Origin of the sequence: Wolbachia endosymbiont of Kerria lacca (genome assembly GCF_051602725.1) — a bacterium.
In the GTDB taxonomy this organism is placed as follows: domain Bacteria; phylum Pseudomonadota; class Alphaproteobacteria; order Rickettsiales; family Anaplasmataceae; genus Wolbachia.
Map to the genome: position 1 here is coordinate 288,358 of NZ_CP192272.1, position 57,671 is coordinate 346,028.

The 57,671-nt window shown below is 33.9% G+C and carries 39 protein-coding genes and 5 pseudogenes (2 of these 44 only partly in view); 26 read left to right on the plus strand and 18 right to left on the minus strand.

Annotation, left to right across the window (positions count from 1 at the left end; genetic code table 11):
* The 11 genes from ACQ4M0_RS01370 to ACQ4M0_RS01420 all read left to right on the plus strand — a co-directional run.
* Positions 1 to 1,984 carry the 3' portion of a valine--tRNA ligase gene (locus tag ACQ4M0_RS01370; RefSeq protein WP_438456499.1) on the plus strand. Its footprint begins 590 nt before the window's first position, so the window shows 1,984 of its 2,574 coding nt (coding positions 591-2,574); its start codon lies off the left edge, out of view; it ends in the stop codon at positions 1,982 to 1,984.
* 41 nt (positions 1,985 to 2,025) lie between these two features.
* Positions 2,026 to 4,122, plus strand: coding sequence for a hypothetical protein (locus ACQ4M0_RS01375; RefSeq protein WP_438456500.1), 2,097 nt, complete (start codon positions 2,026 to 2,028; stop codon positions 4,120 to 4,122).
* A gap of 137 nt (positions 4,123 to 4,259) precedes the next feature.
* On the plus strand, positions 4,260 to 5,426 hold the full coding sequence (locus ACQ4M0_RS01380; protein ID WP_438456501.1) for a hypothetical protein: 1,167 nt from the start codon (positions 4,260 to 4,262) through the stop codon (positions 5,424 to 5,426).
* A gap of 43 nt (positions 5,427 to 5,469) precedes the next feature.
* Entirely contained in the window at positions 5,470 to 6,150 is a 681-nt protein-coding gene (pyrF, locus tag ACQ4M0_RS01385) for an orotidine-5'-phosphate decarboxylase (protein ID WP_108784631.1), read from the plus strand.
* 96 nt (positions 6,151 to 6,246) lie between these two features.
* Entirely contained in the window at positions 6,247 to 6,369 is a 123-nt protein-coding gene (locus ACQ4M0_RS01390; RefSeq protein ID WP_438456502.1) for a hypothetical protein, read from the plus strand.
* A 629-nt stretch (positions 6,370 to 6,998) separates the two neighbouring features.
* Positions 6,999 to 8,162 carry a phage major capsid protein gene (locus tag ACQ4M0_RS01395; protein ID WP_438456503.1) on the plus strand — a complete coding sequence of 388 codons (1,164 nt, stop codon included), beginning with the start codon at positions 6,999 to 7,001 and terminating at the stop codon, positions 8,160 to 8,162.
* A gap of 74 nt (positions 8,163 to 8,236) precedes the next feature.
* Positions 8,237 to 8,794: a hypothetical protein gene (locus ACQ4M0_RS01400; protein ID WP_438456504.1), complete on the plus strand. Its 558-nt coding sequence runs from the start codon at positions 8,237 to 8,239 to the stop codon at positions 8,792 to 8,794.
* A gap of 121 nt (positions 8,795 to 8,915) precedes the next feature.
* Positions 8,916 to 10,568, plus strand: coding sequence for a hypothetical protein (locus tag ACQ4M0_RS01405; protein ID WP_438456505.1), 1,653 nt, complete (start codon positions 8,916 to 8,918; stop codon positions 10,566 to 10,568).
* A gap of 215 nt (positions 10,569 to 10,783) precedes the next feature.
* On the plus strand, positions 10,784 to 11,572 hold the full coding sequence (gene dapB, locus ACQ4M0_RS01410) for a 4-hydroxy-tetrahydrodipicolinate reductase (RefSeq protein ID WP_213863710.1): 789 nt from the start codon (positions 10,784 to 10,786) through the stop codon (positions 11,570 to 11,572).
* Positions 11,569 to 12,327 carry a phosphate ABC transporter ATP-binding protein PstB gene (gene pstB, locus ACQ4M0_RS01415; RefSeq protein ID WP_012481738.1) on the plus strand — a complete coding sequence of 253 codons (759 nt, stop codon included), beginning with the start codon at positions 11,569 to 11,571 and terminating at the stop codon, positions 12,325 to 12,327. Before dapB ends, pstB begins: the two co-directional genes overlap by 4 nt.
* 68 nt (positions 12,328 to 12,395) lie before the next feature.
* Positions 12,396 to 12,890: a hypothetical protein gene (locus tag ACQ4M0_RS01420; protein WP_250147165.1), complete on the plus strand. Its 495-nt coding sequence runs from the start codon at positions 12,396 to 12,398 to the stop codon at positions 12,888 to 12,890.
* Between the two features lie 135 nt (positions 12,891 to 13,025).
* On the opposite strand, the gene ACQ4M0_RS01425 is transcribed toward ACQ4M0_RS01420, so the two are convergent.
* The 7 genes from ACQ4M0_RS01425 to mgtE all read right to left on the minus strand — a co-directional run bounded on the left by ACQ4M0_RS01425 (position 13,026) and on the right by mgtE (position 22,800).
* The gene (locus ACQ4M0_RS01425; RefSeq protein ID WP_438456506.1) at positions 13,026 to 14,186 is read right to left on the minus strand and encodes an IS481 family transposase; all 1,161 of its coding nucleotides are present in this window, start codon (positions 14,184 to 14,186) and stop codon (positions 13,026 to 13,028) included.
* A 75-nt stretch (positions 14,187 to 14,261) separates the two neighbouring features.
* Entirely contained in the window at positions 14,262 to 15,956 is a 1,695-nt protein-coding gene (locus tag ACQ4M0_RS01430; protein WP_438456507.1) for an ankyrin repeat domain-containing protein, read from the minus strand.
* A gap of 476 nt (positions 15,957 to 16,432) precedes the next feature.
* Positions 16,433 to 17,449: an ankyrin repeat domain-containing protein gene (locus ACQ4M0_RS01435; RefSeq protein WP_230609100.1), complete on the minus strand. Its 1,017-nt coding sequence runs from the start codon at positions 17,447 to 17,449 to the stop codon at positions 16,433 to 16,435.
* Positions 17,450 to 17,702: 253 nt separating this feature from the next.
* Positions 17,703 to 19,340 (minus strand): ankyrin repeat domain-containing protein, encoded by a 1,638-nt coding sequence (locus ACQ4M0_RS01440; RefSeq protein WP_438456508.1) that lies wholly within the window; start codon positions 19,338 to 19,340, stop codon positions 17,703 to 17,705.
* Positions 19,341 to 19,463: 123 nt separating this feature from the next.
* Positions 19,464 to 19,736 (minus strand): hypothetical protein, encoded by a 273-nt coding sequence (locus ACQ4M0_RS01445; RefSeq protein WP_438456509.1) that lies wholly within the window; start codon positions 19,734 to 19,736, stop codon positions 19,464 to 19,466.
* 11 nt (positions 19,737 to 19,747) lie between these two features.
* Positions 19,748 to 20,926: a hypothetical protein gene (locus tag ACQ4M0_RS01450; protein ID WP_438456510.1), complete on the minus strand. Its 1,179-nt coding sequence runs from the start codon at positions 20,924 to 20,926 to the stop codon at positions 19,748 to 19,750.
* A gap of 503 nt (positions 20,927 to 21,429) precedes the next feature.
* Entirely contained in the window at positions 21,430 to 22,800 is a 1,371-nt protein-coding gene (gene mgtE, locus ACQ4M0_RS01455) for a magnesium transporter (RefSeq protein ID WP_007302783.1), read from the minus strand.
* Positions 22,801 to 22,955: 155 nt separating this feature from the next.
* On the opposite strand from mgtE, the gene prfB reads away from it, so the two are divergent.
* Positions 22,956 to 24,057 (plus strand): peptide chain release factor 2 gene (prfB, locus tag ACQ4M0_RS01460; RefSeq protein ID WP_438456511.1). Its coding sequence is split into 2 segments (ribosomal slippage): positions 22,956 to 23,018 and positions 23,020 to 24,057, totalling 1,101 coding nucleotides; the frame shifts between segments, so codons are not numbered across the junction.
* A gap of 245 nt (positions 24,058 to 24,302) precedes the next feature.
* Here prfB and ACQ4M0_RS01465 read toward each other — a convergent pair.
* Together ACQ4M0_RS01465 and ACQ4M0_RS01470 are read right to left on the minus strand one after the other, a co-directional pair.
* Positions 24,303 to 25,003: pseudogene (locus ACQ4M0_RS01465) on the minus strand (IS6 family transposase).
* Between the two features lie 68 nt (positions 25,004 to 25,071).
* Positions 25,072 to 26,373 carry a Na+/H+ antiporter NhaC family protein gene (locus ACQ4M0_RS01470; RefSeq protein ID WP_007302903.1) on the minus strand — a complete coding sequence of 434 codons (1,302 nt, stop codon included), beginning with the start codon at positions 26,371 to 26,373 and terminating at the stop codon, positions 25,072 to 25,074.
* Between the two features lie 173 nt (positions 26,374 to 26,546).
* On the opposite strand from ACQ4M0_RS01470, the gene ACQ4M0_RS01475 reads away from it, so the two are divergent.
* Together ACQ4M0_RS01475 and ACQ4M0_RS01480 are read left to right on the plus strand one after the other, a co-directional pair.
* Positions 26,547 to 28,904 (plus strand): ankyrin repeat domain-containing protein, encoded by a 2,358-nt coding sequence (locus ACQ4M0_RS01475; RefSeq protein ID WP_438456512.1) that lies wholly within the window; start codon positions 26,547 to 26,549, stop codon positions 28,902 to 28,904.
* A 108-nt stretch (positions 28,905 to 29,012) separates the two neighbouring features.
* Entirely contained in the window at positions 29,013 to 29,936 is a 924-nt protein-coding gene (locus ACQ4M0_RS01480) for an RluA family pseudouridine synthase (protein WP_007302901.1), read from the plus strand.
* A gap of 7 nt (positions 29,937 to 29,943) precedes the next feature.
* Here the strand turns inward: ACQ4M0_RS01480 and ACQ4M0_RS01485 are convergent, their stop codons facing one another.
* On the minus strand, positions 29,944 to 31,206 hold the full coding sequence (locus ACQ4M0_RS01485; RefSeq protein WP_007302900.1) for an MFS transporter: 1,263 nt from the start codon (positions 31,204 to 31,206) through the stop codon (positions 29,944 to 29,946).
* A 177-nt stretch (positions 31,207 to 31,383) separates the two neighbouring features.
* On the opposite strand from ACQ4M0_RS01485, the gene ACQ4M0_RS01490 reads away from it, so the two are divergent.
* The gene (locus tag ACQ4M0_RS01490) at positions 31,384 to 32,016 is read left to right on the plus strand and encodes a glycoside hydrolase family 25 protein (protein WP_007302899.1); all 633 of its coding nucleotides are present in this window, start codon (positions 31,384 to 31,386) and stop codon (positions 32,014 to 32,016) included.
* Between the two features lie 98 nt (positions 32,017 to 32,114).
* Here ACQ4M0_RS01490 and aspS read toward each other — a convergent pair whose 3' ends face one another.
* On the minus strand, positions 32,115 to 33,917 hold the full coding sequence (gene aspS, locus ACQ4M0_RS01495; protein WP_438456513.1) for an aspartate--tRNA ligase: 1,803 nt from the start codon (positions 33,915 to 33,917) through the stop codon (positions 32,115 to 32,117).
* 176 nt (positions 33,918 to 34,093) lie between these two features.
* Here aspS and ACQ4M0_RS01500 point away from each other — a divergent pair, with 176 nt between their 5' ends.
* Positions 34,094 to 35,425 carry an ankyrin repeat domain-containing protein gene (locus tag ACQ4M0_RS01500; RefSeq protein ID WP_438456514.1) on the plus strand — a complete coding sequence of 444 codons (1,332 nt, stop codon included), beginning with the start codon at positions 34,094 to 34,096 and terminating at the stop codon, positions 35,423 to 35,425.
* Between the two features lie 60 nt (positions 35,426 to 35,485).
* On the opposite strand, the gene mutS is transcribed toward ACQ4M0_RS01500, so the two are convergent.
* On the minus strand, positions 35,486 to 37,987 hold the full coding sequence (gene mutS, locus ACQ4M0_RS01505) for a DNA mismatch repair protein MutS (protein WP_017531728.1): 2,502 nt from the start codon (positions 37,985 to 37,987) through the stop codon (positions 35,486 to 35,488).
* A gap of 113 nt (positions 37,988 to 38,100) precedes the next feature.
* Between mutS and ACQ4M0_RS01510 the strand changes: the two genes are divergently transcribed.
* Complete coding sequence (locus ACQ4M0_RS01510; RefSeq protein ID WP_438456515.1) at positions 38,101 to 40,428, plus strand: ankyrin repeat domain-containing protein; 2,328 nt, start codon at positions 38,101 to 38,103, stop codon at positions 40,426 to 40,428.
* Between the two features lie 50 nt (positions 40,429 to 40,478).
* Here the strand turns inward: ACQ4M0_RS01510 and ACQ4M0_RS01515 are convergent, their stop codons facing one another.
* A complete protein-coding gene (locus ACQ4M0_RS01515; RefSeq protein WP_418089961.1) occupies positions 40,479 to 42,560 on the minus strand; it encodes a heme lyase CcmF/NrfE family subunit in 2,082 nt (693 codons plus the stop codon).
* 155 nt (positions 42,561 to 42,715) lie between these two features.
* Between ACQ4M0_RS01515 and ACQ4M0_RS01520 the strand changes: the two genes are divergently transcribed.
* Together ACQ4M0_RS01520 and ACQ4M0_RS01525 are read left to right on the plus strand one after the other, a co-directional pair.
* Positions 42,716 to 43,957, plus strand: a complete 1,242-nt coding sequence (locus tag ACQ4M0_RS01520; protein WP_007302893.1) for a hypothetical protein — start codon at positions 42,716 to 42,718, stop codon at positions 43,955 to 43,957.
* 242 nt (positions 43,958 to 44,199) lie between these two features.
* Positions 44,200 to 45,156: an IS5 family transposase gene (locus tag ACQ4M0_RS01525; protein WP_213863789.1), complete on the plus strand. Its 957-nt coding sequence runs from the start codon at positions 44,200 to 44,202 to the stop codon at positions 45,154 to 45,156.
* A gap of 113 nt (positions 45,157 to 45,269) precedes the next feature.
* Here ACQ4M0_RS01525 and radC read toward each other — a convergent pair whose 3' ends face one another.
* The gene (gene radC / locus ACQ4M0_RS01530) at positions 45,270 to 45,950 is read right to left on the minus strand and encodes a RadC family protein (RefSeq protein ID WP_019078756.1); all 681 of its coding nucleotides are present in this window, start codon (positions 45,948 to 45,950) and stop codon (positions 45,270 to 45,272) included.
* A gap of 686 nt (positions 45,951 to 46,636) precedes the next feature.
* Between radC and ACQ4M0_RS01535 the strand changes: the two genes are divergently transcribed.
* Positions 46,637 to 47,743, plus strand: a complete 1,107-nt coding sequence (locus tag ACQ4M0_RS01535) for a D-alanyl-D-alanine carboxypeptidase family protein (RefSeq protein ID WP_012482049.1) — start codon at positions 46,637 to 46,639, stop codon at positions 47,741 to 47,743.
* Between the two features lie 32 nt (positions 47,744 to 47,775).
* On the opposite strand, the gene ACQ4M0_RS01540 is transcribed toward ACQ4M0_RS01535, so the two are convergent.
* The 3 genes from ACQ4M0_RS01540 to ACQ4M0_RS01550 all read right to left on the minus strand — a co-directional run bounded on the left by ACQ4M0_RS01540 (position 47,776) and on the right by ACQ4M0_RS01550 (position 51,454).
* A complete protein-coding gene (locus ACQ4M0_RS01540) occupies positions 47,776 to 49,116 on the minus strand; it encodes a DNA recombination protein RmuC (protein ID WP_438456516.1) in 1,341 nt (446 codons plus the stop codon).
* 273 nt (positions 49,117 to 49,389) lie between these two features.
* Positions 49,390 to 50,550, minus strand: coding sequence for a porin (locus tag ACQ4M0_RS01545; RefSeq protein ID WP_265025370.1), 1,161 nt, complete (start codon positions 50,548 to 50,550; stop codon positions 49,390 to 49,392).
* A 364-nt stretch (positions 50,551 to 50,914) separates the two neighbouring features.
* Positions 50,915 to 51,454 (minus strand): hypothetical protein, encoded by a 540-nt coding sequence (locus ACQ4M0_RS01550; RefSeq protein ID WP_438456517.1) that lies wholly within the window; start codon positions 51,452 to 51,454, stop codon positions 50,915 to 50,917.
* 372 nt (positions 51,455 to 51,826) lie between these two features.
* Here ACQ4M0_RS01550 and ACQ4M0_RS01555 point away from each other — a divergent pair.
* Positions 51,827 to 52,527, plus strand: a pseudogene (locus tag ACQ4M0_RS01555) (IS6 family transposase).
* 391 nt (positions 52,528 to 52,918) lie between these two features.
* A pseudogene (tnpA, locus tag ACQ4M0_RS01560) lies at positions 52,919 to 53,337 on the plus strand (IS200/IS605 family transposase).
* Between the two features lie 16 nt (positions 53,338 to 53,353).
* Here the strand turns inward: tnpA (ACQ4M0_RS01560) and ACQ4M0_RS01565 are convergent.
* Positions 53,354 to 53,500, minus strand: a complete 147-nt coding sequence (locus ACQ4M0_RS01565; RefSeq protein ID WP_007302910.1) for a hypothetical protein — start codon at positions 53,498 to 53,500, stop codon at positions 53,354 to 53,356.
* A gap of 225 nt (positions 53,501 to 53,725) precedes the next feature.
* On the opposite strand from ACQ4M0_RS01565, the gene secA reads away from it, so the two are divergent.
* The 4 genes and pseudogenes from secA to ACQ4M0_RS01585 form a co-directional block, all read left to right on the plus strand.
* Entirely contained in the window at positions 53,726 to 56,377 is a 2,652-nt protein-coding gene (secA, locus tag ACQ4M0_RS01570; protein ID WP_012481813.1) for a preprotein translocase subunit SecA, read from the plus strand.
* A gap of 220 nt (positions 56,378 to 56,597) precedes the next feature.
* Positions 56,598 to 56,906: an IS4/Tn5 family transposase DNA-binding protein gene (locus ACQ4M0_RS01575; RefSeq protein WP_213863742.1), complete on the plus strand. Its 309-nt coding sequence runs from the start codon at positions 56,598 to 56,600 to the stop codon at positions 56,904 to 56,906.
* A gap of 15 nt (positions 56,907 to 56,921) precedes the next feature.
* A pseudogene (tnpA, locus tag ACQ4M0_RS01580) lies at positions 56,922 to 57,340 on the plus strand (IS200/IS605 family transposase).
* A gap of 130 nt (positions 57,341 to 57,470) precedes the next feature.
* Positions 57,471 to 57,671 (plus strand): annotated as a pseudogene (locus ACQ4M0_RS01585) (phage terminase large subunit family protein); its annotated part runs 339 nt beyond the window's last position; the annotation flags it as partial.

The following is a 57,671-nucleotide window of genomic DNA, read 5'->3' on the forward strand; positions in this document are numbered from 1 at the left end:
TTTTTCCACTGAAGAAAATGAGCAGATTAAGATTGCAACTACACGGCCTGAGTTGCTTCCAGCATGTGTTGCAGTTTTTTGCCATCCAGAAGATGCACGCTACACTCAGCTGATTGGAAAAATAGCCGTAGTGCCAATAACAGGAGCAAAAGTTCCAATAATAGCTGATGATAAAGTTAAAATAGATAAAGGTACTGGGCTTGTTATGTGCTGTACGTTTGGTGATGAGCTCGACATATATTGGCAGCAAAAGCATGGTCTGCCGATGAAAATTATTATCGATCAGGATGGTAGGATAAGTCTAGATTCAGTGTATGGTAATAATAGATCCCAGTGTCAAGGCACTGGGATGACAAAGGGGAGTGACATTCCAGTGCTTGACACTGGAATCCAGACATTAGAGGAGACACACGCTCCAGCGCGTGACGCTGGAATCTACGATGAAGTAAATGGCCTAAGAGTTAAAGAAGCAAGAAAGAGAATTATTGAAATCCTAACTGAAAAGGGCCTTTTAATAGAAAGCACTAGCATTTCTCATTCTGTTAAATGTGCTGAAAGATCTGGTGCGCCGCTTGAAATATTACCTACTTATCAATGGTTTGTCAAGACTTTAGAACAAAAAGCTCAACTGTTAGATAAAGTGAGTAAATGTAATTGGCATCCAGAATCTATGCGTAAACGTATGGAGGTGTGGATAGAAGGGCTAAGTTGGGATTGGTGCATCTCAAGACAGCGTTATTTTGGTGTACCATTTCCAGTTTGGTATTCAAAACGTAAGGGAGAAGAAGGCAAAATCATTCTAGCTGAAGTAAAGGATTTACCTGTAGATCCACTCAAAGATTTGCCGAAAGGGTATATTAAAGAAGAAGTTACTCCAGATCAAGATGTGATGGATACTTGGGCAACAAGTGCGATCACTCCTCAATTAAGTGCACTGGCAGTAAACAGTGAGCTCGGTTTACCAAGCCATCGGTATGATAAGATATTTCCTGCAGATCTGCGCAGCCAAAGCCATGAGATAATAAGAACTTGGGCTTTTTATACGATTTTGAAGGCACATTATCATGCAGATTCACTGCCGTGGAAAAATATCATGATTAGTGGTTGGTGTTTGGCTGATGATAAAAAAAAGATGAGTAAATCAAAAGGTAATATCATCACTCCTCATGTAATGCTTGAAACCTATGGAGCTGACGTAGTACGCTATTGGGCAGCAAACTCAAGACTTGGAGTTGACACAGTCTACTCTGAAAATATCTTCAAAATTGGCAAACGACTTGTTACGAAACTTTGGAATGCTAGCAAATTTGTTTCCATGTTTATGGAAAGATATCAAGGATTGAGCATAAATTCCATCAGTGAGACGATGGATAAGTGGATATTGTCCAAATTATATAAAGTGATAGAAAAAACGACGAACAACCTATTACAGTTTGAATACTGCGAAGCTTTGAGCGCAATAGAAGAATTTTTTTGGAAAGATTTTTGTGATAATTACTTAGAGTTAGTTAAAAAACGTGCATATGGAGATGCATTGGACAGCGAGGCAAACATGAGTGCGAAACAGAGTTTGGCATATGTACTCAATATTATTTTGCGGTTATTTGCACCATTTTTGCCATACATTACAGAGGAAATATATCATCAGTTGTATAGTTATAACTCCGTTCACAATAAAAGTAATTGGCCTAACAAGGAAGAACTGACCTATGATAAGTATTCTGAGGAAATGGGAGATAATTTCGTGCAGATATTAAACCTTGTGAGAAAAATAAAAGCAGATAATAACGTATCAGTTAAGCATCTTATACAAAAGTTGATGATAAAAGCGAGTGTAAAAGAGGATGAGTTAAATTATTCTGCTCAGCATGATTTGCAGTCAGTTTGCAATGCTGAAGTGATAGAATGGGTTGAGAGTACAAAAGCAGAGCTTATAACTGAGGATGGAAAATTTACTGTAAGTTTATTGATTGATGTAACTTAGCATTCGTATTACTATACTAATTATTTAGTTGTGAGGTAATAATGTTTGGTAATTCATATGATAATAAAATTGAAGAACAAAAAGATGATTATCATGACTTCATTCAAGGGTTTTTGTTTTTGCTCGGTAAGATAAAAGAAAAGAATAAATCAATTCACACTGCTGTAGCTAGTTTTCACATACTATCTTTTTTAATAAAATACAATGCCAATTTTAATGAAGATGAAGTGTATAAAGCCGTTATCCAAGATTTCAATAATGTAAAGGAGGCGAGACTAGAGCTTCAAGATAAGGCTAAAAAAGTATTGAATGGGTATATTGAAAGTGGTGTTGAAACAGTGTCAATATATGGTAGTTGTGCAGAAGTTAAATTGGGAGCTAATAAAAACAAATTCAAAGTCAGTGAGTTTTTGAATAGTAATTTCTGTCAAGATAATGGAATTTCAGGGTTTTCAACTCTGCATAGCAATGGAAAAAATGGAATGCACGGTTTTGTTTCTGAAGAAGGAATAAGGCACTATGTTGTAACTGATGGTGCATACGAAATGACTCTGAATTGGTGTGATGAGGACGGAAAAAAGTGCACTATTATAATTAATATTGATGCTAATGGTATAGAACTTATCGAGCATAATCGTGTTACTGATGATCAATTGAAAGCAAATAAAGATGTAAAAATAGGTAACTTATTCTTGTATCAAATAAAATTTAGAAATAAGGAGAAAGGCAATCATAAATCATCTGAGATTCTGATAGAAAATAGTAATAGAAATATTAACATTAAAACAACTCAAGGAATTGAGTGTGACAGCAAAGAAGCTCAAATAGGCAGTACTAAAATGCAAGACAAAAGTGCACAAGTTGTAGATGAAAGCTTAAACGAAAGAATTAATAAATTGGAAAAAGAAAATACAAGATTGACTGAAGATAAAGAAACTATGTCAGAACAATTGCAGCAGAAAGTGAGAGAGATAGAGGAATTAAATGGAAAGGTAAGGGAAAAAGATGAAGTTTTGGCTGAAGTAACACAAAAATTCGGGCAGCTAAGTGATTCGGTAGAGAGTGAATTTAAAAGGAGAAAAGTAGAGAAGGAAAAGTTAGAGGAGAAGTTAAGGAAAGCGCAAAAAGAGATACAAAAGTTAAGTAAAGAAAAAGCTGAATTAGTGCAAGAAAAGCAAGATTTAGAAGAATTTGCTGAAGGTCTAGATGTTAAAGTACAAAGACTAAAGGATCAAATAAGGCAATTAGAGTACAGTGTGGCTGTAGCAGTGAATGAAAATAAAAGATTAAAACAAGAACTGAATGATGCTCAAAAAAAGTTAAGTAATAAGGACAATGAAATCCAGAGATTAAAAAATCAATCACATGAATTAGAATCTAAAAAAGTAACAGAATTGATGACATGTTTAGCAGCGAAAGAGAAAAAAATAGCAGAGTTAGAAGCGCAGTTGCAAAAAGAAAGGTCTAAAGCTTCTGATCTAGGACTTAAATCATGGGATTTAGAAGAAGAAAAAAGACGATTAGAAGAAAAGTTAAATGAAAAAACTCAAGAAGCGATTGAACTAACTGTAGATTTAGAAGAACTAAGTACGCAATCGGAAGAGAAAGAAACTAAATATTTCAGTAGGATTAAAGAGTTAGAAAAAATTCTTAATAAAGAAAGAAAAAACAGTGAAGAGTTAGAAAATTATAGCATCAATCTGGAGGAAGAAAGTCAAATTCAACATGAAAAGTACAAAGAGTTACTATTTGAGAAGCATTCTATAAAAGAAGAAATTTCAGATTTGAATGATCAATCTTCATTAGTTCATCAGAATCGTGTGAGCTTAGCACAAGATTTGGCAAAAAACATGATATATTTGTTCAAAGAGAATGTAAGAGAAGGAGATAAAGTGATTATATCGCAGGAAACTGTATTAGAGATTTTGAATAGATTGGAGGAATTAATCAAGAATGTTGGAGTCAGTGATCAAGAAATAAAAGGAGTAATTGAAGAAATATCTGTACAAACTAATGATAGCCTTGCTCCTTCAGATATAAGTAATGGAGATTTATCAGCACTACCAAATAAAGAGCTAGATGAAGCTTCATATTCAGAAGATTTTGGATATTCTAGTAGATGTTCTACTCCCGTCTGATGCCACCTTGCATTTTGAGTTTAGTTAGCATATCAACTAAAGTTTATCACTGATACAATTGTGATAAGTGTTCTCCTCTACAGGTAAGATAATTTTAATCAATATATACAAGACTGCTGAAGTTTTGTATATGGGTGATGAGCAATTTACTTAATAAATATAATATATTTTATTTTATAGCTAGTTCTCTGGCTACTCTTACATTACTTACATCTTTAGCGCTTATTAATGTACCTAGTTCTTTAATTCTCGCTTTAGCTGTATTATCTGCTTTGGCTCTTATGATTTTGTATAAAATAATTATTGACACTAGTAAAGTGGGAAAGAAATTTGCTCACAAAGAGCTTGAGTTGACTCAAGAAAAGCACAATTTATACGAGGAAGGAAGAAAATTTGGTCAAAAAATAGAAGCTGAGAGGAAATCTTTTCTTAAAGAAAAAAAATCTTTGGAGGAGAAATTAGAAGCAAAAATGATCCATATAATTGGAATAACAGACGAATTAGAAAAAGTAACGAAGGAGAAAGATGAGCTTGCTGCACAAGAAAAAGAACTACTCCATAAAATCTCATATTTGTGTAAACAGTTACAGGAAAAAGAAGCTACTCTAACTGAGAGGGAAAAACACATAATGGAATTGAAAAGAAAAATAGACAATAATAAACATGAAGAATTGAATAAGGAAATAGAAAAATTATTCAAAGAAAACGAGGAGTTATCTAAGGAAATAGATAAATTACGTAAAGAGAAACATATGCTATATACACAAAAAGAAGAATTATATAAAAGGCAAGAAGAACTTTGTGTGGCATTAGATGAATTACATTGTAAATTTAAAGAAATTGATCAGAAAAATAAAAACTTATCTCAAGAGTTAAAAAGGAAATTTGAAGAGCTAGATAAAGCAGATGGTTTAATTAAAAATCAATCTTTTGAGTTAGACAAAATAAGACAAGATTGTAATAACGAAGTGAAAAATTTAAGAAATTCACTTTTAGAGCGAGACAGTCAAATAAAACAACTTCAATATGTGATAGAAAAGGTAGAAGAATCAATAAGAGAAAATAGAGCAATTAAAGATTATAGCACAAAAATAATATTAGGGGAGACTCAGAAAATAAAATTTATATTAGGGGAACTTGCACAATTCACTCCAGTTAACGGTTCCAAAACATCGGAGGAAACGTCTGATTCTTTACAGGAAGATCTTGGATATGCCAGTCGTTCACCCACTCCGACCAGATTATCGGGTTCAGTGTCTGTACAAAGCATTGCAAGTGGACCAATCCCTGAATATGGATTGTAAAATGCAACAATTACTCTTATTATAAAAAAAATTATACAAGATAATGAACCCAATAATATGCGCACTGGATACACAAGATTTGAATAAAGCTATATCTTTAGCTAATGCTCTGCGTGATAAGGTTGGCATGGTAAAGCTTGGGTTAGAATTTTTTGCTGCACATGGCCCTTCTGGAGTGAGAGAAGTTGCAAAATGCAATATACCAATTTTTTTAGATCTGAAATTGCATGATATTCCAAACACTGTCGCTAGAACGATTGAAGCAATCAAGATTCTAGATGTTGAAATGCTAACATTGCATATCAGTGGTGGAACAAAAATGCTTCAAGAAGCGCTAAGTATAGTGCAAGGCACTAAAATAAAGCTAATTGGAGTAACAGTATTAACTAGCATGAGTAATAAAGATCTAAGTGAGCTTGGAGTGGCAAGAGAAACAAAATCACAGGTAATTTTGCTGGCAAAGCTTGCAAAAAAGATTGGTCTACATGGAATAGTTTGCTCTGCACTAGAGGCTCAAGAAGTGCGTCAAGAATGTGGTAAAGACTTTAAAATTATTACTCCAGGAATCCGTATGAATCGAGGTCATGATGATCAAAAAAGGACAGCAACACCAAAAGAAGCAATAAATTCAGGAGCTGATTATATCGTAATTGGCAGACCCATTACAGAGAGTAGCAATCCCGCAAGTAGTGCAGAATTAATATTGAAATCTTTTATTGATTGAAGCAGGGCAGATAAGGTAGCATAGGGTAAAAGCAACAAACGGTATGTATCCGTTCAGCAGGGTGGCAAAACAAGGTAGACGAGAAAAGATAACTAAATGGGTGTCATCCCAGTGCTTGACCATTTTTCTTTTTTTTCTGGATTCCAGCTGGCTTTGTTGCACCACTCAAGGAAAGAACAGGCAGTTACTGATGGAATTTGTTATAAAATAGATATTTAGCCGACAAAGGAAAAATATGCCAATAAGAATGAAAGTCAGTAACTGCCTGTTCTTTCCTTGAGTGGTGCAACAAAGCCAACTGGGATCCAGTTAAATTTACAGGTATAAAAGTAATCAACGTTTCTGGTGATGATAGAAAAATGGATCCCAGCTTTATACGGCTACGTACTTTATTTGCACATTCTCCTGAATAGATACTCAGTGAAAAAAAGTGCTTGACACAAAAAAATGGATGCTGTATAGTACTGACAATTAAGTATAATACTTAGCGTGGTGTAATACTACACTGCTTTTTTTACTTCAACAAGTAATCATTATCATTTTTCTCTCGTTACCAAGCAGCTTACGTTCATTTGTATCTACCATGAAGCCAATGCTAGAATCCAGAAAAAAGACCGGTGAATGGCAGGCACGAGCATTATACGTATACAGTTGTATGAACGTTGTTTACCATGAGGGCGCCTCCCAGCACTGGGATCCATATTGTAAACAAGCGTTTGAGTTATACTAAGCTGCCATTCACCGGTCTTTTTTCTGAATGCAGGTTGCATGACAACGCTGAGATTACTGATAAAGATTACCTTCAAATTACAATAACTATTCTAATTTTATTTTTAAAGGAGGCTATTATGTCACTTACTGATATCGCTCACCGTGTTAATGAACTCGCTTCATCATGGGAGCAATTTAAATTAATAAATGATCGCAAACTAAAAGAAATCGAAAGCAAAGGTCCTGAGCAGCTATGCAAGATAAATAGTAATATTGATAATTGTAAAGAGCGCTTAGATTTTATTGAAACTTCAGCTCAACGCCCAGAGATTAGCACAGATTTTAATACAGGTGATAAATATTTTTCTGATTATATTCGCAAAGGAATGGAAAACAGGTTATCACACAAAACCCTAAGTGGAGATGACAATGATATTGGAGGGTATTTAGTTACTCCTCATATTGTAAAACGCATAAACAAGCGTATAGCTGATTCATCTCCAATGCGGCAGATATGTTCTAGTCAAAGAATCTCTACTGAAACATTGGATTATATTATAGAGGATTGTGACCGTGCTGGTGCAGGTTGGAGTGGTGAAGTAGTAGACGACGAAGATGGTGGCTATAAATCTAAGTATGATTTTACACAAGACACAAGTACACCTAAAATTCAAAAGATTTCCATCACAACTTATGAGCTCTATGCTCAGCCGCAAATATCACAAAAATTGCTCGATGATGCATTTGTCAATGTTGAAAATTGGCTTGTAGAAAAGGTTACCGAAACTTTCAGTAAGAAGGAGAATGAAGCCTTCATTAAAGGTGATGGCACTTTTCAACCTAAAGGAATTTTAGCTTACGAAAATGGAAATGGTCATAATAAGATAGAGCAAATTAAAGCTGATAAGCTAGACAGCGATGCCATAATGATATTGTACTACTCTCTAAATGAACATTACTCTAAAAATGCATCATTTTTGATGAACAGAAGTACGTTAAAGGACGTGAGGCTACTAAAATCTGAAACAGGTCAGTATCTTTGGCAGCCGAGTTTATCGCTTGAAACTCCAGATACTTTGATGGGAATACCGGTATATCAATCTGCTGATATGCCACCTACAATGATTGCAGTAGCAGATTTCAAACAAGCTTATAAGATCGTGGATAACAGAGGAATGAGAATATTGAGAGACCCTTATACAAACAAACCTTATGTTAGATTTTTTGTCACTAAGCGTGTTGGCGGGGAAGTTGTCAACACCAGTGCTATTAAATTATTGAAAATTGCAAGCAAGTACTAAAATTTTTATGAAATAGTTGATATATTATACTTTTTATGTAATAATTAAATTATTGTTAATTTAAGGAGTAAAATATGTTAGAAAAAATAAAAAACTTTTTTCAGTCGATTGCAGGAAGAATTGCATCAGTCTGGAACAGCATTAAAAACTTGTGGTCTAGTAATAAGGCAAACCTAGTAAGTGACCCTAAGGAAAGGATAGTGGCGTTATCTTTTGTAGAATTGAGCGACGGTAAAATAAGGTTGGTTATACCGCAAGGTGTAACACTTCCAACCAATAAAGATAAACATGGTAATGTAATTAATGATGAGTTTCGTTTAGATTCACATTATAATAGAAAAGTATATATCACAGGTCGTTACGACTCGAAAATGGTGATAGAAAATGGCAAGATATGTCTATCTATAAATTCAGTTGGGACTCTAGATGGCAAAGAAGTTTATGGTGATAATAAACCAGAAGAAATGAAAAGGCTGCTAGATGTGAGCAATAAAAGTTGTATAGAAATACAATTGAATTCACCTAAAGTTATTGCAAATAATAGTAACACACCAAATTCAGAAACTACTAATGTAGAAGTAGAGCAACACGCTGCTGATACTAGTCAATCTCTTAATGCACAGTCACTATAGCAAACTGTTAAAAAGAGCACCTCCTTTGGTGCTCTTTTTCTTTATAAGTTTTCTCCATAGGGAAAATTGACAAATTAAATTTTATATATAATAATTAAATTATTAATTTAAGTAGTAAAGTATGTGGGAAAGTATAAAAAAATTTTTTAAGTGGATTGCTGATCGTACAGGAATTTCATCGATTGCAAGAAAAATTTCATCAGGTTGGAATTGGTTATTTAGCAGTAAAGCAAATGCTGCTCAAAAAAATATATCACCAAAGAGACCTTTAGATGAGAATGTAAATAAAAATAATACGTTGCCAAAAACTCTAGATGGTAATCAACTAATACTGCCAAAGCAGATAGATAGACCCAAAGTTTGTCTTGAAGTTATCGATGGTGAACTACTATTAACTATGATAAATAAAAATTATACAATCCTTGAAGAGAAATATAAAAATCCATATCAATATGATGAATTTCATGCATTTGTAAGATGTGACAGTGGAGATTTTCATATTACTGGTCCTTATCGCTCACAGAAAAATATAGGTGGTGAGAGGAAGTCTGTGTCAATAACTTCAGTAAAGAAACAAATTGATGAAGGTTCTGTATTAAGTAATCCATTAGAAATGATACGTGTATTAGGCTTAGGTAAAAACAAAGAGTTCGTTAAAGTGAATAAGATAAATTACAAGCCATTAAAAACAAAAAAAACATCAGTAGTAGGTGGGCTTGAATTTGAAGGGAATAACTTTTGGTTAAATTTGGAAGAGTGTATAAACATTAAGGATTATAAAAGTAGTTTAACCAAGAACGCATATCATCCTAAGTTTCTTGTATATCTAAAGTGTAATAAAGGAGAATATTGCATTACTGGTAGGAGTATTAATTCTCCTGAGTTTGCTAAACATTTAATTGTAGAATCGATAATAGAGAAGAACAAAGATGGGAAGTATATCGATAGCGATAAAATATTAGTTCAAGACAGTATTGAGAATGTGAAAAAAATGTTAGGATTGGAGAATGATGTAACAGAGATTAAAGTGGGTAGTATATCTAATCAGCCATTTGAATCTATAACACCTACTATTACGGCACAACAAGCGGGTGACAATACAACTATTGATCCATTGGCAGTAACAAGAGAATCTTCTACTATCAACATTTTTAACGGAAACTTAGAACTACGTCTTGCAGATGATATTCAACAAAATCTAGAGGATTATAAGCATCCAAGAAACAAAGGTAAATATCGTATGAAAATACACTGCAATAAAAATGATTTTAATATTAATTTTAGTAAAAGAGATAACGATGATGGTTCCGTATCTCTAATTATTAATATACTACAAAAAGATAAACTCCAACTTTTTCATGTATGGCAAATGAAAAAGTCCTTAGGCTTCAAGAAAGGTTCAACATTTGTTGTAATAGATTCTATTGAAAGTTTTAAAGCGCCAACAAATAATGGCGTGCCAAGTTCAGAAACTACTAGTCTGGAAGCAAAGAACGCTAACTGTAATAAATCTCTATTAGTTAATGCACATAAAGAAAAAGATGAGCATAATACTGATGCTAGTCACAAGATAATACAACAAGAGGTTAATAATGAGGATAATGAACAAGAGAAGTTTTATGATGCAGAAGAGGAATTAGATGATGATTTTCATGATGCACGAGAGGAGGACTCTTGTAATGTGTTAAAGGCACAACCTCGCTCAATAACTGGAGAACCAGAAGCACAAATACATTATATCTCTAATCCGAGCAAAGTAGGAAACGGTTATTAAAACAAACCCTTCACAAAAGAGCACCTCCTTTGGTGCTCTTTTTTTCTTTATAAGTTTTCTCCATAGGAGAAAATTGACTAATTACAATTTTTCGTATCAATTTTCAATAGATTCATCGATGTATAGCTATAGTTTTATCAGTGTAAGGCTAAATATGCTAAGCTTATAAAGATGACAAAGCTTCAAAAAAAGCCTAACATAGTGGAAAAAGCTTTATGAAAATCAAAGTTGGAGTAATAGGCTGCTTAGGCAGAATGGGTAAGAAAATACTCAATGAATTAATTACGAATACCAAAGTGGAAATAGCAGGTGCTGTTGCTCGCTTGGGCAGTGAGTATATAGGCTTAGATATTGGGCCTATTGTAGGCAATAATTGCAATTTAGGAATCAAAATTACAAGTTCTATTAGTGAGGTATTTGAATCGTCCGATGTTGTAATAGATTTTACAACTAAAGAATGTATGCTAGAATGCCTTAAGGCGGCCGTGAAATTTAAAAAACCGCTAGTTAGTGGCACAACTGGAATAGAAGGTCTAAATTTAAAAGACTATGCTGCTAAAGTTCCAATATTATGGTCAGCAAATATGAGTATAGGAGTTAATGTGTTGCTGAAATTGGTAAAAGAAGCTGCCAAGCTTTTAGGTAATGAGTATGACGTTGAAATTTGGGAAATGCATCACAATTTAAAAAAGGATTCACCATCTGGAACAGCTATAGAGTTTGGTAAAGCAGTTGCTAACGCTGCAAAAGTGGATTTTGAGCTCAATCAATATTCACATAATAATTCAAATATAAGAGGGAAAGGAGGAATAGGCTTTGCAGTATCTCGTGGAGGTGGAGTAATAGGAGATCACAGTGTCATGTTTGTCAATTCCGATGAACGAGTAGAATTAAATCACAAGGCAATTGATCGTACAACGTTTGCTAGAGGGGCGGTTCAGGCAGCAATATGGTTGTGCGAGAATAAAACTCCAGGACTTTATTCAATGCAGGATTTAGTATGAACGATAAATACGCTTTCGTTAAAAATTTAAATCTTTGGTATGGCTCTAAACAAGTTTTATTCGATATAAATTTGAATATTTGCAAAAAGAAAGTCACAACTTTTATCGGACCTTCTGGGTGCGGTAAATCGACATTTTTGCGTTGTTTTAATCGTATGAATGATTACGTACCTGGATGTAAAGCGACCGGTGAGCTGGTAATCGATGGGCTGGGTAATATATATTCACGTGATATGGATGTTGTATTGCTCAGAGCAAAAGTTGGTATGGTATTTCAAAAACCCAACCCTTTTCCAAAGTCAATATATGATAATGTTGCTTATGGGCCTAAATTGCATGGCATGGTGAAAAATAAGCAAAAATTAGATGAAATAGTAGAAAGTAGTTTAACTAAGGTTGGTTTATGGGAAGAGTTGAAAGATAGATTGCAAGATAGTGCACTAAATTTATCTGGTGGCCAGCAACAAAGATTATGCATTGCTCGTGCAATTGCAGTAAAGCCAACTATTTTATTAATGGATGAACCATGCTCTGCTCTTGATCCAATGGCAACCAATGCAATCGAAAATCTTATACAAGAATTGAAATTGAGGTTCACCATAATTATGGTAACTCATTCGATGAAGCAAGCTAAAAAATTATCTGACAGCATAGTTTTCTTTTGCAATGGCAAGATTGTTGAATTCGGAAGTACTCAAGAAATCTTTGAAAATGCTCAGTCTCCTTTAACGAAGGAGTATATTCTGGATCATTAGCTTAATAATTGATATTTTAATTTTTTCTATATATAATTTTATCAAGTTTATTGTGATAGGGGGTTAAAATGTTTAGTACAAGTGAAGCAACAAAAAAGTTGTTTAAAGCTATTGAATTTCAAAATGCTAGTGGTGAAAGAATAACACCTGAGGAAGCTTGGAATCATTTTCAACAAGCATTGAAAGAAGGAGCGAATGTTAACGCTTTTGAGGATGGGATGACACCTTTGATGTGCATTATTTCAGCTTTTGTTACTAGTAATAACGAGGAACATCAATATTTAGAGCTTATGGCTAAGTTGCTTGTACAGCATAAAAAAATTGATGTAAATATTAAAAGCAAGCAAGCTGTTATGGAGAGAAGACCAAAGGAACATGATGGTTATCCAGTTTACGAATTTGAGGAGAGAGAAGTAGTAGATAGGAGTCCATATCTTCGCTGCATATACCTTGACAATTCACAACCTGTTAATGAAGGATTTATACCTCAAAATTATGCTCGTGCAGAGGAGGAAATTAAGACCGGCAAGAAGGAAAAAAATACAGCTCTACACATTGCTTGAAAGTTGGGAAATGTAAACATGATAGAAATATTACTTACACATCCAAATATCAAACCTAATATTAAAAACTATGAAAACAAAAGTCCAAGAAATTGTATTGCAGGACATGTCAAGAAAGCAATAGAACCAGAATTCCTAAAGATAGAAGCAGTCGCTCAAAAAAGGAAACAAACTAATTATGTGTACTAGACACAACTTAATCTGACAGCAACGAATTAACTGACAGAAGAATTGAAAACTAATATCAGTCTCTTGTTTAACGTTACTAATATTTTTCTGAAAAGCAATGTGTTTGCTATCAAGAAAAGTCTGCATAGGCGTTTTACCATAGCAATATTTACCTGAGTGAGGCCTGGTCTCATTGTAAGAGCGTAACCAATGATCAACATCTATCTGCAAATCTTCTAAAGAACTGTAGATTTTCTTTCTAAAGATAATATTGTAACACTCATCTTGCATAGTTTTATGAAACCTTTCGCATATGCCATTAGTTTGTGGTGAATTGGCTTTAGTTCTTGAATGATCAATATTTTCAATTCCCAAATAAAGCTGATAAGCGTGATTTTCTGGTTTACCACAATATTCTGTACCTCTATCAGTCAAAATGCGCAATAATGGCACGTTTTGTACATCAAAAAATGGTATTACTCTATCATTCAGCAAGTCGGCAGCGGTAATAGCAGTTTTATCTGTATAAAGCTTAGCAAAAGCCACTCTCGAATATGTATCAATAAAAGTCTGCTGGTAAATGCGCCCAACGCCCTTGATATTGCCTACGTAATAAGTATCTTGAGACCCTAAATAACCTGAATGTTCTGTTTCAATTTCACCGTGAGCTTCTCTTTGCTCTTTAACTTTTTCCAATGCTGCAAGTTGCTCTTCAGTTAAAATTATGCCGTCTTGTGCAACCTTTGCTTCAAGGGCTTTAAGTCTTTTTTTGAACGTTTCAATGTCATTTCTTAGCCATACAGATCTTACGCCACCTTCGGAAATTATTACACCCCTTTTTCTCAGCTCATTTGCAGCTCTTTGTTGTCCATATGCTGGAAATTCTGTAGCTATGCCAATTATTGCCCTTTCTATATCTTCGGAAACTCTGTTTGCTAATAGGGGTTTTTTCTTACTTATTTCATGTAATGCTCCTTCTCCCCCACTTTCATATAACTCCTTAAATCGATAAAATGTATCACGCGAATAACCCATCACCTTACACGCTTGTGATACGTTACCTAATTGCTTTGCTAGTTCTAATAACCCTAACTTTGGTTTTAGTATTTTTGTTTGTATCGTACTCATATCTAACACTCCTTTCTTTTATTATTTTATAACTTACTTTTTTAAAGTGTCAGATCAAGTCTTGTTTAATACAAATTAAGCCTTACCTTGATTTATTAAACCTCTATCCTGAATTAAATGACCTTGAACAGAAGTATTACTTAAATAACTTTGAGGCTCTAAGTTTATTTGCTGTTCTTCAACTTCTAATGTACTATCTCTATTGTGTAATATCTGCTCTATTGATTGATTTACTATTAAATCTAGTTCCTTATTAAATACAACCATAAATTTGTTAAACTTCTTTGGACTTAACTTACCTGTTTCTCTATCGTGGCATGCTTGCTCTACATATGAGTTTAAAAATCCTGAAATCTCATTAAACTTACCACCCGTGATTTTTGCAGTAACCTCTTTCTGCATTTCTACACAATCAATATTTAACCGATGCATTGATACCCCACTTTTTAATGCAGCTTGTTCTACTACTTTCTCAAATTCCTCTATAATATTTAATGCATAGCCCTGTGCTTCTAATGGTGATATAGACTGAACTACTGTGGAAATATACTTATGACCTGTGATTTTCCTTATAAATACATCTAATAAAAGAAGTACACCGTTGTTATCAATACCTTGAACTGTAATAGCTTTAGAAGGTTCCATACTTATAGCTGCCTTAAAAGGAGAAGAAATAAACTGAAAAACACCTTTAACAGTATCTACTGTAGTGTAAGCAAAAATATTGATCCATGAAGATGGCTTGCTTGCTCCGCTTGTAACTCCTATTTTATCATTTTGCAATGAATTTTCATCTTCTTTTACAATACTACGGCGATTATGGACACCTATTGATAGAGAACTGCCTTCCTCTTGTGAGTATCGATGACGCCTATGTCTTATAAAATGTTGTGTAGTTTCTTCATTTTTCCTTATTCTTTCCTCTAGAAGGTTTCGTATTTCTAAGCTGTTTTCTTCATTAAGCGTATTTGCCATGGCTAAAGCTCCTCTAGCATCAACATAATCACTTTTATCAAGAATGAGCTTAACTATATTTAAATTACCATAAGCAGCTGCAAAGTGCAAAGATGTCCAACTATCTTTATTTTTAGCGTTAACGTCAGCATGTTTACTTATAAGAAATTTAGCTACTTCTAAATGACTGCTTTTAACAGCCAAATGCAAAGGAGTATTGCCATTATTGTTCTTAGCATCAATATCAGCTCCTTTGTTTATAAGCTCTTTTACTACATCTAACCTACCATAACTTGCAGCCCAGTGTAAAGGGGTATTACCATATTTGTTTCTTTCATTAATATTAGCTCCTTTCTCTATGAGCTTTTCTAATACATCTAAGTGATCATTTTTAGTAGCCAAGTGCAAAGGAGTACTGCCATTATTGTTCTTAGCATTAACATCAGCCCCTTCCTCTATAAGCTTTTCTATTACACTTAAGCTACCATAACCTGCAGCATAGTGCAGAGGGGTATTATTGTATTTATTCTGCTCATTAACATTAGCCCCTTTCTCTATAAGCTTTTCTACTATACTGCAGCGCTGGTTAAGAGCAGCCCAGTGCAGAGGAGTAGCATCGTGATTGTTCTTAGCATTAACATCAGCCCCTCCCTCTATAAGCTTTTCTGCTACCTGTAATTCATCTGCAAGAGCAGCTAAGTGCAGAGGGGTATTGCCATTATTGCCCCTGGCATTAACATCAGCCCCTTTATTGATAAGATCCGCAACTTGATTGGCATCTCCACTACGTACAGTAGCAAATAATTCATTAATCATTTAACCCTCCATAAAAACAACTCAATTTCAAAGTAAGAAAAAAATCTTTTTCTGAATAAAACAGCTACCTCATAATATAAAGAAAAATATTTTCACTATCATATTTATTGTACATAAAAAATTAATAGCTCAATATACTTTTCATAAAATACTCCATCTCTAAAACTTGTCAATCCCTATTTAGAAGTTTTTTTGATAATCTTTAATGAAAGTTCTTAACGAATTAATACTGACTTAATAGTATATATTACTAAAAATTTAAATAAAACAACCATTCCCAACAACTAAAACCGGCTAGTGAGAGAAGAGTTCGTTTTGGGATGGATTGGTCTGTTGCTGGAACTCAAGAACTGCTGCAAAAGGAAAGCCCCAGTTTTCATAGTAATTATGATATTAAAAAATCACGTTTAAAAATACTTTATACAAGTGAGAAACACCTCTTTTTGTTTTTGCAGCAGGTTTCCATGTATCCCTCTTTAATTAAGAGACTGACTAGCTCCTTGAGTTTGTTCAGTGTTTGGGTGATGAAGATTGCTGTTTACACCCTCGTTTCCAATTGTCTCTACAAACGCCTGTAATTTTAGTTTAGGAGCGTACCTCTTTTCAACATTAAAGTCTACAAAGTAAAATAGTGTATTATTTCGGACTCCTACTCTTTCTTCTTTAAAGTCATTTTTGTGCACCTCAAAAAATCTCTCCATGCCAAAGAATTTCGCCTTTTGAAAATCATATCTATAATGTGTTGATAGAAAATCCACCAATGGTTTATTATTGTGCAGGAAAATTTCTTTTTTTACTTCATCAGCCTTATTAATTAAAATATGTGCATATTCTGGATATAGCTTTTTTAAATTCTCTTCATTATCAAATTCATTACGTACGTTTTCATTTTGCTCCCATATGCCAGCCATTTTATTAACGTCATTTTCCCTCAAAAAGTCATATAGTGACTTATTTCTTTCTTTAATCTTTTTAACTTCTTCTTCACAATTTTTAAGATGCTGTAAATAATTGTTATACCTCTCGGTTGAAGTGGTTATAAATTCATTTTTCTTTTGTAAATTTTCCTCACTTACATATAAGCCAGCAACTTCTAGTCTTGCTATGTGATTTAGTATAACCTCACAAATATCTGTAAAGCCTATTTCAGTAGCCCGATGCAAAGGAGTTTTTTTATTCTTATCTTTTGCATTAATATCTGCTCCTAAGTCTATTAGAACTTTTACTATCTCTGTATAACCCTTTACAGCAGCTATATGCAAAGGAGTTCGTTCATTCTTATCTTTTGCATTAATATCTGCTCCAGCTTCTATTAGAACTTTTACTGCCTTTGTAGAGGAATGTTCAGCAGCAGCATGCAAAGGAGTTCGTTCATTCTTATCTTTTGCATTAATATCTGCTCCAGCTTCTATCAATCTCACAATTTCCTTCATATTTAGTGTTCTAACAGCATCCAAAAGTTCTGTTGATTTCGTTTCTTCTAGTTGTGGCATAAATTATCTCTAAAAGTTTGCTTGACTTTTCTTTACTATTCCTAAATAAATTATTACTAATTTAGTATATCTTTTTGTTAAGAATTTAAACGATATATCTACTTTCAGCAGCCAAAATCAAGGGCTGTGAGAAGTGTTTTCTTTGGAATCGTATGGTCTACCACTTGTTCTACGCGAATTTATATCAATTTATTACTTTATTTCTCTGTTTTTTTGAAATTCCCCTCATAAAATTAAATAGCTTACTGTAAAATTATAGTCTTAAGTCCTTGTTTGCAGGTTGTACAGAGACGCTGTTAAATGAAGATATAGGTGACCTATGAGTTAAGTGAACTGTGCTTTTATCTTCAAATTGCAATGCTTCACTTATATTTTTTAATTTTCTTTTTTTAGGTAGTGTATGTTCATCAAATGTCTCTAGGTTTCTTTTATGTGATTGTGTTTTTAAGTCTGGAGCTAAGTGCATATCTTCAAGATAATAAATAATTTCTTCTGAGTTAGAATATACAATAACATAGTCCAAAGGACTCATATTTTTTTCATCTTGTCTATCTATACTAGCTCCTTTCTCTATAAGGTATTCAACAATATCTAACTGACCATGCATAACAGCAAAGTGCAAAGGACTCTCACCTTCTTTGCTACGTAGATTTATATTAGCTCTTTTCTCTACAAGATATTTCACAATATCCAATCTACCATATATAGCAGCAAAGTGCAAAGGACGCATGTTATTTTTATCCTTTATATTTATACTAGCTCCTTCCTCTACAAGGTATTTAATAATATCTAAGTGACCATATATAGCAGCAAAGTGCAAAGGACACATACTATCTTTGTTTAATGATTTTATTATAGCCCCTTGCGCTACAAGGTATTTAGCAATATCTAAGTGACCATATACGGCAGCAAAGTGCAAAGGATTCATACCTTTTGTGTTATTTAGATTTACATCACCCCCTTTCCTTACAAGATGCTGAACAGTACCTAAGTGACCATGTATGATAGCATAATCTAAAGAAGTAAAATTCTTTTCATCAATAGCATTAATAACTTTACTTAATTTATCAGGATATATTTTCTCTAATATCAGCTTAATAACCTTTTCATTACCATCTTTGGCTAGCAAATGTAAGATAGTACCTCCATCATAAATAGAATCAATAAATTCATTAACTAATCTACTATATTTACTTGCATGACTCCAAACAGACTTAACGTGATTTGGATTCGTAAGGCAAAATGATGTCATCATTTCTCTTAAAGTTTCTTCTTCTATTCCTGTTCGTTCTTTCTCTACTCTTACTGTTTTTTGTATCCCTTTATGAACTCTTGCTATTGACTCCTCTAGCTCAATCACTGAAAACTTATTGAGTAGATTAAGAGCATCCAAAACTTTTTGCTTACCTTTTTCTGATTTCTTCTGGAGGAAAATTTCTTCTATATCAATTTGATTGGGATCCAAGTAAGCCATATATGATACAATATCATGCGATTGCTGCCCAACATTTTTTTCTCTTCTTATTTTATTAAGGTTAAGCTTCAAAGTTGTAAATAATTCTTTGGTGATACCTAATGCTTCCAAAAGATCAGGATTTGATTTTTGTATTGCTTCATTATAGCGTTTTAGATATTCGCTAATACTAATCTTTTCTTGTTTTATATATGCTGCTCCTTGCACCAAAGCTAATGGTAGATAATTCAACGCTTCTGCTAACTCTACTAGATAGCGATTCTCTAATTTATCTTTCATCCCTAAGGCCCTTTCAATAAATGTTATAGCTTCTCCTAGAGAAAATCCATCATTCAACTGTGTCTTTTCTATTTCTTTTTCCCAATTCTTGCTACGAGAAGTAATTAAAACGTAAGGCTTTTCTCCATGAAAAAACAAATTAGGAAAATAGGATGGTAAAAATTTTTCGATCTCCTTATACTTACTGGTGTTATCAAAGATGAAAAGACTTTTTACGTCTCGAAAATACTGGTATACATCCTGGACAATAGATTCTATTTCTCAATCTCGAACAACATTAAAATCCATATCATTATCATTTTCTGTAGGAATTTCTAATTCTTTAGCTAAATTACGAAATGAATTGAAAAGAGTGTCATATGTTTTAGCATTTATCCATATAACTTTTGTCCAAATATTACTCTCCTTACTATATGCGTCGCTTCTAGCTAATTCACTTTTTCCTGTTCCATATTCTCCATTAATCAAGACCATTCGTGACAGTTCTACTTCTTGATTTTTACTATCTAACTTCTTTTTTAATTCGTCTAACATCACTTCTCTTTTTATAAAGAATTTTGGTAAATAGCCCAAATTAAAGGAAAATGTATTTTTACCTTCTTTTTCATGAAGTATTCGTAAATTTCTGATTTCTTCACGCAGTTCTTGTATATCCTTTTTTTTGCTGAATCGTTTTCATTGATCTCTTTTAATATACTACTAGCCAATCCTTTCTTTTTTTCCTCATCTAAAATACGCACATACTCTCTTTTTTTAGATGTTGCACTAAGTACATATTTTTGTTCTAACTCTTCCCAATTTTCTAATTCCCACGTAAAGGGAAGTCGATAGCCGTATTTTTCAGCAAAGTCATGCTCCTTCAATTGATAATACTTAATAATCTCACCCTCTGCTTTCTCTATTCCCACCTTTTCATATAACTCTGAAGTCATCAACATTTCACCACTTTGTTTATCTTTTACTTGATGTCCAGTACGTGTAGTAAACGGGTACTTTCTTTTTGATTTACCTAAAATAACACCTTTAGTTATGTGAAGATTGGGAAATTCTCCTTTCTCGTTGCAAGATGTAGTGTAATTTATTACTCTGGATACAGTATCCATTGCTAACTTCTCAATCCCCCTATTACAAGACAACTGATTAGTATCCACAATTTTAGTGAATTGCTTCTCAAAACTTTGAAAAATTTCCAAGCCAGCTTCTATTAAAATCTTTCTTAAGTTACCTTCTGAAGGCGCAACTATTGTAGAAAATATTTTTGCTTTTTTCCTATGTTGGTTTGTAGAAACAAAACTCACACACTCCATAACTTGAGAAGTACCTACTTTCTCCACACTTGGTGGAATATAATTACCCACAGTTGATACAACCTTAGCTACTACTTTACCTGTTTTACGTACTTTTGAACCTGGTTTTGCTTCTTTAGAACATTCAGATAGTTTTTCCTCGAATTCTTTAACAAAAGTCTTAACAAAAAAAGTTGCTTTTTTCACTATTTCATCACTTGTAATGCTTATACAGCTAAACATTTCTTCATCATCAGTCGATGTACTACTGCTGCCTATAGATGAAGATCTTGTTACTCTAGGGCTCTCCTGACTTCGTCCACACTGAAGTTCTTCACTAGATAATATATTTTCATAATCAACTATTGCTGATCCAGCATCTACATAATCCATTTGATTATCTGCTACTTGTTCTCCTTTATTTCCTTTACCTAACATAAAACCCCCTATATTTTAATATTCATACTTGATTATTTTACCGTAAATCTCTTTTCTGAAGATTGGTTTTAATATCTAATTCATTTGATTCTTATACAGCTGTACTAAACTGCTCTACAAATTTACTGTAGAAACCTTACGGTAATCCTAGGTAACTTTAATTGCTGAGTAACAGTGTGCTTTTCTTTTGACTTCTGACTAAATTAGATATATTCTTAAAAAATCGAGAATTGCTTTCTGAGTGATATACATAATACAATGCATCTGACTCACACCTCATGTTTTCATTACGTTAGACTGCATTGTAGCTAAAAAGATCTAGCAAAGCAAGAATTTTTTTGCATACTTTAGCATCTTATTTTAGTTTTTATTTTAAAACTAAAGCAGCTCAGTTTCATGTACTTTTACTTCTTTATCGACTGTTATTTTTCTTCTTCAATGCACCTGTGAGTAATGATAACGTGGCAGTTAAAGCTTGTAAAGCAATTTTTATATAGCAAGATTCAGCTATTTAATAAAAAGATCGTGGCTAGACCAAAAAATATAAGAGCTGAGAGAATATCAGTTGTTGCTGATGTTAAGATTGAAGACGAAACAGCAGGATCGGATCTTAAACGATGAAGCATTATAGGAATAAAAGTGCCGATAAATGTTGCAATGATCGACATTGCAATCATGGAAACTACGAAAATGATCTCTACTTTTAAACTATGGAACCTTATTGCTAATACTACGAGCGAAATTGTAGATAAAATCACTCCATTTATAAGACCTATTAAAAATTCTTTCATCAGTATTCTTTTTGCATTTTGCTCAGTTAGATATTTTGTTGCGATTGCCCGGATAGTTAGTGTTACTGTTTGGGATCCTGCATTTCCGCTCATCGATGCAATGATTGGCATAATTATTGGCAGTACTATAAAACTTTGTATTACGTTATCGAAAAAGCCAACTACTATAGAACATATTGTTGCAGCTAAGAGGTTAAACAGTAACCAAGGTAGTCTTTTAATTATAGTTTTATGTATAGGGGCATTTATATCAGATTTAGAAGATACACCGCTTATTTTAAGCACATCCTCTTCTGCTTCTTGTTGAACAATTTTGATTACATCTTCAATAAGGATTACACCTATAATTTTACCATTCTTATTTACTACTGGAGCTGATAATAGAGAGTAATCTTTAAATATTCTTGCTACTTCTTCTTGGTCCATTCCAGTTTTAATTATTTTTATATCTTGACTCATTATCTCTTTTATTATTGTTTCTCCTGAGTGAGATATTACCTTATTTAAGTTGAAAATGCCTATGGGTTCTAATTTTGAGTTAATGATGAAAATTTGATAAAATGTTTCTGGTATTTTTTTATAGTTGCGCAAGAATTCCATTAGCTGATTTATCGTCCAATAATATGGAGCTATAACCATATTTTTATGTATCAACCTTCCTGCACTTTCTTCTGGGTATGATAACAATTCCTCTACTAATTTTTGAGTTGCATTGGGTAAGTAGTTAAGTATATTTTCTATAGACTTTCTATCTAAATCTTTCACTATAGCTACTATGTCTTCTATATCAAGAAGCATTAGTAACTTTGCTGTATTTTCTATTCCCAATATTTCTATGATCTCTACTTGTAAATCTGGTACTACATGTACTAAGGCATCACTTAACAAATGTTGATCGAGGATATTAACTAATTTCTCCCTGTGATCATTGATCGAAGTAGATAAAAAATAAGCTAACTGAACGCTATCTATCGTTTTTACAATATTACGAACATTCTCTAATTCTTGATTATCGAGAGACTCTATTAAATCATCAATAGCCTTTTTGTCTAAACCATAATGAGAACTTGTTTTAATATTCATTACTTTACCTTATTTTTTTAATAAATATACACACTTGATTTTATTGAACATTCAAGTATAATAAAATTATTTTGAATTAACTATTATATGGTTAAATTTCTATTTTGTTTGCTGTTATTGTTAGTGATAATAAATATATTAAAGTCTAAAGTATAATGAAAACCCATCCAGAAATCCTTGAATACTTTCAAGGCTTAAATAAAAATATTTCTCTTATCAAGAGGTGTCTTTGACATAGAAAAATTGAAGTTGCGTCTTGAAGAGCTGGATTCTCAAGCGTCGAATGATAATCTGTGGCAAGATAATCAAAAAGCACAAGAGATTTTAAAAGAACGCTCTAAAATTAAGCATGAAATAGAATCGTTTTCAAAGCTAGAAAGCGATTACAACGATTCTATCAGCTTGATGAAATCTGCTATTGATGAGAATGATGAAGAATTTTTTTCTGAAGTTAAAGGTGAGTTAGTAAAGCTAGAGAAATTAATCAAACTTAAAGAGACAGAATCCTTATTTACTGGTGAAGCAGATAACAATAACTGCTTTTTAGAAATCCACTCAGGAGCCGGTGGAACAGAGAGCAATGATTGGACTGAGATGCTCATGCGCATGTATACAAGATGGGCAGAAATTTATCACAATTTTAAAGTTGAAGTTGTAGAAAAATTAGATGGTGATGCAGTTGGTATAAAATCTACAACAATAAAGATCATCGGAGAAAAAGCTTACGGGTGGGCAAAAAGCGAAAGTGGAGTTCATAGATTGGTTAGAATATCACCATTTGATGCAAATGGTAAACGTCATACCAGTTTTGCAAGTGTAGGAGTAACTCCAGTGATTGAAGATTCAATAGATATTGTTGTGGATGAAAAGGATTTAAAGATCGACACTTACCGTGCTTCTGGAGCAGGTGGTCAGCATGTCAATAAGACTGAAAGCGCGGTACGTATTACGCATATTCCAACAGGCGTTGTAGCTCAATGCCAAAATGGTCGTTCTCAACATAAAAATAAAGATGAAGCACTTAAACTACTTAAAGGACGTTTATATCAAATTGAATTGGAAAAAAAAGAACAGAAAATGGCCGAAGAATATGGCAAGAAATGCGATATAGGTTGGGGCAGTCAGATCAGATCGTATGTTATGCATCCATATCAAATGGTAAAGGATTTAAGGACTGGACATGAAGTTGGCAATATAAATTCCGTTTTTGATGGCAATATAGATTGTTTCATAGTTAGTGTATTGGAGTTAAAATGAGATTTATTAAAAAGCTAAGTTTTATGCTCTGCTAATAAGGGGAAAAGAAAACCACAATCTATTGAGAAAAATGGAACAATTTTGTGAATATATCTATTATCCAAGTAGCTGATGAAAATGGCAACTCGTTTCTTATGGGCACAAAAATGTAATATGAAGAGAAATCTTCGTACATTAAGTTGTAGCGGTTCTGTCGCATCTATAAATTGTGGTACAAGAAGATCGTTAAACTGGGATTATGGGAGTTATAGAGCAATTAGCATAGCAAAATTCTCAAAAGTAGAAACATTATCATTAGCCCCGATAATTTGTCTTTTTTGAATCATACGAATATTTTCTATGCCGGTAATGGTAATCTTTGCGGAGTGGAAGCTCTTAAAACCAAGCATTGGCTTTATTCGTTTTTTGATAAATCTATGATCTTGTTCGACAATATTATTTAGATATTTTATTTGAAAAACCATGATTCTACAATCTTCAGAAATTTCTGTATTCAAATCATCAAGAGCAGCAGTATTACTGCCGCTTTTATCAATTACTACTTTCTCAGGAAGGTTATTCTCTCTAAAGGCTTTACGAAAGAACGCAAGTGCCGCAGACTTGTCTCTACGAGCACACAACAGAAAGTCTACAGTATTACCAATAGTGCTCTGTATAGATAAACCCATTTGCCGTTTAATTTAACGTAGATCTCGTCCATTCTCCAGCTACTGCCAAGCTGCTTCTTCCTTTTCCTTACCGCTTCATCTATCAGTGGCACAAATCTGATAACCCACCTTTGTAACGTAGCATGATCAATTTTTGCTCCCCTTATACTCAGCATTTCTTCCAAATCTCGATAGCTCAAAGAGAATCTACATTTCATATATACAGATAACATTATTATCTCTGCTGAAAAGCTAAATCCTTTGAAATATGGCAATAATTTTGAACTAATACGAAACATCTTTGCTTTTTTTTTAGATGATCATATCACTTCTTTTCTACTTTCCTACAAATGTTACATACCAGGATTTATAGATGCGACAGAACCGTTGTAGCTGCGCAACGTCTGCCATTGATGATTATTTCACCTACTGTAACTGCTGCTAAAATAAAGCAGTAATAAACTTGTGTTAACAAAGAAATAGGTGAGACAGAAGCAATGCTACCTGCTAGCAGCAGCTGGGAACCATAAGGCAAAATGCCTTTTGTAACGCAAGCAAAAATGTCTAACAAGTATGCACTACGGTATGACGGAATATTATGCTTTTGCGCGAGCCTTTTTGCAATATCGCCACTTAATAAAATAGCAATGGTATTATTAGCAACTAAAACAGTAAACATAGATGCTATGCCCGCTATTACAAATTCAGCTTTAGTTTTTGTGATATTGCTTTCATCGATAAGTTTGTGTAATGCCTTTTGACCCTGCTTGTACATTATATGACTCAATCCGCCAATAAATAGAGCAAATATCACTATCTCGTTTACTTTTTTGAAACCGTCATATATGTCATGAGAGAGTTGAATGATAGTATAGTCAAAAAAAGCCATCCCTAATACACTAGCAACAATTATATTTATAGTTATTGTTACTAAAGTAGTAACTTCAAATAACCCCATGATTATTAAAGAAATATAAGGAATAATCTTTATTACTGATAAATAATCTAAATTTGATGTAGGAATAATTTTTGTACTATCTGCCATAATTGCCAGATAGACAAGCGTTATAATGCTGGCAACAAATGCTACTTTAGAATTCACTTTAAGTTTATCCTTTATCGTGGCCCCCTGTGAAGAAACAGATGCAATAGTAGTGTCAGATATCATTGAAAGATTATCACCAAATACGGCACCTCCAACTACAGTTGCAGTTCCTATTTCAAGACCAAAAGCCCCATTTTTTGCTAAGTTAACAGCTATTGGTACCATTAATACAACAACTCCCATAGACGTACCAATTGCAGTTGATATAAAAGCGGAAGCCAAAAATACTCCAGGCAGTAGTAATCTTGCTGGAAGGAATTTGAGAATTAAATCAGCAACAGTATCTGCACTACCAATTGATTGAGTCACCACAGAAAATGCTCCAGAAAATAGAAAAGTTAAACACATAGTAAGGGTGTTTTTATCGCCCATACCCTCGATGACAGTATCGATGTGACGTTGAATTTTACCTGCACTGCATGCAACAGCAAAAAATAGCGCCGGTAGTAGGCAAATTACCGGTGAAACTTGGCGAAGCGGATTATCAATTCCAATAAAGAAAAAATAGACACCACTTCCAAGGTATAAGATTAAAAAAATAACCAAAGGAAAAAAAGCTGTCATTTTACTGCCTTAAAAGCTATGATTATAATCAATTAAGTGATTTCAGGCAAGCTTGGTTTTCTGTAAGTTAATAACAGTCCTTTTAGACTCTCAAGTTACGCTATGGAAAATGCGTTGACTATTCTACCATAATATATAGCATCAAAAAATACTCTATAGTATGAGGTAAAGCCATGGTAATGACATACGAACAGTGGAACATAATATTAGGTGTAATTGATCAAGAGGTAAATTTAAGTGAAGACAATGTAATTGAAAGAATAAAAGAGCTATTAAAGGAAGTAAAGATACTAGGGCAAGCAGAAATATTAAGAATGTTAGAAGAGATATCGCATGGATTAGAAGTACCAAGCAAGATTCCAAGAGTACAAGAGACACAAGAGCCATTAAAAAAGAGACTAAAGGTGGTAAATGTACCGCAGACAAAAGAAGAAGCAAAAAAGATACTAAAGGAGTCAAGGGTATCAAATGCTCAACAGATGGTAAAAAGAATGCTAAAAAGGTTAGGTGTACAAGAGACATCAGAAGAATCAAAAGCAGTGGCGCTAGAGGATGTGCTAAATGCACGAAAGATCTCAGAAAAGGTACCAGTGATGCTAGATGTAGGAAAGATATTAGAGACACTAAAGGCACTAAAGAGAGCAAGTAAAAATGTGTATAGAGAGTGGGAGAAAAATAAGTTTGATGTAAATCATTGGTTTAAAGTAGATTGTTTGCATGAACGCTTTTCATACACGTTATTGTATTTAGCTATTGATTTTAAGCTGAACAATTTAATAAATGCTATGCTTAAAGTAAAAGGAATCGATATTAATGCACCAAGTCCGTTTTCCGAATGGACTGCTTTACATTGGGCTGTTGAAGATAGGAACACAGAAGTAGCACGCAAGCTAATAGAAAAAGGGGCAAATGTTAATCATTTGGATTCATCTCAACGAACTACTTTATATCAGCCAGCTGTAAATGGCGATATAGAAATAACAAAAATCTTAGTAAAAAATAATGCAGATGTTAATGCAGAGGATCTAGCGAGATTGACTGCTTTATATAAGGCTGCCGATAATGGCCATGAAGAAGTAGCAAAGTACTTAATGGAGAATGGAGCAGATGTTAAGAAGAATGGAGCGCTTAAACTTACTCCTTTACATATTGCTGTTGCAAATGTTGATGAAGCAATGGTGAATTGTATAATAAAAAATGATAAGAATATTGTTGAAAATATTGAGGTAGTAGATGTATTTGGATGGAGTCCTTTATATTGGGCTGCTGCAAAGAATAATACATTAATATTAGAGATCCTATTACAGGCCACATCACGATATAGAGCAAGTGTTGATATAGAGGATAAGTTAATTGGGCGATCTCCCTTACATATTGCTGCTACGAATGATAATGTGGAAGCAGTAGAGCTCTTAATAAACTATGAAGCAAATGTTAACCATAAGGATGCATGGGGATGGACTCCTTTTAATTGTGCTGCCGCAAAAGGCAATAGAAAAGTAATGAATTATCTAATAGCCCATGGAGCAAGTATTGAGACAAATGATCCACAGAAAATATTACTTTCTATTTGTCCATATAATTATCTAGAAGCAGTAACTACTATAACACAACTTGGAATATGGAAGGATGTGATGAAATTGATGGTAGCTGAGTTTTTACGTTGTGCTGCCGGACATGGTGATACACTAATGGTACATGCTCTATTAGAATCTGGAATAAATGCTAATGCACGTGACGATTTAGAATCAACTGCTTTACATAAAGCTGCCAAAGGTGGCCATGCGGAAGTAGTAAGGACCTTAATTTTATATGGAGCAAATGTTAATGCACAGAATAGCTCAGGGCAATCTCCTTTAGCTTATGCTTTCGAACATAGACACTGGATAGTAGTAATGACTTTACTATGTTATGGCGCAAGTACTTTATTGCCTGATCACTGTGGTGAAACTGTAAGAGATTTAGCTGAACATCAAGGCATAAGTAATCTTCTAGTGGAAGCAGAACAAAGAGCACTAGATATACTTACGCGGCTTAACTTAGAATCAAGTATACTCAGAAACAAAAAATTAATGACAGTGCAACACATAGAATCACATATGTTGAGAGAAATAGAATCACATAATCTATCTATCAGCTTTGAACGTATGATAAGAGATCAAGCTAATCAAATTGAACAATTACAGTATAACGCTAAACTTAATGAAAAAGGAGTAGCATTTATAACTGACCACATTAAATGTGTGCAGTTAGAGACTAACACTAAAGCGTGTTCAGCTGAAATGGATGGAGTAAAAGAACAAATATTACATAGTCCTTGCAGGTGGTCATATCGCACTAAAAATGTTAATGTAAGAAGAGTAACATCTTTAGCTAACGGCATTGAGTGTATGAAGTTAGGGCCTAACACTGAAGCGTGTCAAGGCCCTAGTACTAAAGAGCCTAATACTCACCTCTCTATGATCGAGAAACTATCATTGTTACCACTTTACTCAGCTGTAGGAAAATATGAAGCCGTTATAAATAGTTAAATAATCCTCTAAATTCCAGCACGTAGCACTCGATGCAAGTAGCTGAAACTGAGAAGTACATTAGGTATGTTAGATTTTAGTTTACACAATAAAATTTTTATAAGTAAGATGTCAGAAGGTATCAAAACCATATTAGTAGAAGACAATAATGTTAGGCTCGATAGGTACATTAGAAGAATTTTTCCCAATTTGAAACAATCTGCAATTGAGAAGTCTTTAAGGAAAGGATTAATCAAGGTTGATAATTGCACGGCAAAATCCAGCGATAGGGTAAGCTCTGGGCAAACTATAATGATAAGATACTTAGACTATATTGAGAACACTAATTCTGACTGCAAATATAATGAAAAGTTAGTGAATCTACTAAGAGAGAACATATTATATGAAGACGAATATATACTAGCTATAAACAAACCCGCAGGGGTCATTGTTCAAGGCGGCATAAAGGTAAAAATTAGCATTAGTGATTTACTTGACCAAATAAGAGAGAGAGAAATATTTAAAATTGTTCACAGGCTGGATAGGGATACAAGCGGAGTAATAATATTCGCACGCAATGCCAGCGTTGCCAAATACCTTATGGAAGAATTTAAAGGACGGAGGATAAAAAAAACTTACCTAGCATTAACTTTTGGTATACCGAGCAAAGATAATGGAACAATAGACTATCCGTTGGTGAAAAAATATATTTCAGGGCAAGAAAAAGTAGTCGTTGATGAAGATTCACCTCAAAATGCCACTACGCATTTTTTAATTATAGCAAGGTTAAAACATAATGTTGCTTATTTAAAATTACAACCAATTACTGGCAGAACTCATCAATTACGTGCACATTTAGCTCATATAAATTGTCCTATTCTTGGTGACGGTAAATATGGCGGTAAAAAAGCTTTTATTGATGGAGTAGCAAATCAGATTCACCTACATTCATATTCTTTGTCTTTAAAATTGCCAAATAATAAAGAAGTCACTATTACTGCTCCTGTCCCTAAACATATCGAAAAATCTATTGAAGCGCTATCTTTTGACTAAAGCGATTTCACCAATCAATTTTTTTGTCTTTGGCTTTAATTTGAAGTACAGATATTAGGCTAATCAATGCACAAACAGTAAGGTAAATCCCTGCGGCAAGTTTTGTTTCGGTTTTTTCTATAAGCCACATGCATATCGATGGAGAAAGGCCGCCAAAAATACCTGCAGATATGTTATGTGCGAGGCTAAAGCCGGTGCACCTAACTTTTGTTGGAAATAACTCGCAGGCAAGAGAATTATATATTCCAAAAGATGCACCTATCGGCACACTTATCAACAGAAAAGAGAGCGTGACAATATAGTGGTTATCATTTGATAATAGCGAAAGTACCGGCAAACCGGCGCAAGCTAGAGCTACTAATGTAGGAATCATTACATTTTTTCTTCCAACTTTATCAGACAGTATTGCAAATAGCACTGCGGACGTTCCAAATGTAATTTCAACTATAATCCTTACTACATTTTTAATATCAATACCTGACAGAGTAAGCGCTTTTACAGATATGTTATAAAACATTATTACCGAATAAACGATTGCATTTTGAGCGATACCAAGCCCAATTGCTAATATAAATGCTTTTTTGTAGGTTTTGATTAATTCTAAAAATGGAGAATCAGATAAGCTTCTATTTTGATCATGAATTTTATATGCTAAGCTCTCTTCCATTATATATCTTGTTAAAAAGCCTATTATGCCCATAATGAAGCAGAAATAGAAGGGCAACCTCCAGCCCCAAATTTCATAATTTTCACCTGTAAACTTTTTGCAAATAGCTATCATTACAAAGCATGTGATAGAACCGAGAGCACCACTAAACGCTTTCATGCTCCCTAAGAATCCTAGATTTTTTTTATCGCTTGAATGCTCTATTAAAAAAGCAGAGTTAACACTTGTTTCTCCACCTGCTGCCATTCCTTGTACTATCCTACAAAACAGAAGCAGTATAGGAGAAAATATTCCTATTTCTCTAAAGCTAGGTATAACCGCAATTGCAGTAGACGATATCGAAGCTAATATTACGGAAGTCAGTAAAATTTTCCTCCTGCCATACTTATCTCCAATGTAACCAAAAATAAACGCACCAAGTGGTCTAAATCCAAAGCCAATTGCAAAACTACCAAGGAATTTGATTTTTTTTATGTAGTCGCTTTCTGATGAAAAAAAAACGTCACTTATTATATGCGTCAAAACTCCAAACAGAGTTATTTCATACCATATAATCATATTGCAGATTATACTTGATAGTATTGCTTTTTGAATATCGCTCATAATTTTTAACTCACTATAATTTAACTTACTAATAACAAGTATTTTTGTCTATAGATTGTAGTTTAGAACTTTGTAACTGTTTTAGTATAAAATTGTTTACAATATGCTCACAAGATATTCATTAAATTTTCACTATTATATTCTATATTCAACATTTATTGTAATTATGAGGTTAGTATGAGTGAAAAAGGTATAGACGTATCTCATTGGAATGGAGAGATTGATTGGTTGAAAGTTGCAAAGGATGAGGTAAGGTTTGCATTTGCCAAAGCAACTGAGGGAGAAACTTTTCAAGACACTAAATTTGGACAAAATTTTCAAAGTATGAAAGATAATAATGTGCAAGCTGGGGCATATCACGTATTTAGGATGACCTCAACACCTGAAGGTCAGTTGAATAACATAGTTAACGAACTTAAAAAAGCTAATTTTGAGCCAGGTACAAATAAGTTAGCTGTTAGTGCTACAACTGGTATTTGCGAAGGAAGAACAACAAAATGTGATGATCCTACAAAACACACTAACACACAGAGAGCCGAAAAACTTCATTCTTTATTGACTCAATTGAATGAAAAAGGATACAGTCCAATTGTATATGCTTCACCAAAAACGTGGAATGATTACTATACACAAGAAGAACATAATTTTTCTCACTACCCATTATGGGTTGCTGATTGGAGAGGAAGATCGGAGCCTGAGTTACCTAAAGATTGGAAGGATGCGGGTAAAAACTATACTTATTGGAATTACACCTCTCAAGGAGAAGTAAACGGAATAGAGGGCCAAGTCCCGCTAGACCAAACTTTTTGATATCCTAAAACTATAAAGTAGTGCTAGGGCCTAGCACTACTTTAACAGAATTCAATATTCTTGTTTTTTCCCCACCTAAACTCAAGTTATATACAACTTTATTCAACAACCTTTAAAGACAACTCACGTAAATGCTTATCATCTACTTTAGAAGGAGCGCCCATTAGAACATCTTCTCCTTGCTGATTCATAGGAAAACAGATTACTTCACGAATATTCGGCTCATCTGCAAGTAGCATAACCATTCTATCAACCCCTGGCGCTATTCCACCATGAGGTGGCGCTCCAAACCTGAATGCACGCACAAGCGCGCCAAATTTTGTATCAACTTTCTCTTTACTGTAGCCTGCAATGGCAAAAGCTCTGTACATAATATTCAGTTTGTTATTACGAATTGCTCCACTTGACAGCTCTATTCCATTGCAAACAAGATCATATTGGTAAGCAAGGATATCCAGCGGATCTTTTTCTTCTAAATCTTTCAAGCCACCATGTGGCATAGAGAATGGGTTGTGAAAGAAATCTATTTTTTTGCTCTTATCGTCATATACAAAATATGGAAAATCAATAATCCAACAGAATTTGAAGATATCGTCATCTATTAATCCCAATTCTGAACCTAAAAGAGTGCGCACTTTCCCTGCAATTGTTGCTGCTTCATTTTCCTTATCAGAAGCAAAAAATACACTATCTCCGGGCTTTACATTCGTTATTTCTTTTATGGAATTTAGCCTATTGTCATCGAGGAATTTAGCAATTGGCCCTTTTGCGATGCCATCTTTATCAAACGTTATATATCCAAGACCTTTAGCACCGAATTCTTTTTGCGCATGTTCTATTTTTTTATCAAAAAAACTGCGTGGTTCCTCTGCTGTTTTAGGAGCAGGGATGGCTCTGACTACCATACCTCGCTCGATATTGCTTTTGAAAATATTGAACTCTGAATCACGGAAAATCTCTGTAACATCGCTGATTAATAATGGATTACGCAGATCTGGCTTATCAGATCCATATTTGAGCATTGCTTCTTTGTATGTAATACGTGGAAAATCTTTATCAACTGATTTGCGAGAAAATTTGGCAAACACTTTATATAAGGTAGATTCAATAACCTGAAATATATCTTCTTGAGTTACAAAAGACATTTCAAGATCTAGCTGATAAAACTCCCCAGGAGAACGGTCAGCCCTTGCGTCCTCATCACGAAAACAAGGTGCAATTTGAAAATATTTATCAAACCCTGAAACCATAAGCAACTGCTTAAAAATCTGTGGAGCTTGTGGTAATGCATAGAATTTACCAGGATTTAGTCTGCTTGGCACTAAATAATCACGTGCTCCTTCAGGAGAAGAGGCAGTAAGTATGGGAGTTTGAATATCTAAGAATCCTTGCTCTATCATGAGCCTCCTGAGCTCTGAAATGATCTGTGAACGTAGAATAATGTTATTACGAACCTTTTCACGTCTTAAATCAAGAAAACGATATTTAAATCTCATGTTTTCTGGGTATTCTTGCTCACCGGCGATACTTGCTAATATACTCCTTTCTTCTTTTGCTATTTCTTCATCACAGTGGAACTCAACTTCAGATTCAACTTGTAAATTACTAACTATAACTTCAATTTCTCCTGTGGAAATAGAGCTATTTACCGTATCTTCAGTTCTAGCTTTGACTATTCCTGTGACAGTAATCACACTTTCTGATTTTAAATTCGAAATTTCATCAAAAAAATCTTTATCGTTATTGAATACCAACTGAGTAATCCCATGAAAATCTCTTAAATCAACAAAGATTAGGTTACCATGGTCACGTTTACGGTACAGCCACCCAGAGAGAGTAACTTCCTTTTCTACATCATTCTTCCTTAATTCATTACACTCGTGAGTTTTATAACAGTTCATTTAATTGAAATTTCTAGAATACAAAAAGATTATAAAATAAATTAACCTTTGGGCAAGATAATATCTAAAGATCCTTTACAAGCAATTCTGATTTAGATATACTTTTTTATTATGTGTGTTGAGGTGTATTTATAAACCCTGAAGAATTAAAAGAAATTTTAGCTAAAAAAGAGAGGGTGAATGCTGTAATAAAAGATCTTGTTGATACTGTCACCAAAAATGATTTAGAAAAAGTAAAGTCAATTTTTGAGGAAAATAGTTCCATTATTCGAGATGTTGTCACTGAGGTTAATTCCCAAAGCGGTACAAATTTATTAAAGTGTTCTACTAATAACAAAATGGCCGAATATCTAATAGAAAAGGGTATAAGCTTTAGCGCTGCAGTCACAAAGGCAGTTAAAAGAAGAGATTTAGAGTCAGTAAAATCAATCTGTCAGATTAACAGCTTAATAGCTAAAGATGAGTTATCGCAAAATCCTGAGCCACTAGAATCTGCAACTTATGATCACAAATTTAATGATAAAATTGCAAGGTATTTGATTGAACAAGGTGCAAATCCTAATGCAACTGATCATCTTGGTCGTTACTTACTTCATCTGCAAACTGCACAAGGCAATTTCGAAGGAGCTAAGGCTTTAATAGAAAACGGTGCGGATGTTAACTTAATAAATCAAGAGGTAAAAAGCTATCAGAACTTAATTATTGGTGGTAGTGCGTTAAAGGGTCAAACTGCGTTGAATTTTGCAATTAGAATATATTACAGACATAAAGACATAGACGATCAAAAATCTGATAAAACCTTAAAATTTATAAGTTATTTAATAGAACACAAAGCAAACTTAAATATCAAAGATTGTAATGAGATGGTCCCTTTAGATATTGCTATATTTCATAATTCTCCAAAGATAGTAGAATTATTGATAAAAGCTGGTGCTGATCTTAATGTTGGAAGGAAAAAAGCAGAAGGTGTTTTAAAGTATGCAATTACTGAAGGGCATATAGATATAGGGAAAGCTACAATTCGATATATTTTGGAACATGACTCACACTGGTTAACAACTTCAAATAAACCAGATCTTCTCAATGACCAACAAGAGTTATCAAACTATTGGGATGAATATAAAGCTCAAGTTAAAGAGCTTCATGATATAGTGGAAGATAGAATTGACTTGACTGGTGACGGCTCTACCTGTCCTATAATGAGAACAGTGAGTGGCTTTTTAGATCATGAAAGTAGAAAAAATCTAGTAAAATCATCATTTATATCTAGTGCTGAGGCACCAGAAAATTTTTGTCCGAGAAAGCTGGCTGTTATAAGTGTAGCTGCAATAACTTGCGCTTTAGCATTATATTTTCTTGCTCCATTAATCATTGGGTCTTCTGCTGGAATTGGTACTCAACTAGCATTAGGAGCTGTAGGTGCAGTTGTAGGTGGTGGAATTGGAATCTTGACTAATGTGGCAATCGATCAATGCTACGTTAATTCAGTTACTCAGAAAGCTGACTAAAATTAAAGCGCCATAGATTGCTAAAATCCATAATTGTGGAGTAATATAATGTTACTTTCCTCAAGCCTTTAGCTCCTCAAATACTTCTCTTGCTCTGTTTAAAACAGAATCAGGAAAACCAGCAAGTTTTGCTACATGTATTCCATATGACTCATCTGCAATGCCTTCAATTACTTCATGTAAAAAGATGACTTCTCCTTTCCATTCTTTTATTTTCATACAAAAACATTTCACATTTTCTAAGTATTCACCTACTTTAGTCAATTCATGATAATGAGTTGCAAAAATGGCGCGGCACTTATTTACATTGTGAATATGTTCAATCACCGCCTGTGCAATAGATAATCCATCATACACCCCTGTGCCCCTACCAATTTCATCAAGTATCACCAAGGAACGGTCCGTTGCCTGATTTACTATCGTTGCTGTTTCGATCATCTCTACCATGAAGGTAGAATAACCAGCTGTTATATTATCCGTTGCGCCAACCCTGCTGAATATCTTGTCAATCACTCCTACATGCGCACTCTCTGCTGGCACAAATGACCCCATGTGAGCTAAAACTGCAATGAGAGCGTTTTGCCTCAAGAAAGTGCTTTTTCCAGCCATATTAGGACCAGTAATTAGATGTATACCAGCTAAATTGATGCTATTTGCAATGAATTTATCGTTAACTTCAACCACTGGGTGTCTTCCGCTACAGATATTGAACTCTTTGCTGTCATCAATAATGGGTTTTACGTAATTATTTTGCACTGCAAGCTCTGCAAATGCGGTTCTAATATCAAGTTTTGCCAAAGCATTTGCAGCAAGAGCAATTTTTTCAGATTCTTTAGCGACTTCACTACACAGTTCACTAAAAATTTTCATTTCTAAGCCGATTGCAGCATCACGTGCCGTAAGAATTTTATTTTCTAGTTCTTTCAATTCATTAGTAGTGTAGCGCATGCTATTTGCTAAGCTTTGTCTATGAATAAATATATCCGAAGTTATTTTGTGATTTGCCGACACTTCAACGTAATAACCAAGTATATTGTTGTGTAATATTTTGAGTGCAGCAATGCCAGTTAGGTCGCGATAAGATTCACGGAGCTTAGTTACCAACTTGTTACTGTTGTTCAATATATAAGATAACTCAGATAATTCTGAGTTGTATTTTGGATTGATAAATCCTCCTTCTTTTACGGAACTGAGGTTGTTATCAAGTATAGCGCTGTTTAGAAGCTCGAATAGATCTTTATGATTACCAAGACTTTTATGTATTGTGCTTAGTTCACTCTCGTCACTACTTATCACCTGAACTGGTTCCTTTTCTCTGGTCAAGCACTGGAATGACATCTGAGAGTTAATTTCTGATTTTTCACTTAAACAATAATTATGCAAGGTAGACAGAAACTCAGACAACTCTAAAGTTTTTCCTAGGCCTATTTTTAATAGGTTCATATCCTTTGGTGAACCACGCCCTAGTATTAGGCGCGATAAAGACCTCTCAATATCTGGAATGTTAGATAATATCTCTCGTATTTTTCTGCGTGGCTCATGATTATTTACAAAAAATTGAGCGGTGCTGAGCCTCAAATTAATTGCCTTAGAGCAAGCAAGGGGTGAAGCGAGCATTTGTTTGAGCAGGCGTCCACCAGAGGCTGTTACTGTGTGATCAATAACTGAAATTAGTGAACCTTTCTTTTCACCAAATTGAGTTGAAAACAACTCAAGGTTTCTCCTTGCTGAAGCATCAATAAGCATGAAATTTTGTTGCTTATAGGTTTTTGGGAATTCAAGCCTTGGAATGGAGCCCCTTTGTGTTACTCTGACATATTCAAGCAGTGCACCACACGCCATGATTTCTACTTTGCTGAAATTTCCTATACTCCCAAGTTCCCTGATTTTATAAAACTCGCATAACGTTCTGTGAGATTTACTATACTCAAAAAAACTCTGTGCGTGTTGTGTAATTGATATTTTATAATTTTTTAAAATCGATCTAATTTTTTCGTCCTCAATGAATTTTTCAGAAATTAATAATTCTCTTGGTGATATACGCAATAAATCACTATCTAGAGCCTTCAAACTTGTTAAAGTGTGAAAAAATTTTCCCGTCGATAATTCAAGCCAACTAATAGCATATTCATCATTTTGTTCAACTATGGATGCGAGATAATTATTGCTTTTATCCTCCAGTAGTGAATCTTCTATAATTGTACCTGGAGTTACAACTCGCACTACATCACGTTTTACTATGGATTTATAGCCCCTCTTTTTTGCTTCATCAGCAGTTTCTAATTGGTCACAGATTGCTACTTTGAATCCTAAATCTATTAGCTTGTGCAGGTAAGACTCACTACTGTGTGCTGGCACTCCACACATTGGTATTTCTTGCCCATTTGAATTGCCCCTCTTGGTTAGCACTATATTCAGCAATTTCGCAGCTTTAATAGCATCATCGAAAAACAACTCATAAAAATCTCCTAGCCTATAAAATAGCAGATGATCCTTGTATTGAGCTTTCAGGTTCAAATATTGCTCCATTACAGGGGTATTTTTTTCTCTTATTAAGTTCATAACATTTTTAAATATGTTAGCAGCAAACCGCTTACTCTGGTGTTGGTTATTTTATTATGGATCAATAATTTTTTTTAGCTATAGTACAAAAACAAATAGTTTGAGGTAGAATTATGGAATATGAACGGTTGTTAAAAATATTAAGGACAATAAGTGACTTAAATGAGAACAATATAATCGAAAGGGTAAAAGAGGAATTGGAAAAAGAAGATCCAGACACGTATAAAAAGTGGCAAGATAATGGATTTAACATAAATTATACATTCGATGATCAAAGTACATTGTTACATATAGCTGCTAGAAATGATCTTGTAAAGATAGCAGAGCTTTTAATAAAAAAAGGGGGTAATGTTAATACAGCAGATCAAGATGGATGGAATACTTTACACTTTGCTGCTGCAAGTAGCAGTATAGGAGTGGTAGAGATTCTCATAGCAAACGGGGTTAATGTTAATGTAGCAGATCAAAATGGGTTTACTCCTTTGCATTGTGCTGCTCACAATGAAAATAAAGAGATAGTAGAACTCATATTAGACAAGGGGGCTAATGTTGATGCAGTAAATCAAAATGGGTGTACTCCTTTGCATTGTGCTACTATCAATGGACATGAAGAAATAGTAGAACTCCTATTAGAGAAAAGGGCTAATGTTGACGTAGCGGATGAATACGGGCGTACTACGTTATGCTGGGCTATTAGAAATGGCTATTCAGAAATAGCAAGAATTCTACTTGAAAACAAAGCAGATCCTTTATTGGGACATAAAAGTTTTAACACATTAAAGCTTTTGATTGAATTAATAAAAAATGATTTTAAGCACTCTAAGAAAGCAGAAGAAACACAGCAACAAGAAGATGATGAATATGAATTGATTAAATACTCGTTGCTACTTCGCAATGACTGCTCCTTAACGGATGTTGTCGAAAGAAGTGCATTTGGCAAGCTGATATCTACGTGGCTTGTTGACATGTCCAACTTAACAGAGAGTCAGAAGGAATTGAATAAAAAATTCTTAAGTACTTTTAAAGACTTTCCACATGTTACTTATAAGGATTATAAGAACGATGTTGAAAAAATTAAAAAATTTTTACTAGATCATAAAAGTAATCAAGATCTAAAAACCATTCTCAACCTTAAAAGAGGAGAATCTAAACTGACAATACTGCATATTCTATCAAGTATGGAATGTAGCAATTCAGAAGAATGCATAGATTTACTGTTGAATTCAGGTGCTGATCCTAATGAAAAGGACGACACAGGAAGGACGCCTTTGCATTATGCTACTCGTTCTGGTCATTGTGATACAATTATCAAATTGCTTCTAAGGAAAGGAGCTAATCTTGATATAAAGGATAAAAAAGGTAAAACCCCAATAGAATTTGCAGTTAATAACCCCCACCTTAATATTAAAGAGTGCTTTTTAACTGATGATGTTATTTATGGAACTTTTCGTAAAAAAACACAAGCTGACTATAATGGAAAAAAGTATTTGCGCAAAAGTGTAAATCTATGGGGGAATGATTTTCTACTAGATGAGCAAGATCCAGATAAATATTTTTGTAAATTAGATGAAGTTCAAGACATAAATCAGCTAGAACAGGTTGTAAATGAAGCTATAAAATCTAGGGTAAGGTTCAATCTTACTTGTGAGGGAAATATATATGAAAATACTTATGAGAATAAGTATAATTTTACAGATTATGTAATAAGAAGAATTAGTGAATTAAAGATTTTTCAAGTTGAAAGGGACATAGAAGTTGCTAGTCGCATAGTATGTAATTTGGTAAAAAGAGGTGCAGTACTTGAAACTCTAAGTAGTATAATTGTAATTGATAAACTAGAGAAGTTTAAAGACCACAAAGCTAATCTGAAAGAAGCACGTAAAAGCTATATACATTATTCTCTAAGGTTTTTGGAAGCTGAAAAAAACGCAACTACTGGTAAGGTAAAAGAGGCAAAAATGGACAACTTCACTTTCTGCTTGAAATACTCAAAGAATAGTATAGTCGAGGTTGCAAAAATCATAAATGGAACAGATGAAAGCACAGAATTTCGAAGAGACGTGATAGCAATCGGTGAAAGCGAGATAGAAATTTTAACGGAAGGTGGGGTAAGAAATTATACTGACCTTATAGGTAATATAGTACTGACTTTTCATACTGATTTGGGAAAAGTAGATGCTAGATTGTATTCTGATGTGCAAGATGAAGGAAAAATTATAGTAGAAGTGAGTAACAAGGAGGAAATATTGGAAAAGTTTAAAAATTATAAAGAAGAGTTAGGTGAGAACTGCTTGCTTGGTGGTTCTTCTGTCTACGACGCTATTAAGCAGGGATATTTTAAAAGGCCTGAGGAAGTAGATTCCATATATCATGTAAGTTCTTCATTAGAAAATATATCTTTATTTCCTATTGTACAACAGAACACAGAGAAAATTCGCTAGCGAGGTTAGTGTTGCTTAGCTTAAGTTTAAATTGCCAAAAAATGCAAACTTTATGATACTGAAGGAACTACTTTTTTGGTAGAAGGCAAAGCAGCAAGGAGCGAGCCAAAAGCGATAAGAAAGGATCCTAGCCAGATTATAGACATTCCAGGTTTATAGTGCACTTTAGCTGCGATTTTGCTCTTACTCTTATCAATCTCTCCAATTACAACATAAATATCAGAAAATAAATTGTGGTAGATACTGCTTTCAACATTTTTCTGACCTTCCGCAAGGTAAAATCTATATTCAGGAGTTACTTCACCTAATATCTTATTATTCAGCAAATTCCTGATATCCATTGTACCCCTCACTGCATGGAAATTTTTTTCTTTTATTAGCTCAATATTTCGTAAAGTAACTTTAAATTTATTGACTGTTATGCTGTCTCCTATTCCCAAGTAGTTTTCTTTTTTCTCCTGCCAACCAACGGAATAAGATATACCAAGCACTAGAATTGCCACTCCAGCATGAGCAAGCATCATTCCATAGTAGGACTTAGAAACTCTTCTTGCTAATAAAATTGATTCACCAAATGCTACCTTAAATAAACAAATTCTTTTACTATATGCTTCTAAAACAAAGATTAATAATGCTATGGAGATGGTAATTGATAGCACAATCATTAGCTCCATGTGAAAGATAAACGGCAAAATAGCTGCAGCACTACAAAATGAAAATCTATATTCACGGAATATTGGCAATAGACTATTTCCCTGCCAACTGCAGTATTGCCCTATCATGGTGAGTACTAGAATAGCTAGTGCAATAGAGTTAAATAAAGAATTGTAATATGGTGCTCCAACTGAAATTAATTCACCGGTTAAATACTCAAGCACTGTAGGGTATAAAGTGCCAACGAACACGATGAAAAAGGCAGTGATGAATAATAAATTGTTCATCAGCATCATCGTAAGGCGTGAAAAGAATCTTCTACCTTCTGTCACTTGAGTAGCAGATTTCTTTTCAGATTCCAATATCGAATACTGGAAAGATGTGTGATTCTTTCTCGTAAACACTACAAATATTACTAAGCTACTGACTGTAATTACACCAAGTAGAGCTAATATATACAGTCCATATCTTGGGTCATCTGCAAACGTGTGCACTGAGGTAAGTATTCCTGAGCGGACTAGAAATGTTCCAGTCACACTCAATATAAAAGTTGTAAGCGTAAGTAAAATAGCGAAATTCCTTAAAGTATTGAAATTTCGTACAACGAGCAACAAATGTGTCAGCGCCACTGCAATTAGCCAAGGCATCAAAGAAACGTTTTCCACTGGATCCCAGAACCAAAATCCACCCCAACCGAGTTCACGATATGCCCACCAGCTACCCAAGCTGATGCCCAAAGTGAGCAGCGACCAAGAAATAAGTACCCAAGGCCTGACAATTTTAGCCCAAACATTTCCTTCAGTATTTAAAATTAATCCAGCTATAGAGAGCGAAAAAGGAATGCTAAATCCAAGGTACCCCAAATATAATACCGGTGGATGAATAGCAAGGCCTATATCCTGCAATATCGGATTAAAACCCAGTCCATCTGTTTCAATGCCTGGCATTTTAGTGAAGGGGCTGGATTCAAGTAAAGTGAACAGTAAAAAACAAAAGCAAATCAAGCCTTGGGTGATAAGAGATATTTTTTTTAATTTACTACCATTAGTTCGTTCTGGTGTCATGCAAGTAGCTGACACTGGAATCCAGTTTTTATTACACTGCCATTTGATGTACTCATTTGCAATTAAATTGTCTGGATCCAAGTAGTCAAGCACTGGGATGACAGAAGGTATATAAATATCCATTAGTAATAAATACATGACAAGCACTAAGGTCCAAAGCAACATAGACCCTTCTTTATTTCCCCAAACACCACAAATCTTATAGATTAAAGGTTTTGTTGTGTGTGAGTGGTAATATACGTTTTCAAGTGAGAAATCATTTTTAATGTGGCAGTAGATCAAAATAGCCATTGATGCTGACACACAAAAAAATATGGCAGAGGAGACGAATCGGTAAGAACTAAACGGTAGAAACAAATACGTTAAAGATAACAAACAGGCTACCAATAACAATATATTCCCAAATTCAGGCATAAGATTCATATAATGATATTACTAATAATAAATTGGGAGTTAAAGTTTTAATATAGGAACAAAGTTAATCTTCAATTATATTAATAGTAAGTAAAAATTAAGCATTAAGCTTTTATACTTTATATTATATAACATTAATATTGTGAGGTAATATTATGGGCACAACTAAGATTAGTGAATTTCTATTCAATATAAAAGGTAAAGTGGCAAAACAACATGCTGAACCAATAATTGAAAAAAATCTCTATACTATTTTAGGATTCAAAGATGTAGAAGATTTAGAACATAAGACAAGTAAGTCCGTTAACAAAAAAATTTGGCAGCTATTTATTGATTGCTTTACAAAGGAAATAGATTATGTAGCAACTAAGCAAGTTGTAAAAAACGTTGTTTGTAATATTGCCAAAAGTGCCCAAGGCAATGCTTTTACTGAAGCTGAAAGCTTAATCTTAAACGAAAAACAAGATAATAAAAAGAGAGAAAGAGCGATTAAAAAAGCTACTAGTATTTTAAAAAAAATCAATCCAGAAAAAGCCTTCAATGAACTTTCAGTAATAAAAAAACAAGCCGAAGATTTTTTACAAACCGATTTTTATAAGGCGCAGAGCAAACCACTGCCAGGATTTGCTACATCTGGTGCACAGCTTTTTGCGGAAACTTTGAAATATATAGAAACACTAGAAAAATTATCAGAAGTTAAAAAGGAAGATTTAACTAAGAGTTTCCTATTAAATTATATTAGTTCACTGAACAAAAAGTATCCTAAATCACAAGGTAAAAGGGAAGATGCTATACGAATACTATCAAGCGATGAGTTGAAGAATTTTTATAATAAAGGTGTAGAGGAAGGAATACTACAACCGCTGGTATCATATAAAGAATGCAGAAATCTGTATGATAAAATGAGCCAAACAAAGGATGAATGTATAATCAAAAAAGAAGAACATGAGAAAGCAAGTAAGTCAATAACCAGTATAATTAGTGACATAAAAAAATGTAGAGAAGCAGTCCTTAGTTGCAAAAATTTTCAGAGCTCCTACATAAAGGAAAAAGCAGAACACCCATTTAGAGGCACCTCATGTCAAAAAATGATTGATATATATCAAGAGAGAATTGCTGGATATCAGGAAAAAATTCGTCAAAACCTAAACCAAATAAGAGCAATATTAAAAGATACGCCGCAAGATGTGGAAAAATTTAAGGAAATAATCAATTGTGTGCATGAAGCAGAGCAGTATGATGAAATTTTTGATTCGGCTTTAATTTGTTTATCGAACATACAGAATAAGCTAGATATTCAACCAGAAAATCCCCTAACAGAACTCAGAGCTTCACAAATCAACGTTGAAATTGAGCTAACTAGGCTCTGTGAACAAAATATTAGAGTAAGCATGTGAGTGCTTCAACAAAATTCAAAAAACCAATAAAGACCTCATAAGTCTTATCAAAATAGGAGATTTCTAATAGTGGCAAATACCATGTATTTCTTTCAATTTGCCACTACCTAAATCACACATTGTCTTCCAGAAGGAAAATTTTTGTTCCACTGGCAAGGCTTTGTTGCACCACTCAAGGAAAGAACAGGCAGTTACTGATGGAATTTGTTATAAAATAGATATTTAGCCGACAAAGGAAAAATATGCCAATAAGAATGAAAGTCAGTAACTGCAATGAATATAACAAATTTCTTCAAGAAAGGGGAAATGTTTTTCATTATATCAACGATGCCATTGAAAATTGGTACGAAAATAGTCCAAAAGTAGCAGGTGGCAACAATGTCTACAGCGACAAAGTAGTGATTCTAATTCACATAATAACCTATCTATTCAGGATTGGTCTTAGGCAAACAGTGGGATTTATAGAGAAATATCTTGAGCAAATAGGGAAAATTTTGCAAATTATCAGCTATTCGCAGGCTTCAAGAAGGTTTAAAAAGCTTAATATCAAAATCAACGACTGCAGAGTTGATAAGAACGATATGGAAGATATTGAAATTGCTATAGATAGTACAGGTATCAGCATCTACAATAATATTCCAGGCCATAGTAAGGCAAATGGTACAGATAGAAAGTATCGCCGCTATGAGCAAACAAGAAAGCTACATGTAATGCTAGAGATAGGTAGTAAAAAAGTTATAGCTGCAAAATACAGTAGTGGAGTTTATTCCGACCACTATGGAGCCTGTGATCTTATTGAAAGAGTGGATACCAAGTATAACATAAGCACGATATATGCAGATAGGGCATATAATCGAAAGAAGTTATACAAACTGTGCGATGAGCTTGACATAAAGACAAGGATTCCTCCGCAAAATAATGCAGTAGAGCATCCAAAGTTGGATTATATGAATGAGAGAAATTCTACAATCAAGCTCATAAAGTCATATGATGAAGATGGTATGAAGAGGTGGAAAAAAGAGATAAATTATTGGAAGAGATCTTATATAGAAAGTTTTTTCTCGCGACTGAAGCAAATATTTGGATTTAGTTTTAGGAATAAATCTGAGATTAATCGTGAGAAGGAACTGCTACTCAAGTGTTATTTGCTTAACAAATTTACTGAAATAGGCATGGCTAAGTTTGATATAGCTTCATGAATTTATTATACATTACCCACTATCCGAAGAGCTGTGCAACAAAGCCCACTGGCAACCACCTCATGTATAGCTTTACTTTCATAATAAGAAAAATGGCAAAAGCAATTTTAGATCTACTCTAATAAAAGCCTATTTTCCTTGAAACTAAAATAGCTACTAAATGTGATAATAATATGATCTATTAATTCTATTCCTATGCTTTTGCAAGCTTCTGCAAGCTGTCTAGTGAGAAACATATCGCTACTTGAAGGCTGTATATCTCCACTTGGGTGATTGTGGGATATTACAATCGATGTTGAGCCAATCAAAAGAGCGCGTCTTATGATCTCTCTAACGTAAATAGGAGTTTGATCTACTGTACCAAAGTTCTGCAGATCTTCCGCTATTAGACGATATCTTTTATTCATATAGATGACGCGAAAATTTTCTTTATTAAGGCTTCCTATACTTACTTTTAAATAATCAAGCAAATTTTCCCAGTTATTGATTATAGGTAGGTCCTTTATTTCTTCTCGTGCAGAACGAACAAAAGCCTGTTTCACACAAAAGATAGCAGATATGGCTGCATTATTAACTCCTTCAATATTTTGCAGTGCTTCTAAATCGGCATTAAAAACTTTATTTAAACTGCCCAAATTTTCTATCAAACTCTTTGCTACTGGCTTTACATCGATTCTACTATATGCTGAATATAAAATGTGTTCTAAAATCTCATAATCAAGCAATGATTGTCCGTTATCTAAAATAATTCTCTCTCTTAGGCGCTTTCTATGACCTTTTTTGTAATCTTTCATTATTCATGAATTGCTTATCTCTTATAATAAGAAATTGAATTTTTAAGTAAAATATTTAATAAAACACATGAAGCATAATTGTAAATTTTTGAAGACAGCAAATGAAAGTAGCCCCTCTCTTGTCATCCCCTGCTCCCTCCTTCTTGTCATTCAAGTAGCCTCATCCCAGTGTCCCTTCTATATATCATCCCAGTGCTCCTTCTATGTCATCCCAGTGCTTGACACTGGTTTCTTACCAACAAAAACCTAGCATAACTTTTGTGCTCAAAAAATTTCCAGTATCAAGTGCTGGCCTGAAGCTTTAGCTGTAAATGTTAAGAAATTTACCAAGCGAAAAAAAAGGCAAAAAAATCCCCGTGTAACGAGTTTTGACCCTATAATAATGTAAATTGGCGCTGTAATAATGTGCTAACGCTTAAAATAAGCGCGTTTTGGCTGAATGTAGAAAAAATAAAAAAGACATGCAGCCGCTATAATTTTTATGTAATTTGCCAATAAATATCTGAGTTTTTTACTGAATTTTTGTTGTTGAACCCGCGCGGATCGAAAACAAGGGTAAATACTCTTATTGTCATAATAAGGGGGCTGGCGCAGTTTGTCAAGGAAGTTTTATGCGAGAGATCTATTGAAATGCTCGTGCAAAATCATACTATTAATTAGTACACTATAAATTTAAAATTATAAATATGTTAAGCAAATTAGTAACTTTGCTATTAATTTTTATATTTCCTTTTTACTCATACTCATATCAGTTTAGAACCAAAGCAAAGCAAGCAATTGTCTTAGATTTAGCTTCAGACTCGTTCATTTTTGAACACAATTCCAGGGAAAAAATGGCCCCATCTTCAATGAGTAAGTTAATGACTTTATATGTAGCTTTTGACTATCTAAAAGCTGGAATAATAAAAATGGAAGATAAATTTCGAGTAAGTAGAAAAGCATGGGAAAGGAAAGGCTCTTCTATGTTTTTGAAAGAAGGTCAATTTGTTACGGTAAAAGAACTACTTGAAGGAATTACAATTGCCTCAGGTAATGATGCATGCATAGCGCTAGCCGAGGGTATCGCAGGATCAGAAGAGAATTTTGTTGCTGAAATGAATGAAGTTGCACAAGATTTAAATCTTAATGATAGTCATTTTGTTAACTCAAGCGGGTGGCCAGATGAAAACCATTTTATGAGCGCAAAAGACTTGGTAACACTGGCAAAAAGGATTTTTACTGATTTTCCTGAATACTATGATCTATTCTCTGAACAATATTTGACATATAACGATATTGTACAAAAAAATAAAAATCTTTTACTTTTCCATGATATTGGAGTTGATGGTCTAAAGACAGGTCATACAAGTGCTGGTGGTTATGGAATTATAGTATCTGCAAAACGGAACGATAGGAGAATTTTTGCTGTTGTGAATGGTTTGGACACCGAGAAAGAGCGAATAGAGGAAGCAAAAAGACTAATACAATATTCCTTAAATCATTTTAATACCAAGAAAATATTTGCTAAGGATAGCGTAGTTGAAGAAATAAATATTGTTTATGGAAAAGATAAAAAGGTGCCCGTTACAGTTGCAAACGATGTTACCATAACTTATAACCGCAGATTACATGATAAAATTAAAGTGCGTATTGAGTATAAAGATATGGTACCCGCACCAATTAAAAAAGGTCAAGAAGTGGGCAAAATTTTTGTAGAAATACCTGGTACTGAGCAACAAACTATACCTGTTTATACAGCAAATGATGTGCAGAAATTGAGCTATATAAAAAAAATTTTTAGAAAGTTGTTTTAATCAGCAAATGTAAGTTAAGGAGACCTGAAATACTAATCTACTTTCAACCTCTCAGCATGTAAACTGCGTGGTAAAGATTCCAACTCTTTTGCAGCAGTGAGTTCTTTATTTTTTGCATGTATACCAAGCTTATTGAATTCTCGGGCAGCAGGAAACACTCTTGCCTCAAGCGAACCAGCAGTTTTATTGTAATGATCAACAACACTTTTTAAGCTTCTGCGTAAATTATCAAAATTTTCGCCCATTGTGCAGATTCGCTCATATAAAATATGGCCTAGTTCACTTATTTTCTTTGCATTTTCAGCTATCATCTCTTGCTTCCATCCATAGGCTACTGCCCTAAGTAGCGCGATTAAAGTGATTGGTGTTGCAATAATTACTTTTTTTTCTATTCCAATTTCTATCAAAGCTGGTTCACATTCTAGTGCTGCACTGAAAACCCCTTCTCCTGTTAAAAAAAGTACCACAAGCTCTGGCGTATTTTCAAATTGGTTCCAATATTCCTTTCTGCCTAGATCATTTATATGTTTTTTTATTGCCAGAGAATGATTCTTCAATTTTTCCTTTTGTATCTGTAAATCATTTTGCGACATAGCATCCATGTAAGAATCAAGTGGTACTTTAGCATCTATTATTATTTGCTTTCCTGATGGCATTTTTATTATCAAATCAGGACGCAACAAATTGTCCTCATTTTTATCAATTACTGAAGCTTGAGTCAAAAAATCGCAATATTCAATCATTCCCGCCATTTCTACTACTCTTTTTAGCTGCATTTCACCCCATTTTCCCCTAATGTGAGGCTTCCTCAGGGCGTTAGCAAGGCTAGAAGTTTGACTCATTAATGCTCCAATTTGCTCCCTTAAACCTTCATAGGCCCCTACCCTCTCCTTCTCTAGGTCACGTATTTCACTATCGAATTTTTCTAACTTTTCTTTTATTGGAGTGACAACTTCGTTGATCGTTGCTTGCCTTTTTTTGAAATCACTTTCTGTTTCTTTTAGCTTACTATCGATTACTTCCTTCGCTAAATTCAGAAAATTATTGTTGTTTACCTGCAAAGCATCAAGAGAGAGAGCTTTAAAAGTGTTTGTAAGCCTCTCCTCTGCTTTTGTCAGTAATTCTATTTCCTTTTTCTTTTCCTCACGCTCTTTTTGTAGAATTACTTCAAGCTCTGCTTTTTTGACTTTCAACCCAACTATCTCTTCATCCTTATTCAGTAAAGTTCGCTTTGCCTCTTGAAGCTCACGCTCTAATTTAAGTTCAAGATTTGCTTTCTCCTCACTTAGCTTTCTATTCTTTTTTACGACGAAAAAGAGAAATAACAGTAAAAAAAGAAAATTTAACCCGAGAACTATAGAATTGAGAAGCATCAGAATACAGAAAAAACCGCACTCACAATACTATCTAATTTTTCTATATATAAAAAAGAAAAAAGAGAATCAAATGAGGTACTCTTTTGTGAAGGATTTGGTTTACTAATTAATAATCGCCTACACTTGGATTAGTGACATAATGTCTTTTTATTAAAAATCTTATATAATAGTTATTTTTATAATATCAAATAGCACATATATTAACAACTCGATTTTACTCTCATTGCTTACTATTTACCACATTACAACACTTACAAACCGGTTATTTCATTAAAAACTTAGCTTCAGCCCAGCCAAAAGCACATACCCGGAGTTATTACTTTCGATTTCAGGTTCTTTGGTACTAAATTTTACAATATCGAAGTAGTATGAAGTGCCAAGAGCTAATGGATATTCAAGACTGAAAGCCTGTGATGTTAATTCGTTTGTACCTTTGCCTACAATATCCCTGCTACTACTAAAATATGTTAAGCTCACTTTACGAGAATCAGAATGATAAGCAACACCTGCATTTATATAATTCATATTACTTGTTTCAGGACTACGTTTCTCACCAGATTTACCGCCATTACCGTACGAAAAAATGCAATCAAGTTCAAAAAGTTTTAGCTTCAAGCCAAAATTCCAGTGTAGCAATTGATTACGGCATTTATAATTTTCAGAAGTACCATCCGAGCAATCAGTTAAATTTTCTCTTGCAAACTCACCAGTAAAAGCAGTAGTAAAATTTATTTCATCTGATAAGCCATTTTTATAGGAAAGACCAGCGGCTATTAGATTGTTATATTGCAAATTATTTTTTCCTGGAACATAACTGAGTCCAAGTTGAAAGTTATAGATTTCAGGAGAAATATAGTTTATCGTTGGTTGTTTTAACTTCAGCTCTAGTCCATTATAGTCGCTGTAAATATTGGGTTTTACCCAAAATACCTCATCTTTATCATACCCAGGATCATTATCTTTTTTTTCATTACCGCGCAAATTTGAGTAATTTGTCCAATGACCATTTATTCCTCCGGCAGCTGTGTAAATTTTTGAAGTGTTAATTAACATACTCTGACTAACTAAACTTCCTTTACCATATTCAATTGATCCAAATTCCTGGTTCTTTATGATAAAATACCACTTCTCCATTTCTAACTTTTCTATGTCTAGTGCCTTTAAGTTTGCAATACCAGAAACTCCTACCTTAACATTAAACCCCATTTGTGTATTTGGATAAACTTGCTGCAAATAAAGAAAGCGCAGGTCTGAATAGCTTGAGGTCTTGTCTTTTGTAGAGCTAAAAGAATCTTTATTGAAAGCGTAGCCAAATCTTAAATCTACTTTTCCATCTAGTTCTACATAAAACATCTCCTTATCCAGAATTACCCTAGCGTTAGCACTTCCTCCCACAAGTAATGATAAAAATAGTGTGATTAGTAACCTCATAGGTAAGCTTAAATTCTTAATATAAGCTTAACAGAAATAAAAAACAATCCTTATATTGTGTAGAACTTAGATACTACAAACCAATTAATGACAAAAGCGTTTAAGCATTCTTCACACTATGTTTTTGAATTATATTTCCATAAATAATTGATATGCTTGATAGTTTTCGCTTTAATAACTGCTTGTTAATGGAAGAATGTATACGATTAACTATTTTAGATGTGTTATTTGCATCACAGTTCATCAAAATAAAAAGTACCTTATTCTCATCAATACATCCTAAAAAATCATCACTACGGCAATTTTTATAAAAATGTTCTATGATAATTTTTAGTGTATCATTTTCCTTATTACAACTGCTGTTTCAACCTATTATTCCTATAACTGCATTAATTTGATATTCAAAGGCAAAATTCAATATGACATATAACTCCAAAATCGTTGAATCATTGTCTGGTATATCAAACAAGTTGTGTTTTTTATATTTCTTACCCATCAGATATTTATCCCTAAACATTGCTAGCTTATGAAACAGGCTAATGTCACGTATCAATAGCTCATAATTAATCTTGCTATTAGTAAATTGCGTTGTGCGAAAAACTTTTACCTTTGTTTTTATATCTTCTCCTTTAGCGTCGATTAAAGAAAAGCCTATCACTTTTGGCAATATATCGGGCAAATCGCGCCCATCTTCAGTATACTCCAAATAGCTTTTCATATCTTCAGCTGCTCTTGCACTTAAAATATTGATTAACGGCTTATTAAGTAAATTCCCTTCTTCACATTTTAATAAATTCCTTGCTGCTTGATTGAGTCCCAAGATTAACACGTTTTTTTTCTCATTATCCTGAGAAACAGATATCACAGCATCATCTTTCCTTCTTGCCGTTATAAAATCTTCCATGCTTTCATTCTATAAAATGTATTTACCAGTATAATAAAGTTGTATTAAGATTTATTTACCTATTGATATACTTAATCAAGTATAGGCAAGCATAACATAACCAGCTATTTCTAAGTGATGATAAAGGAAGCAAAATTACAAATGTAATTTTGCTTGTTTTCTTTAATACCTTCATCACAACAACTGATTTTGCTGTATTGGATTAGATGGTTGAATATAACCTAAACTACTGTGACACGATTCTTCGTATGACGGTGGTGATGAACACGATTCCTCGTATGAAGGGGTTCTGTCGCATCTATAAATCCTGGTATGTAACATTTGTAGGAAAGTAGAAAAGAAGTGATATGATCATCTAAAAAAAAAGCAAAGATGTTTCGTATTAGTTCAAAATTATTGCCATATTTCAAAGGATTTAGCTTTTCAGCAGAGATAATAATGTTATCTGTATATATGAAATGTAGATTCTCTTTGAGCTATCGAGATTTGGAAGAAATGCTGAGTATAAGGGGAGCAAAAATTGATCATGCTACGTTACAAAGGTGGGTTATCAGATTTGTGCCACTGATAGATGAAGCGGTAAGGAAAAGGAAGAAGCAGCTTGGCAGTAGCTGGAGAATGGACGAGATCTACGTTAAATTAAACGGCAAATGGGTTTATCTATACAGAGCACTATTGGTAATACTGTAGACTTTCTGTTGTGTGCTCGTAGAGACAAGTCTGCGGCACTTGCGTTCTTTCGTAAAGCCTTTAGAGAGAATAACCTTCCTGAGAAAGTAGTAATTGATAAAAGCGGCAGTAATACTGCTGCTCTTGATGATTTGAATACAGAAATTTCTGAAGATTGTAGAATCATGGTTTTTCAAATAAAATATCTAAATAATATTGTCGAACAAGATCATAGATTTATCAAAAAACGAATAAAGCCAATGCTTGGTTTTAAGAGCTTCCACTCCGCAAAGATTACCATTACCGGCATAGAAAATATTCGTATGATTCAAAAAAGACAAATTATCGGGGCTAATGATAATGTTTCTACTTTTGAGAATTTTGCTATGCTAATTGCTCTATAACTCCCATAATCCCAGTTTAACGATCTTCTTGTACCACAATTTATAGATGCGACAGAACCCTTCATCAGTGGTTCATTTTCATTCGCCTCTCTATTTCGTACATGACACGTATTTGTGCCTTTATCCATAACTCTCACTACCTTGACTCTTTATCAAAGCAGCTTATGGTTGTTTAAAGCCTGCTCTTGCAAGCCGACTGTGAGGGACCTTTCCCTCATCTATTGTGCAGCTTAAGCACTTAGTTTGCTCATTTCTGATCTTTCTTTGTGTCTCTACGGCACACCCCATCCTTGGCAAACTAATTTTATTGTCCCAAATTTGGGAGAAAAACCCTGGACTTGAAGTCCATCCTTTTAAGAATATAATTTTAAGGTGAAAAATCTGAAAGAATGTGGAATATTATAGAAAAAGCAGTCACTCTGTATATATATCACATAGTGTGGATAACAAAATATCGATATCCAGTACTAGTTGGAGATATTGGACAGAAAGCTAAAGAAGTTGTACAAGAAGTATGTGCAAATAATCAAGTAGAAATTATCAGAGGTAGAGTTGCGTCAAGTCATGTACACGTATACGTTTCTGTACCCCCATACTTAAGTATTAGTAAGTTAGTGCAGTTAATAAAAGGAAAAAGTTCCAGAAAAATCCAGAAAAACTTTCCAGAGCTAAAAAAGAGATATTGGGTTGTGGGCAGTAGGCTAGTTTGTCAGGACTAGCGGAAATGTAACTGACGAAATGATAAAAAATTATATTGAAAATCACTCTAAAAAAGAAGATAAATTTGGTGACTTTCAAGTCGAAAGTTAGCATTCTATGCTCTCTCTCAATCTTTGGATTTTAATCCATAGTGGTTGAATGAAGAATCTTTAAACCCTTTTGTACCAAATTTTAATGAAGCAAAAAATTCTTCTAATTCTTCAAAAGGACAACTATTTTTCTCTAATTTTACTTTTATAATATTGCTTAACATTGTAACTCCACTAACCGTTTTATACATGTAGCTTAAGACTATTTTAATAATTTATCAAGAAAGTTTAATTATTAATTATAATATTTAATAAAATAAATAGACTCTTTTACATTTCATCTGCAAGAATCTTTTCCTTAGTTTGTAAATAAAGATTTTCTGAATCTAATTGCCGCAGGTTACGTTTAGTAATATAATCTCATATTAAATAAAACTTTACCTAAGTTTATGCCAGACTCTACGTTAGTTTTAACAACTATTCTTATATTCTTCATCTTTACGTTGTCACTTTTTTTTATAAAAAGGATATTTGGATCAACGAACAAGAAGATAATAAAATCCTTCAGAAAAATTGCTCAGCAGATTAATGCGCTAGAGCAAGAAATGCAGAGCTTATCTGATGAGGATCTTGCTAGTAAAACTGCGGAATTAAAACAAGAACTGAAAAATGGAAAAACACTAAATGACCTTCTCGTACCTGCATTTGCGGTTGTACGAGAAGCATCACGAAGATTCCTTAACATGAGGCATTTCGACGTTCAGCTAATTGGTGGCATGGTTCTCCATAATGGCATGATATCAGAAATGAAAACAGGAGAAGGAAAGACACTCGTCGCAACTTTAGCTGCATATCTAAATTCTTTAGAAGGAAAAGGTGTGCACATCGTAACTGTTAACGACTATCTTGCAAAACGAGATACAGAGTGGATGAGTAAATTATATAATTCTCTTGGAGTTTCTGTTGCATTTATTACAAATAATTTGACAGACGACGAGAGAAAAAAGGCTTATAGCGCAGATATCGTATACTCAACAAATAATGAACTTGCCTTTGATTATCTACGAGATAATATGAAATTTTCTCAAGAAGATATGGTTCAGAGAGGCTTCAATTACGCGATAGTAGACGAAGTAGACTCTATACTGATTGATGAAGCGCGTACTCCGCTCATTATTTCTGGCCCACTTGAGGAAAATAATCAGATATATAAGCATATCAATAAAATAGTAATCAAATTAGTTGATTCTGACTATGAAGTCGATGAAAAGAGTAGAGCAGTGTTCCTCACTGAAAATGGTATTTCACGAGTGGAGGAATTACTAAAATCGTATAACATCATTCCTGAAAATTCCTCGCTCTATGATACTAGCAATATTATACTGACTCATTATATAGATCAAGCACTTCGTGCACATAAGCTGTTTACTGCTGATAAAGATTATATAGTGAAAAACGGTAAGGTGGTAATTATTGATGAGTTTACTGGGCGCATGATGGAAGGTAGGAGATATTCTGATGGTCTTCACCAGGCATTGGAGGCAAAGGAGAATCTTGAAATTCAGCATGAAAGTCAAACTTTAGCATCAGTCACATTTCAGAACTACTTTCGTATGTACAACAAACTTTCTGGTATGACAGGAACAGCAGTAACAGAGGCAGAGGAGTTTCATGATATATATAGATTAAATGTAGTAAAAATTCCAACTAATGTGTCTGTTAAAAGAATAGATGTTGACGATGAAATTTATGGCACAGAAAAAGAAAAATTTAGTGCTGTATTGAAGTTCATAGAAGAATGCCACAAACGCCTACAACCAATCCTTGTTGGTACGGTAAGTATTGAAAACTCTGAAAAACTTTCTGCGCTTTTGCAAAGCTATTCTCTTAAGCATTCAGTACTAAATGCTCGTTATCATGAACAAGAAGCGTACATAATAGCGCAAGCTGGAATACCAGGCAGCATTACTATAGCAACAAACATGGCAGGACGTGGAACTGATATTCAGCTTGGTGGAAATGTTGAAATGATTGCAAAAATAGAGCTCGAGAAAATAAAAAATGCTGATGAAAGAGAAAAAAAATATCAAGAAATAGTCGAAAGAGTAAAAAAAGATAAGGAAATTGCTATAAAAGCTGGTGGCTTATGTGTTATCGGAACCGAAAGGCATGAAAGCAGGAGAATAGATGATCAACTGCGTGGCCGTTCTGGTCGTCAGGGTGACCCTGGACTTTCTAAGTTCTTTCTATCACTTGAAGATGATTTAATGAGAATATTTGGCTCTGATAGAATGAGGAATTTTTTACAAAAAGTGGGACTAAAGAACAATGAAGCTATTCATCACCCATGGATTAATAAAGCACTTGAGAAAGCACAGAAGAAAGTTGAAGTTAGAAATTATGATGTGCGGAAGTCTTTGCTAAAGTTTGATGATGTAATTAACAATCAACGTAAGGTTATTTTTAAGCAGAGAAATCATATTTTAAACAATGAAATCAATGATTTAGTTGAAGTATATAGTGAAGTAAATGAGGATATAATAGAAGGTATAGTACAAAGTGGTTATTACGAAGATTATGTTGAAGATATTGCAAAAGAATTCCACATAAGATACGGGATAACGCTTAATCTAGCAGAGTTTTTGAATAAACAAGAAGCCTTGGATTATATAAATGACAAAATACAAGAATTTTTTACTGAGAAAGAAAAATATTTCAATAGTCAACAAACTACAGATTTGTGGAATACGATAGTGAAACAAGTGATGATCATGACACTTGATCATTTATGGAGGGAGCACCTTTCGGTCTTAGAGAGCCTAAGACAAAGCATAAATTTGCGTGCCATGGGGCAAAAAGACCCACTGAATGAATTTAAACGCGAAGCTTTCTTAATGTTTGAGTCGATGCTTGAAAAGTGGAGGGAGCTTACCATTCACCGCCTAGCGCACTTTAAGTTGCTAGACAATCAAGAAATAGGCAATAGGTCACGCTCTACTAAAAATAGCAGACTTCCAAAAGTTTCAAGAAATGACAAGTGCCCTTGTAACTCTGGAAAAAAATACAAACACTGTCACGGTGCAGTTGCCGTAGTGAATTAGTTGTTGCAAGCACATTATAGCTGCTATAGCTAACCGAAGTCAGATCTGCTCGAGCACTCTGAAAGACAAAATCAATAGCCGAATTAATATTGGGCCAAAAGGTTTGTAGAGACTTTCTTATGGCGTGCTTGATCAGAACTTCTCAATCGGATTCAAATCTCACTTTTACCCACAAATAAAAAAGTGAGTAAAATGGATACCAAATAAATTTGGGATTAAAATGAGTGAAGTAAGTACAAATGTGCAATATACTGATGGCTTAGGGGATAAATGGCTGGAAAGAGAGTTAAAACACGTTAATTTAGGAGATACAAGACTTCATAAGAGACTTATTAAAACAGGCTATTGTATAGAGGGTAAGGTGTCTGGATCAATTAATCAAAGCTGTAGTGGATGGAAAGAAGCTAAGGGTGCATACAGATTATTTAGCAATGAAAAGCTTAAGGATAAGGATAATTTATTGTCCCAAATTTGGGAGAAAAACCCTGGACTTGAAGTCCATCCTTTTAAGAATATAATTTTAAGGTGAAAAATCTGAAAGAATGTGGAATATTATAGAAAAAGCAGTCACTCTGTATATATATCACATAGTGTGGATAACAAAATATCGATATCCAGTACTAGTTGGAGATATTGGACAGAAAGCTAAAGAAGTTGTACAAGAAGTATGTGCAAATAATCAAGTAGAAATTATCAGAGGTAGAGTTGCGTCAAGTCATGTACACGTATACGTTTCTGTACCCCCATACTTAAGTATTAGTAAGTTAGTGCAGTTAATAAAAGGAAAAAGTTCCAGAAAAATCCAGCAAAACTTTCCAGAGCTAAAAAAGAGATATTGGGTTGTGGGCAGTAGGCTAGTTTGTCAGGACTAGCGGAAATGTAACTGACGAAATGATAAAAAATTATATTGAAAATCACTCTAAAAAAGAAGATAAATTTGGTGACTTTCAAGTCGAAAGTTAGCATTCTATGCTCTCTCTCAATCTTTGGATTTTAATCCATAGTGGTTGAATGAACTCGAAAGTGAGAAAACAAGTAGTCCTAATTTAAGTGATGTTGAAGTATCATCTAATGATGGTGAAGAGCTAGCAATATGATATACGCCACATCATTTTCTGAAGGTTTAAAACCAGATCCAGAGCTTAAAGTATCAGAGTGGGCGAATGAGTATCGAGTTCTAGCACCAACTGCAGCATCAGAGCCAGGAAAATGGAGAACGGAAAGAACTCCTTATTTAAAAGAAATTATGGATTCACTATCTCCTTCTTCACCAACTGAAAAAATAGTATTCATG

What these genes read in the sequence shown, in the direction of transcription:
- ACQ4M0_RS01375 (WP_438456500.1), top strand. Translation starts at nt 2,026, where the DNA reads ATGTTTGGTAATTCATATGATAATAAAATTGAAGAACAAAAAGATGAT.
- ACQ4M0_RS01380 (WP_438456501.1), top strand. Translation starts at nt 4,260, where the DNA reads ATGAGCAATTTACTTAATAAATATAATATATTTTATTTTATAGCTAGT.
- pyrF (WP_108784631.1), top strand. Translation starts at nt 5,470, where the DNA reads ATGAACCCAATAATATGCGCACTGGATACACAAGATTTGAATAAAGCT.
- ACQ4M0_RS01390 (WP_438456502.1), top strand. Translation starts at nt 6,247, where the DNA reads ATGGGTGTCATCCCAGTGCTTGACCATTTTTCTTTTTTTTCTGGATTC.
- ACQ4M0_RS01395 (WP_438456503.1), top strand. Translation starts at nt 6,999, where the DNA reads ATGTCACTTACTGATATCGCTCACCGTGTTAATGAACTCGCTTCATCA.
- ACQ4M0_RS01400 (WP_438456504.1), top strand. Translation starts at nt 8,237, where the DNA reads ATGTTAGAAAAAATAAAAAACTTTTTTCAGTCGATTGCAGGAAGAATT.
- ACQ4M0_RS01405 (WP_438456505.1), top strand. Translation starts at nt 8,916, where the DNA reads ATGTGGGAAAGTATAAAAAAATTTTTTAAGTGGATTGCTGATCGTACA.
- dapB (WP_213863710.1), top strand. Translation starts at nt 10,784, where the DNA reads ATGAAAATCAAAGTTGGAGTAATAGGCTGCTTAGGCAGAATGGGTAAG.
- pstB (WP_012481738.1), top strand. Translation starts at nt 11,569, where the DNA reads ATGAACGATAAATACGCTTTCGTTAAAAATTTAAATCTTTGGTATGGC.
- ACQ4M0_RS01420 (WP_250147165.1), top strand. Translation starts at nt 12,396, where the DNA reads ATGTTTAGTACAAGTGAAGCAACAAAAAAGTTGTTTAAAGCTATTGAA.
- ACQ4M0_RS01425 (WP_438456506.1), bottom strand. Translation starts at nt 14,186, where the DNA reads ATGAGTACGATACAAACAAAAATACTAAAACCAAAGTTAGGGTTATTA.
- ACQ4M0_RS01430 (WP_438456507.1), bottom strand. Translation starts at nt 15,956, where the DNA reads ATGATTAATGAATTATTTGCTACTGTACGTAGTGGAGATGCCAATCAA.
- ACQ4M0_RS01435 (WP_230609100.1), bottom strand. Translation starts at nt 17,449, where the DNA reads ATGCCACAACTAGAAGAAACGAAATCAACAGAACTTTTGGATGCTGTT.
- ACQ4M0_RS01445 (WP_438456509.1), bottom strand. Translation starts at nt 19,736, where the DNA reads ATGTTAGACGAATTAAAAAAGAAGTTAGATAGTAAAAATCAAGAAGTA.
- ACQ4M0_RS01450 (WP_438456510.1), bottom strand. Translation starts at nt 20,926, where the DNA reads ATGTTAGGTAAAGGAAATAAAGGAGAACAAGTAGCAGATAATCAAATG.
- mgtE (WP_007302783.1), bottom strand. Translation starts at nt 22,800, where the DNA reads ATGAATATTAAAACAAGTTCTCATTATGGTTTAGACAAAAAGGCTATT.
- ACQ4M0_RS01470 (WP_007302903.1), bottom strand. Translation starts at nt 26,373, where the DNA reads ATGACAGCTTTTTTTCCTTTGGTTATTTTTTTAATCTTATACCTTGGA.
- ACQ4M0_RS01475 (WP_438456512.1), top strand. Translation starts at nt 26,547, where the DNA reads ATGGTAATGACATACGAACAGTGGAACATAATATTAGGTGTAATTGAT.
- ACQ4M0_RS01480 (WP_007302901.1), top strand. Translation starts at nt 29,013, where the DNA reads ATGTCAGAAGGTATCAAAACCATATTAGTAGAAGACAATAATGTTAGG.
- ACQ4M0_RS01485 (WP_007302900.1), bottom strand. Translation starts at nt 31,206, where the DNA reads ATGAGCGATATTCAAAAAGCAATACTATCAAGTATAATCTGCAATATG.
- ACQ4M0_RS01490 (WP_007302899.1), top strand. Translation starts at nt 31,384, where the DNA reads ATGAGTGAAAAAGGTATAGACGTATCTCATTGGAATGGAGAGATTGAT.
- aspS (WP_438456513.1), bottom strand. Translation starts at nt 33,917, where the DNA reads ATGAACTGTTATAAAACTCACGAGTGTAATGAATTAAGGAAGAATGAT.
- mutS (WP_017531728.1), bottom strand. Translation starts at nt 37,987, where the DNA reads ATGAACTTAATAAGAGAAAAAAATACCCCTGTAATGGAGCAATATTTG.
- ACQ4M0_RS01510 (WP_438456515.1), top strand. Translation starts at nt 38,101, where the DNA reads ATGGAATATGAACGGTTGTTAAAAATATTAAGGACAATAAGTGACTTA.
- ACQ4M0_RS01515 (WP_418089961.1), bottom strand. Translation starts at nt 42,560, where the DNA reads ATGCCTGAATTTGGGAATATATTGTTATTGGTAGCCTGTTTGTTATCT.
- ACQ4M0_RS01520 (WP_007302893.1), top strand. Translation starts at nt 42,716, where the DNA reads ATGGGCACAACTAAGATTAGTGAATTTCTATTCAATATAAAAGGTAAA.
- ACQ4M0_RS01525 (WP_213863789.1), top strand. Translation starts at nt 44,200, where the DNA reads ATGCCAATAAGAATGAAAGTCAGTAACTGCAATGAATATAACAAATTT.
- radC (WP_019078756.1), bottom strand. Translation starts at nt 45,950, where the DNA reads ATGAAAGATTACAAAAAAGGTCATAGAAAGCGCCTAAGAGAGAGAATT.
- ACQ4M0_RS01535 (WP_012482049.1), top strand. Translation starts at nt 46,637, where the DNA reads ATGTTAAGCAAATTAGTAACTTTGCTATTAATTTTTATATTTCCTTTT.
- ACQ4M0_RS01540 (WP_438456516.1), bottom strand. Translation starts at nt 49,116, where the DNA reads ATGCTTCTCAATTCTATAGTTCTCGGGTTAAATTTTCTTTTTTTACTG.
- ACQ4M0_RS01545 (WP_265025370.1), bottom strand. Translation starts at nt 50,550, where the DNA reads ATGAGGTTACTAATCACACTATTTTTATCATTACTTGTGGGAGGAAGT.
- ACQ4M0_RS01550 (WP_438456517.1), bottom strand. Translation starts at nt 51,454, where the DNA reads ATGGAAGATTTTATAACGGCAAGAAGGAAAGATGATGCTGTGATATCT.
- ACQ4M0_RS01565 (WP_007302910.1), bottom strand. Translation starts at nt 53,500, where the DNA reads ATGTTAAGCAATATTATAAAAGTAAAATTAGAGAAAAATAGTTGTCCT.
- secA (WP_012481813.1), top strand. Translation starts at nt 53,726, where the DNA reads ATGCCAGACTCTACGTTAGTTTTAACAACTATTCTTATATTCTTCATC.
- ACQ4M0_RS01575 (WP_213863742.1), top strand. Translation starts at nt 56,598, where the DNA reads ATGAGTGAAGTAAGTACAAATGTGCAATATACTGATGGCTTAGGGGAT.